Consider the following 57671-nt stretch of genomic DNA (forward strand, 5'->3'; position numbering starts at 1 on the left):
CGCACATATAAAGGAACGATCAACAACCTCCCCCCCTACCCGCACACCACCCGAACCAAGAAGATCCCGTGCCACTGCCGCGTTCTTCACAAGCCCAGCCTTATTAAGGACAGCTGCAATCGGCATATCTTCAGCAGCGACCAACTCAACTTCCGGCAGATCCTCCGGCAGCTCGCCATCCTTCATACGGTTGCCCGCGCCACGATGGGCATTTGCGGCCGCCTCGTCACCATGGAAGCGCGCAACGATCTCCTCTGCCAGCTTGATCTTGATATCACGCGGGTTGGCGCCCGCTTCAACATCAGCTTTGAATGCATTGATCTCATCCATCGAGCGAAAACTAAGCAGCTCGAAGTAACGCCACATCAGCGCATCAGGAATAGAGACCAGCTTGCCATACATAACCCCTGGAGCTTCCTGAATGCCTACATAGTTACCCAAGGACTTGGACATCTTCTTAACGCCATCCAACCCCTCGAGCAGAGGCATAGTCAAAATGCACTGAGCCTCTTGACCATAACCACGCTGCAGCTCACGCCCCATCAACAGGTTGAACTTCTGATCGGTACCACCCAACTCGACATCAGCACGCAGAGCGACCGAGTCATAACCCTGCACCAGCGGATACAAGAACTCGTGAATGGCAATCGGCTGATTGGTCGAATAGCGCTTGTCGAAGTCATCCCGCTCAAGCATGCGCGCAACGGTGTACTGGGAAGTCAGACGGATGAAATCCGCCGGCCCCATCTTGTCCATCCAAGTAGAGTTGAATGCGACCTCAGTCTTAGCAGGATCAAGAATCTTGAAAACCTGGCTCTTATAGGTCTCTGCATTATCCAGAACCTGCTCGCGAGTCAGTGGCGGACGAGTAGCGCTTTTGCCACTCGGATCACCGATCATCCCGGTGAAGTCGCCAATCAGGAAGATCACCTGGTGACCAAGATCCTGGAACTGACGCAGCTTATTAATAAGCACGGTATGGCCGAGATGCAGATCCGGAGCCGTCGGATCGAAGCCAGCCTTAATACGCAGCGGCTCGCCGCGCTTGAGCTTCTCGATCAACTCGGACTCGACCAACAACTCTTCCGCACCACGTTTGATCAGCGCTAGCTGCTCTTCAACCGACTTCATAACAGACCCGCAAGGCTCAGATTCAAAAGGGAACCAACCATACAAGATCACGGACTAATTACAAGTTTTGCCCGGCGTACGGGGGCATTCACGCAGCAGAGCGTCCGCGAGCTTGCGTCACAGATGATTTGGTTATATTTTATACAGTTATTTCATCTTCATCATGTCATTCATCTTTTCCATTTCATCTTTTCAAAGTCAAATTACCTATGACCACAGAACCGCCTAAAGCGCCACCGCTTTATCCGAAGAGCCACCTGCTCGCCGCAAGTGGCATCGCAGCCCTTCTAAGCCTGGCACTACTGGTATTCCCTTCCAGTGATGTAGAAGCCAAAAAAACGACACTAAGCCTTGACCTGGAAAGTCCGGTCGAGCAGCTGACACAAGATCAAGACGCCGCCTCCGTCGAACAAGCCACAAGCGAAAGCGTCGCCTCTCCTTTCGCACAGATCGACAACACCGCCGAAGCCCCCCCGGAGACTGCTGAAGCTGCACCAACAACCGCTGTCACGGAAGAGCAAAAAGCCCCAGGCCATAGAGAAGTGATAGTGGCCAAGGGCGATACCTTGTCCACACTCTTCGAGAAGGTTGGCCTGCCAGCTACATCTGTTCACGAAGTCCTGGCAAGCGACAAGCAAGCAAAGCAGTTTTCCCAGCTAAAACACGGCCAAAAGCTTGAGTTCGAACTGACTCAAGACGGCCAACTGAGCAACCTGCACAGTAAAGTCAGTGATCTGGAAACCATCACTCTGACCAAGGGCCCCAAAGGCTTTACCTTCAACCGAGTGATCACTAAACCAGTAGTCCGCTCGGCTTATGTGCATGGCGTCATCAATAGTTCGCTTTCACAGTCCGCGGCACGTGCCGGCCTGTCTCATAGCCTGACCATGGATATGGCCAACATTTTCGGCTACGACATCGACTTCGCGCAGGATATTCGCCAGGGTGACGAGTTTGACGTCATCTACGAACAGAAAGTAGCCAACGGCAAAGTGGTCGGTACCGGCAATATCCTTTCCGCACGCTTCACCAATCGCGGCAAGACCTACACCGCCGTGCGCTACACCAACAAACAGGGTTCCAGCAGCTACTACACCGCCGACGGCAATAGCATGCGCAAAGCGTTCATCCGTACGCCAGTGGACTTTGCCCGTATCAGCTCGCGCTTCTCAATGGGCCGTAAACACCCAATTCTGAACAAGATCCGCGCTCACAAGGGCGTCGACTACGCCGCCCCACGAGGCACGCCGATCAAGGCTGCCGGTGACGGAAAGGTTCTGCTGGCAGGCCGCCGCGGTGGTTACGGCAACACCGTGATCATTCAGCACGGCAACACCTACAGGACCCTGTATGGCCACATGCAAGGCTTTGCCAAGGGCGTCAAGACCGGCGGCTCGGTGAAACAGGGTCAGGTCATTGGGTATATCGGCACCACAGGCCTCTCTACCGGCCCTCACTTGCACTACGAGTTCCAGGTCAACGGCGTCCACGTAGACCCACTGGGCCAGAAACTGCCGATGGCTGACCCTATTGCCAAGGCCGAGCGAGCTCGCTTCCTCCAACAGAGCCAGCCTCTTATGGCTCGGATGGACCAGGAAAAGGCCACCATGCTGGCCTCGAGCAAGCGCTGAGCCATGGCGTTCTACATAGGAGTAATGTCCGGAACCAGCCTCGACGGCCTGGACATTGCCCTGATCGAGCAGAGCCCGGCGATCAGATTGATCGCTACCCACTACATCCCCATGCCAGAGACCCTGCGCGCCGAACTCCTGAGTTTGTGCGCCAGCGGCCCTGACGAGATCGCCCGTTCCGCCATGGCCCAGCAACACTGGGTCAAGCTGGCTGCCCAGGGCATCCACAGCCTTCTGCAGCAACAACAACTCCAGGCTCAAGACATTCGCGCCATAGGCAGCCACGGGCAGACCGTGCGCCATGAGCCGAGCCGCGGATTTACCGTGCAGATCGGCAACCCAGCATTGCTCACAGAACTCACCGGTATCACCGTTATCAGCGACTTCCGCAGTCGCGACGTGGCTGCCGGCGGCCAAGGCGCCCCTCTGGTCCCCGCCTTCCACGAAGCTCTGTTCGAGCAGCGCTCCGGAAAGCGTGCCGTTCTGAACGTCGGTGGCTTCAGCAACCTGAGCCTGATCGAAACCGCCAAACCGGTCGCAGGCTTTGATTGCGGCCCTGGCAACGTGCTGCTCGATGCATGGATACAGACTCAACGGGCTGAAACCTTCGACCGCAACGGCCAATGGGCGGCCAGCGGCCAGCTTGACCAGGCCCTTCTGAAGACCCTGCTCAGCGATCCATTCTTCGCCACTCAAGGACCCAAGAGCACGGGGCGCGAGGTATTCAACCTCCAGTGGCTGAATCAGCATCTGGCCCAGCACCCCGCCATCCCCGCAGAAAATGTACAAGCCACCCTGCTGGAACTGACGGCACTGACCATCGTCGACTCGCTGCAGGCTGCACAAGTCGGCACTCAGGAGCTTTTGGTTTGTGGCGGCGGTGCCCATAACGGCACATTGATGCGGCGCCTCAGCGCGCTACTACCCGGGACACAGGTCAACAGCACCGCCGTTTATGGCGTGGACCCCGACTGGGTAGAAGCCATGGCCTTCGCCTGGCTGGCCCATTGCTGCCTGGAAGGCATCGCCGCCAACCGGCCCAGCGTCACAGGCGCCCGCGGCCTGCGTGTACTGGGCGCTATCTACCCGGCTTGAACGCCAGATAGCAAAACGCCGCAGAGTCGTTAGACACTGCGGCGTTTTGCTATCTGGCTTTTGCCGACTGATCAGATCGAGAACGAGGACCCGCAACCACAGGTAGTGGTGGCATTGGGGTTCTTGATCACGAACCGCGAACCTTCCAGACCTTCCTGGTAGTCCACTTCAGCACCGGCCAGGTACTGGAAACTCATCGGGTCGACCACCAGGCTTACGCCTTCGCGCTCGACGATGGTGTCGTCCTCGGCCACTTCCTCATCGAAAGTGAAACCGTACTGGAACCCCGAACAACCGCCGCCCGTAACGAATACGCGCAGCTTCAAGCGATCATTACCCTCTTCGTCGACCAGGGTCTTCACCTTGTGCGCTGCACCTTGAGTGAATTGCAAAGCCGTGGGGGTGAAGGATTCAACGCTCATGCTGACTATCTCCCGGCGTTAAGCCGCCATACTGCGTAATGACGCGCATTATCCGCTTCTCCCAGAAAAGCGGTCAACTATTGTTACGGTATATCAATAGTCGTCCAGTTGCCCGCAGAACGCAGAAAGGCCCGTCAGACGGGCCTTTCTATTCACCTCTAAACCGACCTTAAGGCAGCATGCCAGCGTGGGACAGCCCCAGGCGCTCGTCCAAGCCGAACAGAATGTTGAGGTTTTGCACCGCCTGGCCGGAAGCCCCCTTGACCAGATTGTCGATGACCGACAGCACCACCACCAGATCACCATCCTGTGGCCGGTGCACGGCAATCCGACATACGTTGGCACCACGCACACTGCGAGTCTCAGGATGACTGCCCGCCGGCATCACATCAACGAAAGGCTCGTTGGCATAACGCTTCTCAAACAGCGCTTGCAGATCAACCGAGCGGTCCACCACGGTCGCGTAGAGCGTCGAGTGAATGCCGCGAATCATTGGCGTCAGATGCGGCACAAAGGTCAGGCCGACGTCCTTGCCTGCCGCCCGACGCAGACCCTGGCGTATTTCCGGCAAGTGACGATGCCCTTTGACCGCATAGGCCTTCATGCTCTCGGAGGTTTCCGAGTACAGCGAACCGACGCTGGCACCACGGCCTGCTCCACTGACGCCGGACTTGCAATCAGCGATCAGCTGCGTAGTGTCGGCAAGACCGGCCTCCAGCAATGGCAGGAAGCCCAGCTGGGTGGCCGTTGGATAGCACCCGGGAACGGCAATCAGACGAGCCTTCTTTATTTGCTCACGGTTGACTTCCGGTAGTCCGTAGACCGCCTCATCCAGCAGCTCAGGTGCGCCGTGGGGCTGGCCGTACCATTTGGCCCACTCATCGGCATCCTGCAGACGGAAGTCCGCCGACAAATCGATGACCTTGGTCCCAGCCGCCAGCAACTCGCCGGCCAGTGCATGGGCTACACCGTGGGGCGTTGCGAAGAACACCACATCACAGGCACCCAGCGTCTTGATATCCGGCACGCTGAAAGCCAGGCCGTCATAGTGACCGCGCAGGTTCGGGTACATGTCGGCTACGGCCAGGCCCGCCTCGGATCGCGAAGTGATGACTTCCACTCGCGCCTGCGGATGCTGTGCCAACAGACGCAGCAGTTCGACACCGGTGTAACCCGTGCCGCCGACAATACCGACCTTGACCATAAACCTGCCCTCAACGAACCCACTGGAAAGCTGCCGATAATAGGGGGGGCGCGCCCCTGCGACAACCGTCAAGGTGACGTGCGGCCGCTCTACCCTCTACTATCTTCGTCACCGTGAACCTGGGAATAACTAAAAATGCTCTATCTATGGCTCAAAGCCTTTCATATCGTCAGTGTGGTCTGCTGGTTTGCCGGCCTTTTCTACCTGCCGCGCCTGTTCGTCTATCACGCTCAAAGCGAAGACAGCATCAGCCGTGAGCGCTTCTGCCTCATGGAGCGCAAGCTGTATCGCTTCATCATGGGGCCGGCAATGATCGCCGCGCTGATCTTTGGCATCTGGTTGATCAGCCTCAATCCCAGCGCCTACTTCGGCCAGGGTGGCTGGATGCACGCCAAACTGACCCTGGTGGTGATCCTGATCGGGTACCACCACATGTGCGGCGCTCAAGTGAAACGTTTTGCCCGTGGCGAAAACACCCGCAGCCATGTCTTTTATCGCTGGTTCAATGAAGTACCGGTCCTGATATTGCTGGCTATTGTAATTTTGGTCGTTGTACGGCCGTTCTAACTCTTACTAGTCGCTTCCCCTGGGGGTACTCCAATGTCACTGCCCGCTCTGCTCGAACAACGCCTGCGCCTGCCTCTGGTGGCGGCGCCAATGTTCCTGATCTCCAACCCTGAACTGGTTCTGGCCTGCTGTCGCAATGGCGTGGTAGGCAGCTTCCCCGCCCTCAACCAGCGTGAGAGCAGTGGCTTCAAGGCCTGGCTAGAGGAGATCGAAGCAGGGTTGGCCAAATTGGAGAACCCTGCCCCCTACGCGGTGAACCTGATCGTGCACAACAGCAACCCGCGTCTGCAGGCGGATTTACAGATCTGCATCGAACACCAGGTGCCGATCGTCATCACCAGCCTGGGCGCAGTCAAGGAAGTGGTAGACGCCGTACACAGCTATGGCGGGCTGGTATTCCATGACGTGACCACCCGCCGGCATGCGGAGAAAGCTGCAGAGGCCGGAGTCGACGGACTGATCGCTGTAGCGGCAGGGGCTGGCGGACATGCCGGAACCTGGAGCCCGTTCTCCCTTATTGCCGAGATTCGCCAGTTCTTCGACAAGACCCTGTTGCTGGCCGGCTGCCTGAACCGCGGTCACGAGATTCTCGCCGCACAGCTGCTTGGCGCTGACCTGGCCTATCTGGGCACCCGTTTTATCGGCACCACCGAAAGCCATGCACCGGACGCCTATAAAGAGATGCTGCTCAACTCTCACGCTGCGGATATCGTGCACACTGCCGCCGTCTCCGGGGTCCCTGCCAGCTTCATGCGCCAGAGCCTGGAAAACGCCGGTTTCGACCTGGCAGCCCTGCAAGGTAAAGGCGAAGTCAATTTCGGCTCCAAGCTCAAACCCATCAGCGACGAAGCCAAGGCCTGGAAAACCGTGTGGTCTGCCGGCCAGGGCGTCGGTGAGATCAACGACCTGCCCAGCGTCGATCAACTGATTGCCCGCCTGGACAGCGAGTATCAGGCCGCTCAGGAACGCTCGGCGCAACTCATTAAACGCTGGCCACGCTAACCAGTTCTCATTGTTTTTTGGCCAGCCGGGGGGCACTGGCCTTAAACTGTCGGCCTTTTATGTAAGCCTTCTTTTCAAGCGACAGGGATGCCCCCATGAGCGAGACCCGCTACAAGATTGTTTTCGACGGCACATTGCTGCCCGGCGTGGAAAAATCCACCGCCCAACTGAACCTGGCCGAACTGTTCAAAAGCGATGTCGCTGCCGTGGAACGCCTGTTCAGTGGCCAACAGGTGGAACTCAAGCGCGACCTGACCCAGGCCGATGCCCAGCGCTACCTGGAAGCGTTGAAGAACACCGGGATCGATGCCCGCATCGAATCCGAGCCCTCGTTGCAGCTGAACCTCGATGCAGTAACCCCCACGCCCACGGCCGCCAGCATCAGCGCTTCGCCCTATGCGCCCCCGCAAGCGGCGGTGGGAGATGCCCTCCCCCAATACGCCACACTCAATGTCTTCAGTTTCGAAGGCCGCATCGGTCGCCTGCGCTATCTGGCCTGGACCCTGGTCCTGACGGTGGCCATGCTGGCAGTGATCGGTGTGGGCGCCTTCTTCGGCATCCTGTCCGCCGCAATGTTCAACTCCACACTGCTCACTGTCCTGGGGATTACTGGTGGGGTAGTGGTCTTCATCGGCTTCATCGTCGTCAGCATCCAGATCAGCGTGCAGCGCCTGCACGACCTCGGCTGGTCGGGCTGGCTGTGGCTGCTGAACTTCGTCCCTATCGTCGGCAGCGTGTTCCCGCTGGTGCTGATGGTCAGCCCGGGCAGCAACGTGGCCAACCGCTACGGCGCGCCACCTCCGCCCAACACCACCGCCGTCAAGGTCCTGTCCTGGATGTGGGTAGTCTTGATCGCCGTCCTGATCGTGGGTGTGGTGGCCGGTGGCCTGAGTTCCCTGGAAGACAGCTACAGCGAAACCAGCTACAGCGAAACCATCGATTCCAGCAGCGCCGATGAAGATGCTGAACCAGCGGACATCGCCGCCCCTGTAGAATCCGAGCAAGAATAAACGCGCCCCAGCCTGCGACCCTTCCTGTCGCAGGCCGCTGGCCGTTGCGATGGAGAAATGCATGACCCGTTACGCTCTGATCACCGGTGCTTCCAGCGGCATAGGCCTGGCCCTTGCCGAAGCACTGGCCCGGCGTGGCCGCAACCTGATTCTCGTGGCCCGCCAGCGTGATCAGCTGGAATGCATCGCCCTGGAGCTGACCCAACGCTTCGGCGTCGAAGTATTGTTCCGGGCCTGCGATCTGGGAGAGCCTCTGCGACTGTCCGGCTTCCTGCTGGAACTGGAGGAAGGCGACCGCCAGATCGACCTGCTGGTCAATTGTGCCGGGATCGGTACCAGCGGCCCTTTCCTGGCCCAGGACTGGATGACCGAACAAGACCTGATCGAGGTCAACATCCTCGCGCTGACCCGCCTTTGCCACGCCTTGGGCAACAGCATGGCCCTGCTGGGTGGAGGACAGATACTCAACGTCGCCTCGGTAGCGGCCTTCTATCCCGGCCCCTGGATGAGTACCTACTACGCCAGCAAGGCCTATGTTCTGCACTTTTCCGAAGGGCTGCGCGAAGAGCTGAAAAAATGCGCGGTCAAGGTCTCGGTGCTGTGCCCCGGCCCCACCCGCACCGCATTCTTCCGCACCGCCCAGATGGACACCCAGAAGCTCAACGACAGCAAGTTGCTCATGAGCCCCGAAGAAGTCGCGTTGTACGCAGTCCGGGCCCTGGAAAAGAACCGTGCCATCATCATCCCCGGCCGCTTGAACCGCTGGATGGCCTTCAGCAGCCGCCTGGGCTCTCGCTGGCTGACCCGCAAGATCGTCGGTTACTTCAATCGGGCCTATTGCCCACGTTAGATGTTCGGACTGGGCGCACATTGTGAGCCTGAGTACACTCACCCCGGACCAACCCAATGGAGAAACAGCTGTGGATACTCTGTTCACCAAGATCATCAACAGAGAAATACCCGCGAAGATCATCTACGAGGACGACCAGGTTCTGGCCTTCCACGATATTGCTCCGCAAGCACCGGTGCACTTCCTGGTCATACCGAAGAAGCCCATTCGCACCCTCAACGACCTCACCGAGGACGACAAAACCCTGGCCGGACACATCCTGTTCACCGCCCAGCGCCTGGCCAAGGAACAAGGTTGCGAGGACGGCTTCCGGGTGGTGATGAACTGCAATGAGCTGGGCGGTCAGACCGTCTACCACATTCATATGCACGTGCTGGGTCAGCGTCAGATGAACTGGCCTCCGGGCTGATTGCCCGCCAACACTCGTGTAGCGCGCACCCTCGCCCACTCCCAGGCGAGGGTGCGCTGATCCAGCGCAGTTTTCACCCTGTCGATTGGAGTAAACTGGCCGCCGTGATTCTTCCCGGAGATAAGCATGACTACCCAACGTCACTACTCGCCGATTGACCGTCTGCTGCTGCAAGCTGATATGGCCATGCGTACGCTGCTGCCTTTCAGCGGCCAACCTTATCGCCCGTCACCGGCCATAGTGCAGCCGGAAGCGCAGATGAGTGACGAGGATACCCGGCACGTCGCCGGCCTGATGCGTATCAATCACACCGGGGAAGTCTGCGCCCAGGCGCTCTACCAGGGCCAGGCCCTGACCGCCAAACTGCCCCAGGTACGCCAGGCCATGGAGCATGCCGCCGAAGAGGAAATCGACCACCTGGCCTGGTGCGAACAGCGCATCCGCCAACTGGGCAGCCACCCGAGTGTTCTCAACCCGCTGTTCTATGGCCTGTCATTCGGCATCGGCGCCGCCGCCGGCCTGATCAGCGACAAAGTCAGCCTGGGGTTCGTCGCCGCCACCGAAGACCAGGTCTGCAAGCACCTGAACGAACACCTGGAACAACTACCGGCAGAAGACGAAAAGTCCCGGGCCATCCTGGAGCAGATGCGTATCGACGAAGAGCACCACGCAGAAACCGCTCTCGAAGCGGGCGGCTTCCGCTTCCCGGCACCGGTGAAGTTCGGCATGAGCCTGTTGGCCAAGGTCATGACCAAGAGCACCTATCGGATCTGATCCCGGCCAGTACCGAACACAAAAAAGGGCGCTCTTGAGGCGCCCTTTTCCTTTACCGACGAACTGCGTCCCGGCTCAACCCAACTCGACGATTTCGTAATCGTGGGTAATGGCCACGCCAGCAGCCCCGAGCATGATCGAAGCCGAGCAATACTTCTCGGCGGACAGTTCGATGGCCCGCTTGACCTGAGCCTCCTTCAGCCCACGCCCCTTGACCACGAAATGCATGTGAATCTTGGTGAAGACCTTCGGGTCCTCGGTTGCACGCTCGGCTTCAAGAAAGGCCTCACAGCTTTCAACCGCCTGACGCGACTTCTTGAGGATGCTGACCACGTCGAAATTGCTGCAACCGCCCACACCGAGCAGGAGCATCTCCATGGGGCGAACACCCAGGTTGCGTCCACCGGCTTCTGGCGGACCGTCCATCACCACAACGTGGCCACTGCCCGACTCACCGAGGAACATGGCTTCGCCAGCCCATTGGATGCGTGCCTTCATCGCCAAGACTCCACTGTAAAAAAAGGGTCGCCAGCTTAGCACAGGGTTTTGCACGGGCTGCGCTTTGCATGTTCACAGCAGATTACCGATCTTAACTAAGAAAAATCTTAAATCCGTCAAGGATGTGTCTGTTAAGCTGACGCCAAATGACTGGCGCTTAGCCAGCGTTCAACGTCCTCGTTTTACGCCCATAAAAATCACCTCATACCGTGCAGTCTTCTCGGGATACAACCATGGTTGCTATTGCCCCCACCCCCAGGATCAAAAATCTCGACAAGTTGCTGATGCACTGTCAACGCCGCCGGTATCAGGCCAAGAGCAACATCATCTGCGCCGGTGATGTGTCCGACAGCCTGTATTTCATCATCAAGGGCTCGGTGACCATCCTCATCGAGGATGACGATGGCCGGGAGATGATCATCGCCTACCTCAACGCCGGGGATTTCTTCGGTGAACTGGGGCTTTTCGAAGAGGCCGGGCACGAACAGCAGCGCAGCGCCTGGGTACGGGCCAAAGTGGAATGCGAAGTCGCCGAGATCAGCTACGCGAAGTTTCGCGAACTGTCGCAGAACGACCCGGACATTCTCTACGTCCTCAGCGGGCAGATTGCCCAGCGCCTGCGCAATACCACGCGCAAGGTCGGCGACCTGGCGTTCTTCGACGTGACCGGACGGGTTGCCCGCTGCCTGCTGGAGCTGTGCAAGCAACCGGATGCCATGACCCACCCCGACGGCATGCAGATCAAGATCACCCGTCAGGAGATCGGCCGGATAGTCGGCTGCTCCCGAGAAATGGTCGGCCGCGTCCTCAAGGACCTTGAGGAGCGCAACCTGGTTCACGTCAAAGGCAAGACCATGGTGGTGTTCGGCACCCGCTAACCCGGCAGAAAGCTCTTGAGCATCTGCCGGTACAGGCTGTCCAGCCGGGCCACGGCATTCTCTGCGGTAAACGCCTCATGCAGGGCGATATGGCTTTCAGCCCGGCAACGCTGCTCCAGGCCGCAAGCCTGATTGAAGGTATTGACCGCCCCCACCATGGAGTCGCGCTCGTTATCCAGCAGCAGGGCACCGTGCACCAGCCCCACCGGGCGCTGTCCGCCTTTGCTCTGACGCCAGCGCTGGGCCGTACCGACCATCTTGCGCCCCTCCAGATTGACGTTGAAACGGCCATCGCAAAAGGCGCCGTCCACCTCCCCCAACGACGGATGGCCTCCCAGCTCACTGAGCAGATCGCAAATCGGCTGGCACAGACGCCGATAGGCCGTTTCGATCCGCCCCTGATCCCCCTCGCTGCGCGGTGGCGCATAGACCAGCGCGATATTCACCGTAGCTGCCGATTGCGGCACCGGCTCACCGCCAGTTTCCCGCAGCAGCACCGGCCAGCCGTTGGCCGCCGACGCCTGGCAGGCCTGCTCGAACCCCGGCAGGCGACTCAAGCGCCGGGGCATCACCAGCGCCCGATCGCTGGGCTGCCAGAACAGCAGCCCAAACTCCTGCTCGCCAGCACACACCAGCGCCAGCAGATCCTGCTCGGCCTGCAGGCCAGCTTCGACAGTCAAGGCAAGGGGTTGGGTCATGACAGTGGAAATCCTTTGCAATAGATACGAAAAAGCCGGCATCGCCGGCTTATTCATTGTTTCAGGTTCAGTCCAGGGTCGAACCGCTGACCGGCACGCCGCGCTCGGGGAAGAACAAGCGTTGCAACTCGCTGCCCGGGCTCTCGGCGCGCATGAATGCCTCGCCCACCAGGAACGAATAGACATCACTGATTTCCATCAGCTCGACATCGGCACGGTTGAGAATGCCGCTCTCGGTAATCACCAGGCGATCGCGAGGAATCCGCGGCAGCAGGTCGAGAGTGGTTTCCAGGTCGACTTCGAAGGTATGCAGATTGCGGTTGTTGATCCCAACCAACGGTGTGTCGAGGGTCTTCAGCGCCCGCTCCAACTCGTCGCCGTCGTGCACTTCCACCAGCACATCCAGACCGACGCCCTTGGCCACCGCCGCCAACTCGGCCATCCGCTGGTCGTCCAGCGCAGCGACAATCAGCAGCACACAGTCGGCACCGAGGGCACGGGCTTCGACGATCTGGTAGGGATCGATCATGAAATCCTTGCGGATCACCGGCAGTTTGCAGGCCGCGCGGGCCTGCTGCAGGTAGGCATCGGCCCCCTGGAAGTAATCGACGTCAGTCAACACCGACAGGCAAGTGGCACCGCCCTTCTCGTAGCTCTTGGCGATCTCTGCCGGCACGAAATTCTCGCGGATCACGCCTTTGCTCGGCGAAGCTTTCTTGATCTCGGCAATCACCGCCGGCTGCTTGAGCTTGACCTGCTCCTGCAGCGCCCTGGCGAAACCCCGCGGCGCATCGGCTGCCCGCGCCAGGCTCTCCAGCTCGGCCAGACTGACGCGAGCGCTGCGCTCGGCAACTTCCTCAACCTTGCGGGCGAGGATTTTTTCCAGAACTGTCGGCACACTCATCCTTCATTCTCCTGCTTGAACACCGCGGTAAAGGCGCCCAGCTCCTCGAGCTTTTCCCGGGCCAAGCCGGTGTGCAAGGCATCGTGCGCCAGGGCCACGCCCTCTCTCAAGCTGCTGGCATGATCCGCGGCATACAGCGCCGCACCGGCATTGAGCACAATCATCTCGGCGGCCTTCTGGCCGTGCTCGGTCTTGCGTCGTCCCAGGGCATCGCGGATCAGCTCAAGGGACGCCGCCGGGCTCTCCACCACCAAGCCAAACAGACTCTGGCTCTTCATGCCCAAGTCCTCGGGCTGTACCCAGTACTCGGTGATCTGGTCATTCTTCAGCTCGGCAACATAGGTCGGCGCCGCCAGGCTGAACTCGTCCAGGCCATCCTGGGAATGCACCACCAGCACATGTTTGCTGCCCAGACGCTGCAAAACCTCGGCCAATGGCCGGCACAAGGCCTGAGTAAATACCCCCACCACCTGATGTTTCACGCCGGCCGGATTCGTAAGCGGGCCAAGCATGTTGAACAGGGTGCGCAGGCCGAGGTCACGGCGCGGGCCGGCGGCATATTTCATAGCGCCGTGATGAGACTGGGCAAACATGAAGCCGATGCCGACGTTGTCGATGCAGCGCGCGACCTGGACTGGCGTCAGGTTCAGGTAGATCCCGGCCGCCTCCAACAGATCGGCGCTGCCGCTCTTGCCGGATACCGCACGGTTACCATGCTTGGCGACGGTGCAGCCGGCAGCGGCAACAACAAAGGAAGACGCTGTAGAAACGTTGAAAATGTTCGCACCGTCACCGCCGGTGCCGACCACATCCACCACACCGTCGAGGGTTTTCAGTTCGACCGTGTCAGCCAGTTCACGCATCACCGATACCGCGCCGACGATCTCGTCGATGCTTTCGCTTTTCATGCGCATGGCCATCATGAAGGCGCCAATCTGCGCATCGGTGCATTGGCCGGTCATGATCTCGCGCATGACATCGCGCATCTCATCGGTGCTCAGGTCCAGATGGCCGACAATACGGCTCAGGGCAGTCTTGATATCCATGAAAAGTCCTTAGCGCGTGCCGCCGCTCTGTTTGAGGAAGTTGGCGAACAGCTCGTGGCCCTGCTCGGTGAGGATAGACTCGGGGTGAAATTGCACCCCTTCGATATTCAGCGTCTTGTGGCGCAGCCCCATGATTTCGTCGACGGAGCCGTCTTCCAACTGGGTCCAAGCCGTGACTTCAAGGCACTCGGGCAGGCTCTCATGCTTGACCACCAGCGAGTGGTAACGGGTCACGGTCAGCGGCATGTTCAAGCCGTTGAACACCCCCAGGTCACGGTGAAACACCGGGCTGGTCTTGCCGTGCATCACTTGCCGGGCTCGCACCACTTGGCCGCCAAATGCCTGGCCGATGGACTGGTGGCCCAGGCACACGCCCAGAATCGGCAGCTTGCCGGCGAAATGCTTGATCGCCTCGATGGAGACACCGGCCTCGGTCGGCGTGCAAGGGCCAGGCGAGACCACGATACGCTCGGGCTTGAGGGCTTCGATTTCAGCCACGGTCAGCTCGTCATTGCGTACCACTTTCACTTCGGCACCCAACTCGCCCAGATACTGGACGACGTTGTAGGTGAAGGAGTCGTAGTTATCGATCATCAGCAACATTATGGAAACTCCTCAAACCTTGGATGCGGGGGTTTGTTCTGCCAGCGCCACGGCACGGAACATTGCGCGACGCTTGTTCAGCGTCTCTTCCCACTCCAGGGTCGGCACTGAGTCGGCGACAATCCCGCCACCGGCCTGTACATGCAGCTCACCGTTCTTGATCACCGCCGTGCGAATGGCAATGGCGGTATCCATGTTGCCGTTCCAGGCGAAGTAACCCACGGCGCCGCCGTAGACCCCACGCTTGACCGGCTCCAGCTCGTCGATGATTTCCATGGCGCGAATCTTCGGCGCCCCGGACAACGTCCCCGCCGGCAGGATCGCCCGCAGAGCGTCCATCGCCGTCAGCCCGGCTTTCAGTTGACCGGTGACGTTGGAGACGATGTGCATCACATTGGAATAACGCTCGATCACCATCTTCTCGGTGAGCTTCACCGAGCCAATTTCGGATACGCGACCGGTGTCGTTGCGCCCCAGATCGATCAGCATCAGGTGCTCGGCGATTTCCTTGGCATCCGACAGCAGGTCCTGTTCCAGGGCCAGATCGGCTTCCTCGGTAGCGCCCCGCGGACGGGTGCCGGCAATCGGCCGCACGGTAATCAGGTTGTCCTCGACCCGCACCAGCACTTCCGGCGAACTGCCCACTACATGAAAGTCGCCGAAGTTGAAGAAGTACATATAGGGAGTCGGGTTGAAGCAGCGCAGCGCCCGGTACAGATCGATGGGCGCAGCATTGAAGTCAATCGACATGCGCTGGGACGGCACCACCTGCATGCAGTCACCGGCCAGGATGTACTCCTTGATGGTGTCCACGGCTCGCTCATAGTCCGCCTGGGTGAAGCTGGAGCGGAATACCGGATCGGCCGCCTGCTGCTTGCTGAAATCCAGCCCGGGACGCGGCGTGATCGGCTGGCGCAGTTGCGCAAGCAACTCCTGCAAGCGCGCTTGCCCGGCCTCGAAGGCGTTGTCCTGGCTGGGGTCGGCCAGCACGATGGCGTGCATCTTGCCCGCCAGGTTGTCGAACACAACCACCGCATCGGAGACCATCAGCAGGATATCCGGCACACCGATCGGGTCAGGATTCGGGCACTGGCCCAGGCGCGGCTCGACATAACGCACGCAGTCATAACCGAAATACCCCACCAGCCCACCGTTGAAGCGCGGCAGGCCGGCGATGGTCGGCACGTTGTAACGGGCTTTGAATTCCTCGACGAAAGCCAGCGGATCAGCCACTTCATGGCTCTCGATCTCGACACCGTCATGGCTCACGCTGACCTGGTGCCCATGCACGCGCAATACGGTGCGGCACGGCAAGCCGATGATCGAATAGCGCCCCCACTTCTCACCGCCCTGCACCGACTCCAGCAAGTAGGAGTTGGGCTGATCGGCCAGTTTCAGGTAGATCGACAGCGGCGTGTCGAAGTCGGCAAGGGTTTCGCAGGCCAGCGGGATACGGTTGTAACCGGCTGCGGCCAAACGCAGGAATTCTTCGCGAATCATGGGGTGCCTCGTGGCTTGAGGGTCTAACAGTCAGGTATGCAAACGTGCCGGCAGGGCCGGCCAGACAAAAATCAGGCGCGCCAACGCCAACGGGCCAAGGCCTTGATGACTTTCATCCAGAGTTTGCGAGTGACCACCACGATGGAATTTCCAGAAGGGGATGGAACAGCGTCGGGCAACGTTATCTCAGCGGCTGGTTCTAAGCAACCGGGGATCAGCGCCCGCAAGTTGTCGATCACCAGCGCCGGCGACTCCTCGGCAATCGGCCGGCCGTGGTTATAGCCGTAGCTCAGCGCCACGCACTTGACCCCCGCCGCCTTGGCCGCCAGCACATCGCTGCGCGAGTCGCCGACGAACAGCGACTGCGACGCCGGTACGCTGGCCATCTTCATCACGAAGAACAGTGCCGCCGGGTCAGGTTTCTTTTGCGGCAGGGTGTCGCCGCCGATGATCCAGCGGAAATACCGGCCGATCTTCATCTGATCCAGCAATGGCGCGACGAAACGCTCGGGCTTGTTGGTGATCAGGGCCATTTCCACGCCCTGCTTGTGCAGCCACTTGAGGGTTTCGCGCACACCGGGATAGACCACAGTCAGCTCGTGGCTGTCCTCGTACGCGGTGTTGAACAACTCAAGAGCGTGCTCCGCCTCGACATCGTCGACGCCCTGGGCATCCAGGCTGTTGGCCAGGGCCCGGCGCACCAGCGTCGGCGCACCGTTGCCGACCCACTCGCGCACCGCCTCGATACCCGCGGGCTTGCGCCCCAGCTTGAGCAGCATTTGATCCACGGCGGCCGCGAGGTCCGGCACCGAATCGACCAGGGTGCCATCCAGGTCGAACATCACCAGTCGCGGCAAACGCCCCGAGAACAGCTGCTCAAATGCGCTCATGGCCGAGCCAGCGCCAGTTCGGCGCGCATTTTCTCAATGACTTCCTGATAGTTCGGCGCGTTGAAGATGGCCGAACCAGCAACAAAGGTGTCGGCGCCTGCGGCGGCGATTTCACGGATGTTGCCGACGTTCACCCCACCGTCGATCTCCAGGCGGATATCGCGACCGGAAGCGTCGATCAAGGCCCGTGCCTCACGCAGCTTGTCGAGGGTCCCAGGAATGAACTTCTGCCCGCCAAAGCCCGGGTTGACGCTCATCAGCAGGACCATGTCGACCTTGTCCATCACATACTTGAGCACGTCCAGCGGGGTCGCCGGGTTGAACACCAGGCCGGCCTTGCAGCCGCCCTCGCGGATCATTTGCAGGGAACGGTCCACATGCAGCGTGGCTTCGGGGTGAAAGGTGATGTAGGTCGCGCCTGCCTCGATGAAGTCACCGATGATGCGATCCACCGGGGTCACCATCAGGTGCGCATCGATCGACGCGGTGATCCCATACTTGCGCAGTGCAGAACAGACCATCGGGCCGATGGTCAGGTTCGGCACATAGTGGTTGTCCATGACATCGAAGTGGACGATGTCGGCACCTGCGGCCAGGACATTGTCCACTTCCTCACCCAGACGGGCGAAGTCGGCAGAGAGAATCGACGGAGCAATAGCGAAGGGCTGCATGACGCACCTTTTTTGAGCAGAATCACGATGGCGCGCATTGTATACCTCATGCTTTGGAGCGCACACCGTAACCGCGTTCTTCAGTAAGCCGCGCGATAGATCTTCTCGATATCGGCAGGACTCAGTTTGCGCGGATTGTTGCGCATCAGGCGCTCGATACCCGCGGCCTCCAACGCCATGGCGGGGATGGCCTCCTCCGGCACGCCAAAGCTGCGCAAGCCGCTGGGGATTTCCACCGCAGCGCACAACGCAGTCATTGCCTCCACGGCCCGATCAGCGGCCTCGCTGGCACTCAAATGCGCCGTCTGGACCCCCATGGCTTCGGCGATATCCTGCATACGCTCAACGCAGGCCATCTTGTTCCAGGTCATGACATAGGGCAGCAGCAAGGCATTACCGACGCCATGGGACACATGAAAACGTCCACCCAGCGGATAGGCCAGGGCATGCACCGCCCCGACCCCGGCATTACCGAAGGCCATGCCGGCCATCAGGCTGGCGGTGGCCATGTCCTCCCTGGCTTGCAGGTTGGCCGGATTGGCATAAGCCTTGGGCAACGCCTTGACGATCAGTTTGATCGCACCAATGGCCAGGGAGTCGGTGATGGATGAGGCGTTGAGGGACAGGTAGGACTCGACAGCGTGAACCAGGGCATCGACACCACTGGCGGCCGTGACGCTGCGGGGACAGGTCAAGGTCATCTGTGGACTGACCAGGGCCACGTCCGGCAGCAGGTAATCACTGACAATGCCTTTCTTCAACAGCGCGACCTTGTCCGACAGGATGGCCACGTTGGTCACTTCCGAGCCAGTGCCGGCCGTAGTGGGAATGGCGATCAACGGTGGTCCCTTGCGCGGCACCTGATCAACGCCGAACAGATCCTCCAGGGCGCCATGGTAGCCCGCATAAGCCGCGACACTCTTGGCGATATCGATGGCGCTGCCGCCCCCAAGGCCGATCAGGCCGTCATGCCCGCCCTCGCGGTAGACCTGCATGCAGTCTTCGACAATGGCGATCTCCGGGTCGGGCTGCACCCGGTCGAAAATCTCATAACTGCGCTCACCCAGGTGTGCCAGCGCCAGTTCCACCGTGCCCGACTTGAGCAACGCGACATCGGTGACAATCAGCGGGTTATCCACATCCAGTCGGGTCAGCTCGGCGGCCAGCTGTTCGATGGCGGTGCTGCCGGTGAGCAGTTTATGGGCGATCTTGAAAGAGGAAATACTCATGTGCGCAGCCTCTTATATAAAGGTAGGAGCCGGCACAAGCGTAGTCGCGGATTGTCGATTGTCGCCTATTCAGCAGACGAATTCCCTTCTCTCCCTGACCGGTGCCGCGCCTGGCAACACCCGTCAGGAAGGCGAAGGACCTCACACCTGAGCGGTGCGCAACTTCTCACTGCGCCCACGCAGCCATTCCAGAGTCAGCAGCAGGATCACCGAGAAGGCGATCAGCAGCGTGGCGGCGGCGGCGATGGTCGGGCTGAGGTTTTCGCGGATACCGCTGAACATCTGCCGTGGCAACGTCGCTTGCTCGGGGCCGGCCAGGAATAGGGTCACCACCACTTCGTCGAACGAGGTGGCGAAGGCGAACAGCGCACCACTGATGACCCCAGGCGCGATCAGGGGCAAGGTCACCCGGCGAAAGGTGGTCAATGGCGAGGCGCCGAGGCTGGCTGCAGCCCGCACCAGGTTGTGGTTGAAGCCTTGCAGGGTCGCCGACACGGTGATGATCACGAAGGGCACCCCCAGCACCGCATGCACGACGATCAGCGAGAAGAAACTGTTGCCCATGCCCAGCGGGGCAAAGAACAGATAGCTGGCAACGCCGATGATCACCACCGGCACCACCATCGGCGAAATCACCAGGGCCATCACCAGCGCCTTGCCGGGGAAGTCGCCACGGGTCAGGCCGATCGCCGCCAGGGTGCCGAAGACCATCGCCAGCAAGGTGGCGGCCGGGGCGACAATGATGCTGTTCTTCAGGGCTCGCATCCATTCGGCGGAAGCGAAGAAGTCCTGGTACCAGTGCAGCGAGAAGCCCTGCAGCGGATACACCAGAAAGCTCCCGGAGTTGAACGACAGCGGGATGATCACCAGCACCGGCAATACCAGGAACAACAGGATCAAGCCGCAGAGAATCCGCAAGCTGTAGAACCAGACCCGTTCAACGGGCGACATGTAGGGGCTCAGCATTTCGATTCTCTCCTTAGCTCAGGCGTAGGCGACTGGCGCCCACCAGCCAGCTGTAAATCAGATAGAGCACGATGGTCGCCAGCAACAACAGGCCGCCCAGGGCCGTAGCCATGCCCCAGTTGATACTGGTGTTGGTGTAGAAGGCGACGAAGTAGCTGACCATCTGGTCGTTCGGGCTGCCCAGCAGCGCCGGAGTGATGTAGTAGCCGATGGCCAGGATGAACACCAGCAGACAGCCGGCGCCGACCCCGGCGTAGGTCTGCGGCAAATACACCCGCCAGAAGCTGGCGAATGGATGGCAGCCCAGGGAAATCGCTGCACGCATGTAAGTGGGCGAGATGCCCTTCATCACGCTGTAGATCGGCAGGATCATGAACGGCAGCAGGATATGCACCATGGAGATGTAGACCCCGGTGCGGTTGAACACCAACTCCAGCGGCTTATCGATCACCCCCATGGCCAGCAGCGCACTGTTGATCAAGCCGCCGGACTGCAGCAGCACGATCCACGCCGCTACCCGCACCAGGATCGACGTCCAGAACGGCAGCAGCACCAGGATCATCAGCAGATTGCTTTTGCGCGCCGGCAGGTTGGCCAGCAGGTAAGCCAGGGGATAGGCCAGCGCCAGGCAGATCGCGGTGATCACCAGGCCCATCCAGAAGGTCCGGGCAAAGATGTCCAGATAGATGGACTGATCCGGGGTGGCCGGGGCCAGTTCTCCCAGGTCATCGATGCGATGGTCCACCGCCGCCAGCAGATAATAGGGCGTCAGGCTGCTGGTGTTGCGCCGGATCGCCTGCCAGTAGGCCGGGTCACCCCAGCGCTCGTCCAGACTCTCCATGGATTCTTTATAGGATTCGGGCTCGGCCTTGAACGGCAAGGCACGAGCGGTCTTGGTCAACAGGCTGCGATAGCCGGCCAACTCCATGTTCAGGCGCTTGGACAGATCGCCCAAGGTTTGATTCTTGCGGGCTTCGAACAGGTCTTCGCTCAAGGCCTTGTAGGCCGCTTCGGCGGGCAGGCCACGACCATCCCAGGCACTCACGGCCGCGACAGTGCGCGGCATGCCCCCGACCACTTCCGGGTTGCCGACGCTCTTGTACAGCAGCGCCACAATCGGTACCAGGAACACCAGCAGCAGAAACAGCACCAGAGGCGCGATCAAGGCCTGTGCCTTCCAGCGGTTGACCCGCTCGGCACGGGCCAGCCGCTGCTTCAAGGTCGGGCCGGTGACCGCGTTCAAGGGAACGGTGATGGTCATGACAAACTCCGCGAATCGAACTTTCGAATACAAACCACCGGGGTAGGAGCGGGCTTGCCCGCGAACAAGGCGCATCAGGCGACACCGGTGGTGGTGCCGATCACGCCTTCGCGAGCAAGCTCGCTCCTACAACAGCGGGGTGGTTACTTGGCTGCCCAGGCGTTGAAGCGCTGCTCCAGTTGCTCACCGTTGTCAGCCCAGAAGCTGACGTCGATCTGCACCTGGTTGGCGATGTTTTCCGGGGTAGTGGGCATGTCCTTGAGAATGTCCTTGGCCAGCAGCGGCACGGCCTGGATGTTGGCTGGGCCGTAAGCAATGTTTTCCGAATAGGTTTTCTGCTGCTGCGGCTGTACCGAGTAGGCGATGAACTTCTTCGCGGCTTCAGCGCGATCCTTGTCCAGGCCTTTGGGAATGGCCCAGGCATCGAAGTCGTAGATGCCGCCGTTCCACACCACTTTCAGGTTGCTTTCCTTCTGCACCGCGGCGATCCGGCCGTTGTAGGCCGAACTCATGACCACGTCGCCGGAAGCCAGGTACTGCGGCGGCTGGGCGCCGGCTTCCCACCACTGAATGTAGGGCTTGAGCTCATCGAGTTTCTTGAAGGCGCGATCCTGGCCGTCCTTGCCAGCCAGGACTTTATAGACATCCTTGGGCGCGACGCCGTCGGCCATCAGGGCAAACTCCAGGGTGTATTTGGCGCCCTTGCGCAGACCGCGCTTGCCCGGGAACTGCTTGGTGTCCCAGAAATCGGCCCAGCTGCCTGGTGGTGCTTTGAGTTTGTCAGCGTTGTAGGCCAGCACCGTGGACCAGACGAAGAAGCCCACGCCGCAAGGCTGGATGGCACCCTTGACGTAGTCTTCGCTCTTGCCGAACAGGGCCGGGTCCAGTTGCTCGAACATATCCTCGTCGCAACCGCGGGACAATTCAGGGGACTCGACCTCTACCAGGTCCCAGGACACGCTCTTGGTGTCGACCATGGCCTTGATCTTGGCCATCTCGCCGTTGTACTCGCCAGCGACGATCTTGCCATGGCCTGCGGCTTCCCAAGGCGCGTAGAAGGCTTTGACCTGAGCCGCCTTGTTCGCTCCACCAAAGGACACTACGGTCAGGTCGGGACCCGCCGCCATGGCGTGTGCCGCACCCAGCATGCCCAGTGCCACAGCGATAGCGCTGAGGGGGGCGGTGAATTTCAGGGATCTCAACATTTATTGTGTTCTCCACGTGCAGGTTGGTGTTGCAGGGGGGCGATCAATTCGCCTCTAGAAGCGGGTCAAGCGCGCGAACGTGCTCGACTTGCCAGCCAAGCGGCACCACGTCGCCCACCGCCAGCGCAGGATCGAGCTCGGCAATCGGTTGTTTCACGAAGAAGTCGCTCTTGCCGCAGACTTCCAGGCGCACCCGGACGTGGTCGCCCAGATAGATGAATTCCGCCACCCTCCCGGAGAAGCGGTTGACGCAGCGTTCGCTGGAGCCGTTAAGACTCACGCGCTCCGGACGGATGGAAAGGGTCACCGGGCCGCCGACCTGGCCGACGTTCACCGCCAGCGCCTCGACTTTTTCGCCACGCCCCAGCTCCACCACGCAACGCTCGCCGGTATGGCTGTGGAGCCGACCGTTGAGACGGTTGTTCTCGCCAATGAAGTTGGCGACGAAGGTGTTCTTGGGCTCTTCGTAAAGGGTGCGCGGCGGGGCAATCTGCTGGATTTCGCCCTGATGGAACACCGCCACCCGATCGGACATGGTCAGGGCCTCGCCCTGGTCGTGAGTCACGTAGACCACGGTCACACCCAGGCGCTGGTGCAGATGCTTGATTTCCATCTGCATGTGTTCACGCAGTTGCTTGTCCAGAGCCCCGAGGGGTTCGTCCATCAGCACCAACTGCGGCTCGAACACCAGGGCACGGGCCAGGGCCACACGCTGCTGCTGGCCACCGGACAATTGCGCCGGATAACGCTGGGCGAAGGCATCGAGCTGAACCATGCTCAGCACCCGTTTAACCCGTTCACTGATGTCGGTCTTGCTGAGGCCGCGCACCGACAGCGGAAAGCCCAGGTTCTCGGCCACGGTCATGTGCGGAAACAGGGCGTAGTTCTGGAACACCATGCCGATGTCGCGCTTGTGCGGCGGTACATTGTTGATGGAGCGCCCGGCCAGCTGGATCTCACCGGCGGTTGGGGTCTCGAAACCGGCCAGCATCATCAGGCTGGTGGTCTTGCCGGACCCGGACGGCCCCAGCAGGGTGAGGAACTCGCCTTTGCGAATATCCAGGTTGAGGTCTTTGACGATCAGGTTTTCACCGTCGTAGCTTTTCTGCACACCACGAAAGCTGACCAGAACATCGTTGGCCCCAGCGCTTGAATCAACCTCGCTCATACCCACACCTTTTGTTTTAGACGGCTGTGGAACAAGCCTAGTGGAGGCCACAGGCCGCGCAAATCGGGGCGCAGGAGAGATTCGCCTCAGCCGCCTGGAAGGTTGCGTGTAGGGATTGCCCTACAAGGATGGCGGGATTGGATAAGGGCAGAGACCAGCGGCAAGCTACAAGCAGCAAGAAACGGCAGAAGGCCGAAAGCGGGGATGTCGCAAATGGATAAGTGCCCTCCCCGGGAGGTGGAGAGAGCACTGCAGATGACGTCAGAGCAGCTTGTGCTCCATGGCGTATTTCACCAGTTCCGCCAGGGAGGTGATATTGAGCTTCTGCATCAGCCGCGCCTTGTGGGTGCTGATGGTCTTGCTGCTCAGGGCCAGTTGCTGAGCAATGTCATTGACGTTGGCACCCTGGGCCAGGCGTTCGAAGACCGAGAACTCGCGCTCGGAAAGCAGCGAATGCAAGGGCCGGGCATCGGTCAGGCCGACCTCGAAGACCATACGGTCCGCCAGGTCCGGGTCGATGTAACGCCCACCGGACGCCACCTTGCGGATGGCCGTCAGCAACAGCGACGGATCGCTGTCCTTGGTGGCGTAGCCGGCAGCGCCGATCTTCAGCGCACGCGCCGCCATCTGCGCCTCGTCATGCATCGACAGCACCAGGATCGCCGGGGGATTGTTCAGGGCCCGAATCCGTGGAATGGCTTCCAGGCCGTTTACCCCGGGCATGGAGATATCCAGCAGCACCACTTCACAGGGCACCTGGCGCAGGGTTTCCAACAGCTGTTCACCGTTGCTCGCCTCGCCCACCACCAGCAGGTCCTTGGCCAGGCCGATCAGCTGCTTGATGCCTTCGCGGACAATGGTGTGGTCTTCGGCTACCAGTACACGGATCACGCGCGTCTCCTCGTTATTGTTCTCGGTCCAGGGGCACCCGGACACTCAGGAGGGTGCCCTCTCCCTGTTCACTGTGCAGCGACAAGCTGCCGCCCATGATCAGCACCCGCTCGCGCATGCCCACCAGGCCAAAGGACGTCGGGCGTGCCGAGGCGGTGTCGAAACCAAGGCCGTCATCGCTGATGGTCATGCACAACTCGCCCTCTTCCAGGGCCAGGGTCAGTTCCACAGTATGCGCCTGGGCATGGCGCATGACATTGGTCAGGGCCTCCTGGAGGATACGAAACAGGCCGACGGCCTTGGCGTCACTCAGGCGCGGCAGGTTATCCGGCACTTGAACCAGGCAAGGAATCTGTGTGCGTGCTTCGAACCGCCGGGCCTGCCATTCGATGGCCGACGCGATGCCCGCATCGAGGATCGGCGGCCGCAGGGCCGTGGCCACGTCGCGCACCAGTTGGAACAGTTGGGCAATCAGGCGCTTCATGCTGTTGAGTCGTTCGTGCAGCCCCGGGTCGAGTTGGGCATAGGCCAGTTCGCACATGGAGGTTTCCAGCTTGAGCACGGTGAGCATCTGTCCCAGCTCGTCATGGACTTCCCGGGCAATGCGGGCCTTTTCTTCTTCGCGCACGCTTTCCAGGTGTGCCGACAATTCCCGCAATTGCTCACGGGAGCTGGCCAGCTCCAGCTCGATGCGCTTGCTTTCGCTGATGTCCCAGACAATGCCGTCCCAGACAAAAGCGCCGTCATCCAGGCGGCGGGTGATGGCCTTGATCTCGGCCCAGCGCTGCTGGCCCTGGCGGGTCAGGATGCGACCTTGCCAGGACCAGTCGCTATCGGTGTCCAGGGCCTGATCCTGGGTCTGGTGATAACTGGCCTTGTCGTCCGGGTGCACCAGGCTGCGCAGGCCGGTGTCCCGGTGGGCCAGCGTCGCCGGCGAGTAGCCCACCAGGGTTTCGCTGCCTTCACTGATATAGGCGAAATCGATCTGCCCGGTGACCGGCGCTCGCTCCAGGCGGAACACCAGGCCCGGGACGTTGGCGGCGATACCCTGCAGGCGCGCCTCGCTTTCCCGCAGCGCCGCCAGCGCACGACGGCGCTCGGTGACGTCATTGAGGTAGACCACCAGGTATTCACTGTCGCGAAAACGCAGGAAGCTCAAGGACACGTCCGCCGGCAGGATGCTGCCGTCAGCACGCACGCACTGGGTCTCGAAACTCTGCGCGCCCTCCTCACTGGCCCGGGCACGCTTCCACAGGTTGAGCCAGCGATCCATGTGCAGGTTGGGTTCGAAATCGATCAGCGGGCGGTCGATCACTCCGCCCGCCGGATAACCGAGCATCTCTTCAGCGGCCCGATTGGCATAACGCACATGACTGTCCCAGTTGACCCAGAGAATGCCCACAGTGCTTTGATCAATGGAGAACTGGGTCAGGCGCAGGGCTTCTTCGCTGGCGGCGCGCAGGGCGATATCCTCACGTGCCGCCAGCAACCTCTGCTCCAGACTGCGTTGCTGACGACGCTGCCAGAAGACAGTCGCCAAGCTGGCCAGCAACAGGATCATCAACAGTAGGCTGAGGTTCTGCCAGACGCCGGGGGATTCTCCCAGGCGCGGGTACTTGGGCTGCAGCCAACGACTGTGCAATTGCTCCAGCTCCTTGGCCGGGATCGCGTGCAAGCCGGCCTCTACGATACTGGCCAGCTCCGGCCAGTCGCGACGGGTCGCTACCCGTAACAGCTGCGGCAGGCCGATATCCCCCACCACCGCCAACCCGGAAAACTCTGCCTCCGCTGACAGGCGACTGAGCTGGGCTTCATCCACAACCGCATAACGGGCTTGCTGGCTCAGCAGCAGTTGCAGGGCCTGGCGCTCCAGGGGAACCCCTTGCAGATTCAGGTTGGGGTAGGTCAGGCGCAGGTAGTCGGCCACCGCGCTGGGCATGCGCACCGCGACTCGGGCCTGGCTGTCCAGCTTCTCCAGTTCCACGGCCCCCGCGCCCTTGCGCTCACCCACCACCAGCTGTGGCACACGCATATAAGGGTCGCTGAACAGCCACAGCCTCAGGCCCGCGGGCGTCTGGGTCAGGCCGGGGGCCATGTCCACTTCGCCGTCGCGCAGGGCTCTTTCCAGCTGTGCCTGATCGGGAAAGTTGCGCCAGCTGAGTTCAATCTTCAGCGCCTGGGCCAAGGTCTGCATCAGTTCGACGTTAGCCCCGGACAGGCGCTGCAGACGCCGGTCGTATTGGGCGAACGGTGCCTGCAGTACCAGCCCCACCCGCAACTCCGGGTGTTGTTCAAGCCATTGACGCTGCTCGTGGCTCAAGGGTGCTGTGGGCACATGGGGCGTCGGTGCCGCCCCGCCTATCAAGGGAAGGCACAGACAGCCGATAAGCAGAAGGCAGCGAAAACGCATCATCTGAAGTCTCACACCCTGACAAATACTGACCAACCCATTAGGCTGCCGGAATTACTTCTGGCCTGGAATATCCGATGCCCCTTGTCCACCGCTCGGCACTGCCTGCATTGTGCCTGTCGCTGATCCTGCCTTGGACCTTTTCTGTGGAAGCCGCCGACCCGGCCCCGGAAACCAAGAGCCCCGAGGAACAACCGGCGCAACGCCAAACCCTGCCTGAACGCAGCCAGGAAGAGGCCAGCGCCCTGGAGCGTCAGTTGCCTGCCCAGGAGCAACAGCAGTTGCAAGCCGGTGGCGACACCTTCCTGGCCCTGTGGAAACCGGCCAACACCAGCGAACCCAAGGGCGTGGTGATTATCCTCCCGGGAGCCGGCGAAAGCGCCGACTGGCCCCAAGCCGTGGCCCCACTGCGCAATAAACTGCCGGACACTGACTGGGGCAGCCTGAGCCTGACCCTGCCGGACATGCTCAGCGAAGCGGCACAACCGCGGATCGTCGAGGCCGCGCCGCCGCCAGCGGATACCAGCAACACCGCCAAGGACGCCAGCGCCGAGGCCAAGCCCATCGAACAAGCCGCCGGTGGCGAAGCCGACGTGGCGGACCGCGCCGTCGCAGAAAGCACCGAAGAACAGGTCAAGGCCGATGCCGAGCGCATCTTCACCCGGATCGATGCAGCCCTGGCCTTCGCCGAACAGCAGAATGCCCGCAGCATCGTGCTCCTGGGCCACGGCACTGGCGCCTACTGGGCCGCACGCTACCTGAGCGAAAAACAGCCCTCCCAGGTACAGAAGCTGGTGATGGTAGCTGCCCAGACACCCGCCAATGGCAAGCCACAACTGGCAGAGTTGACACCGACCCTGAAGCTGGCAACCGCAGACTTCTACTATGTCGACAAAAGCGCTGCGCAGAAAGCGGCACTGGAACGACTGCAAGCCAGCAAGCGCCTGAAGCATTCAAACTTCAGCCAGATCGCCCTCAAAGCCCTGCCCGGCAATCATGCCGCCCAGCAAGAGCAGCTGTTCCGCCGGGTACGTGGCTGGTTGAACCCGCAGAACACCGACAGTTGAAGAGCTCGAGCCGCCACTGCCTGACTGGCAATGGCGGCCCGGCCACGCCTCAGCGGAAATCCCGGCGCTCGCGTATCAGGGCATAGGCGCTGTGCAATTCTCGGGTCGTTTCCGTCGCCTCCCGCACCTGGGCTGCACTGGCGCCGCTACCGGCGATCTTGTCCGGGTGATGACGACTAAGCAGGCGGCGATAGGCGCGCTTGATCTGCGCCGGTTCAGCAGTAGCGGCAACCCCCAACAAGCGCAACGCCTCCTGATAGGTCAGGGCTCCCTCGGCCAACGACCTGCGCGCCGGGCCATACTCCTGCGCCAGCGCCTGGATCTGTTCCGTGGTCCAGCCCAGCCATTTGCCCCAGAGCTGGATCAGTTCACGCTCCGCCGGCCCCACCCGGCCATCGGCCCAAACCATCCGCCAGCAGGCACGCAACACACCCTCCGCGGCATGGGGCTGGGCACTCAGGCGCCGCAGATAACCGCGCAGACGGTCATTGCCCGACTTGCCTCGATTGAAGGCTGCAATGGCACGGCGCTGGGCTGAATCGTTCATGTCCAGCGAACGCATCTCCTGACGCGCCTGCTGGATATGTCCATCCACCACCCGGCCATCACTTTTCGCCAAGCGCCCCAGCAACACGAACAGCAATTCATCGTTGCGCAACGCCGGGCGACCGCCCAGGCGCTCACGCACATGCGCCCAGCTGTGCAGTTGCAGGCGCCGGTCCAGAGCCTGCCCCAACAACGCACCAAGCATGGCCCCCGGAATGCTGGCAATTGCAAAACCCGCTCCGGCTCCGATCAGAGTCCCTGGCCACCACATATCAGCGCCTCGCTTGCAGCAGGGCTTCGACCTGCGCCAGACGCTCGACCGTTCCCACGTCGATCCATTGCCCCTGCATATGCTCGCCGCTGACCTGTCCCCGGGCCATGGCCTCGCGCAACAGCGGTGCCAGTTTGCAGGGGCCCGGGACACAGTGCTGGAACAAATTCGGATGCAGAACCGAAATCCCACTAAAGGTCAGGGCTGCAGCTCCGGGCCGGGCATCGTGCAGCATCCCGTCCTGCAGGCAGAAATCGCCACCACTGGGATGGTGCGCCGGGTTATCCACCATCACCAAGTGAGCCAGTCCAGCCAGGGGCCGACGCAAGGAGGCGAAGTCGTAGTCGGTCCAGATATCGCCATTGACCACCAGAAACGGCTCATCCCCCAACAAGGGCAAGGCTTTGAAAATACCGCCGGCGGTTTCCAGAGGCTCGCTTTCCGCCGAGTACTGAATGTTCAGGCCCCAGCGTTGACCGTCGCCAAGGGCTTCCTCAATCTGCTGACCAAGCCAGGCATGGTTGATGACGATGTCGCAAAAGCCCGCCTTGGCCAGCGCCAGCAGGTGGTATTCGATCAGGGGCCTGCCGGCTACAGGCAACAGCGGCTTGGGGGTGGCCAGGGTCAGGGGGCGCATGCGCTCGCCCTTGCCGGCGGCCAGAATCATTGCCTTCATGCATCGGCTCCCGCTGGCTGGCGCAGGCTGAGCAGCAGTTGCGAAAGCTCGGCCAATTCGGGACGACGGGCCAGCACTGCTTCTATATAGGCAAAGAACCGTGGCACGTCGGCCAGGTAACGAGGCTTGCCGTCGCGGTGGCATATCCGCGAGAAGATACCGATCACCTTGAGGTGACGCTGTACACCCATCAGGTCACTGGCCCGGAGGAACTCCTCGAAGTCTTCCTGGACCGGGATCCCCAGCGCTCGGGCCTGGTGCCAATAGCCCTCCAGCCAGCCACGCACCCGGGGCTGCGGCCAACTGAGGAAGGCATCCTTGAACAGGCAGGTCACGTCGTAGGTCACTGGGCCGTAGACCGCATCCTGAAAGTCCAGCACCCCAGGATTCGGCTCGCTGAGCATCAGGTTGCGTGGCATATAGTCGCGATGCACCAGCACCTTGGGCTGCGCCAGGGCGCTGTCGATCAGCAGGTCACTGACCCGCTGCCACTGTTCGCGCTGCTGCGCGCTGAGCGTGACACCCAGTTCACGTCCGACGTACCACTCAGGAAACAGCTCCAGTTCACGGCGCAGGAGAGCGACATCGTAGCTGGGCAGTGGCGCATCCATCGGTAGCTGTTGAAACGCCAGCAAGGCCTGCAGTGCATCGTCGAAAAGTGCATCGGCATTACTTTCGTCGATCACGTCGAGGTAGGTCTTGTTGCCCAGGTCGTTGAGCAATAAAAAGCCCCGAACCAAGTCTTGGGCATAAATTTTCGGCACATTGATGCCGGAAGTCGCCAGCAACTGGGCGATATCCACGAAGGGTTTGCAGTTTTCCTGGGGGGGCGGAGCATCCATGACCACAAAGCTGCGGCCTGCACCCTGCCAACGGAAATAACGGCGGAAACTCGCGTCGCTGCTGGCCGCGGTCAATGTCGCCGGGGGTACTTCACCCCAGCCTTGTGCTGCATAAACAATCGCCAACTGCTCATCGAGCCAAACTTTCAGGTGTTGCAAGCGTACATCTTGGTCAGGCATTACAAGGGTCTCCGACGGCGCTAGCCGTCAAGCGGGTCATGCTTTATTATCCAGCATCTTTTTCAGACCATCGAGAGGCGTGCGGCCCACACCGCGGGCAGATGGCACGCAGGAAGCCCGGACTAATAAGATGGCATTGAAATCCCCCGCGTTTCGTAAAAAATTTCCGTTGCTGGTTACCGGCGGTTTGCTGGCCCTGCAACCTCTAGCCACTTCCTTCGTGGTCGCCGCGGAACAGTATGACTGCTCAGTCTCTGCTTCGGGTGGCTGGGCCTGTGCGCCGAAAGCCAGTGCAGCCCCACTGCCTCCACGGCCGATTCACGATGCCAGCTCGGTCAGTTACAACGGCGCCACCGCAACCGACAGTGGTACCGCAGAACAAGCGACCGGCGACAAGCCAGTGCTGGTCACCGAGGCCAAAGGCCGGGGTCTGAAGTCCCGCAGCGCGGACTACAGCCACCTCGACTGGGTACCGCGCGAGAAGCTCACCGCCGCTCAATTGGCCGAAACCGGTCCTTACTGCTCTGGTTCCTATATCGAACCAATTCGTCCTGGCATGAATGACAAGACGAATAAAAGTGACGCCCCCACCTTTATCGGTGCCAAGGCCTCGCGTTATCAGCAGGAAGAACAGGTGGCGACCCTGGCCGGTGACGTGGTCATGCGCCAGGGCAGCATGCAAGTCGAAGCCGACGAGGCCAACCTGTATCAGGCCGAGAACCGTGGCGAGCTCAGCGGCAACGTACGCATCCGCGACAACGGCACGCTGATGGTCGGCGACCACGCCGACGTACAACTCGACACTGGCGAAGCCAAGGTCGACAACGCCGAATACGTGATGCACAAGTCGCGGGTTCGCGGCAGTGCGCTGTATGCCAAGCGTGCGGAAAACGCCATCATCCGCCTCAAGGATGGTACGTACACCACGTGCGAACCGAACAGCAACGCCTGGCAGCTCAAGGGCAACAACATCACCTTGAACCCGGCCACCGGCTTCGGTACCGCGACCAACGTGACCTTGCGGGTCAAAGACATTCCGGTGCTCTACACCCCGTATATCTATTTCCCGATCGACGACCGTCGTCAGTCCGGCTTCCTGCCGCCGAGCATCGGCACAGGCGGCGATACCGGCTTCATGCTGGTCACGCCCTACTACTTCAACCTGGCACCGAACTACGATGCCACGTTGTACCCGCGCTACATGTCCAAGCGCGGCCTGTTGATGGAAGGCGAGTTCCGCTACCTGACCAAGAGCAGCGAAGGTCAGTTCGGCGCCGCCTACCTCAACGACGACGACACCGATCGCAAGAAGCAGACCGACTACGAAAAAACCCGCTACATGCTCAACTGGCAGCACAAGGGCGGGCTTGATTCGCGGGTGATGACCGAGGTCGACTACACCAAGATCAGCGATCCGTATTACTTCCAGGACCTGGAAACCGATCAGATCGGCGTGAAAACTAACGATTACGTCAACCAGCAAGGCGTAGTGACCTACCGCGGCGATGACTACACCGCACGCCTCAACGTACAAGCGTTTGAGCTGGCAAGCGTCTCCAACATCACTCCGTACAACAAGCTGCCGCAGATCACCTTCAACGGTGCCCTGCCGTACCATCCGCAAGGTCTGGATTTCACCTATGAAACCGAGCTGGTTCGGTTTGAGCGCGATCTACTGAAGGGCAACTACACAGATAAAGATGGCGGACCGATTGACCCTATCACCGGACTGGTAGGCAATCCGCGCCTGGACACCAACGTAGCGGGCCTGGCCCGCGCCAATGGTGATCGCTTGAACCTCAAGCCCGGTGTCAGCCTGCCGTTGAACTGGAGCTATGGCTATCTGACTCCATCCCTGAAGTATATGTACACCCAGTACAATCTTGATCTGGATGGCCAAGGCAAAGACGACTTGGTCACCAACAGGAATAGAGCTGCTGCCTTGGGTGAGTCGTACAAGAGCTCACAAAACCGTGGCGTACCAATCGCCAGCGTCGACGGCGGCCTGTACTTCGACCGTGACACTCAATGGTTCGGCAAGAACTACCGCCAGACCCTGGAGCCGCGTGCGTTCTACCTCTATGTACCCGAGGAAGACCAGAAGGACATCCCGGTATTCGATACCGGCGAATCCACCTTCAACTACTCGTCGCTGTTTCGTGAAAACCGCTTCTCTGGTTCAGACCGTGTCGGCGACGAGAACAAGCTGTCTCTGGGCGTGACCAGCCGCTGGATCGAAGACAACGGCTTCCAGCGTCAGCGCGTCAGCGTTGGCCAGGCCCTGTACTTCAAGGATCGCACCGTCCAGTTGCCGGGTATCGACTACCGCACTCGCGACGATGCAACGTCCAACGTCTCGCCTTACGCCCTTGAATACGAATACCGTTTCAACCGCGACTGGCGCGCCAACGCAGAGTACAACTGGGACCCGGATAGCCACACCGCACGCTCCGGCAGTGCGATGTTCCACTACCAGCCTGAAGACAACCCGAACAAGGTGGTCAACGCCGGCTATCGCTATCGCAACGACCAGATCCGCTACGACCAGAACAGCGGTACCTGGAAAATGGGCGGCGACTACGGCACTCCAGGCACGCCTGGCTACGTGAAGGACTACTACAAGATCCAGCAGCATGACTTCTCGGTGATCTGGCCGATCGTGCCGCAATGGAACGCCATCAGCCGCTGGCAGTACGACTACAACCGTAACCGCACGCTCGAGGCCTTCGGTGGTTTCGAATACGACAACTGCTGCTGGAAACTGCGCCTGATCAGCCGTTACTGGGTCAAGTATGACGAGTTCAGTCAGAACGCTCCGGAGAACGAGAAAGGCGACCGCGGCATCTTCCTCCAAATTGTTCTGAAGGGTCTCGGTGGCGTCATGGGCACCAAAGTAGAGAGCTTCCTCGACAAAGGCATCCAAGGTTATCGTGAACGTGAAGACCAAGCTTTCTGATTGTCTGCGCCCGCTGATGTTGGGCGCGCTGTTCCTGAGCACTGCGGCCAGCGCCGCAGTGCAGTCCATCGACAAGGTTGTGGCCATCGTCGACAACGACGTGGTCATGCAGAGCCAGTTGGACCAGCGGGTTAACGAAGTTCAGCAAACCATCGCCAAGCGTGGCGGTGGTGTGCCGCCTACCAGTGTCCTGGAACAGCAGGTTCTGGAGCGTCTGATCGTTGAAAACCTGCAACTGCAGATTGGCGAACGTTCCGGCATCCGCATCACCGATGAAGAACTGAACCAGGCCATCGGCACCATTGCCCAGCGCAACAGCATGAGCATCGAGCAGTTCCGTGCCGCTCTGGCCCGCGACGGCCTGTCTTATGAAGACGCTCGTGACCAGGTGCGCCGTGAAATGATCATCAGCCGCGTGCGTCAGCGCCGGGTGGCCGAGCGTATTCAGGTGTCGGAACAGGAAGTGAAGAACTTCCTGGCCTCGGACCTGGGCAAGATGCAGCTCTCCGAAGAACTGCACCTGGCCAATATCCTGATCCCGACCCCGGAAAGCGCCAACTCCGAAGCGATTCAGAGTGCCGCCCGCCAGGCCATGGACGTGTACCAGCAACTCAAGCAAGGTGCGGACTTCGCGCAATTGGCGATTGCCCGCTCCGGCAGCGACAACGCCCTGGAAGGCGGCGACATGGGCTGGCGTAAAGCTGCTCAATTGCCTCCTCCGTTCGACCGTGAACTGAGTGCAATGGCCGTGGGCGATATCACCCAACCAGCGCGCACCCCAGGCGGCTTTATCATTCTCAAGCTGCTGGACAAGCGCGGTGGCGGCAATCAGGTACGTGATGAAGTGCATGTGCGCCACATCCTGATCAAGCCAAGCGAGATTCGCAGCGAAGAAGAGACCAAGCGCCTGGCGCAAAAACTCTACGACCGCATCGAAGCCGGCGAAGACTTTGCCGAACTGGCGAAAAGCTACTCGGAAGACCCGGGTTCGGCGCTCAACGGCGGCGACCTCAACTGGATCGACCCGAACGCCCTGGTGCCTGAGTTCCGCGAAGTGATGGCCAAGACCCCACAAGGTCAACTGTCCAAGCCGTTCAAGAGCCCTTATGGCTGGCACGTACTGGAAGTCCTTGGCCGTCGCGCCACCGACAGCACCAGCCAGGCCCGCGAGCAACAAGCCATGACCGTCCTGCGTAACCGCAAGTACGACGAAGAGCTGCAGACCTGGTTGCGGCAGATCCGTGATGAGGCCTACGTCGAGATCAAACTGCCTGGCGCTGAACAGGCGGCCCAGTGAAACCCAGACGTTTCGCTCTGACACCCGGCGAACCGGCGGGTATAGGTCCTGACCTGTGCCTGCTGCTCGCCTCGCAACCCCAGCCACACCCCCTGATTCTCATCACCAGTCGCGACCTGCTCCTTGAGCGGGCCGCGCAGTTGGGTGTGGCAGTCAATCTGCTGCCGGTGACCCTGGAACAACTGCCGACTGAACCCGCCCCCGCAGACAGCCTGTATGTCTGGGACACGCCCCTGGCCAAGCCGGTGGTCAGCGGCCAGCTGGACCAGGCCAATGCAGCCTTCGTCCTGGAAACCCTGACCCGCGCCGGCCAGGGCTGCCTGGATGGGCACTTCGCCGGCATGATCACTGCTCCTGTGCACAAGGGCGTGATCAACGATTCCGGGATCGTCTTTTCCGGGCATACCGAATTTCTTGCGGACCTGACCCACACCGAACAGGTGGTGATGATGCTGGCCACCCGCGGCCTGCGCGTGGCACTGGTGACCACCCACCTGCCCTTGCGGGAGATTGCCGATGCCATCACCGCAGAACGCCTGGAGCGAGTCACTCGAATCCTGCATGCCGACCTGCAACACAAGTTCGGTATTGCCCAACCACGGATCCTGGTTTGCGGACTCAACCCTCATGCCGGTGAAGGCGGGCATCTGGGCCGCGAAGAAATCGACATCATCGAACCTACCCTAGAGCGTCTGCGCACCGAAGGCATGGACCTGCGCGGCCCACTGCCTGCCGACACTCTGTTTACCCCCAAATATCTGGAGCACTGCGACGCAGTGCTGGCGATGTACCACGACCAAGGCTTGCCCGTGCTGAAATACAAAGGCTTCGGCGCGGCCGTCAATGTGACGCTCGGCCTGCCGATCATCCGCACCTCCGTCGACCACGGCACCGCCCTGGATCTGGCAGGCAGCGGCAAGATCGACACCGGCAGCCTGCAGGTCGCCCTGGAAACCGCCTACCAGATGGCCGAGAACCGTTTATGAGCGAGCAATACCAACACCGGGCGCGCAAGCGCTTCGGCCAGAACTTCCTGCATGACGCCGGCGTTATCGACCGTATCCTGCGGGCCATCCACGCCAAACCCGAAGACCGCATGCTGGAAATCGGCCCGGGCCAAGGCGCCCTGACCGAAGGCCTGCTGAGCAGCGGAGCCCAGTTGGACGTGGTGGAGCTGGACAAGGATCTGATCCCGATCCTCAACCAGCAGTTCGCCGGCAAGAGCAACTTCAACCTGCACCAGGGCGATGCCCTGAAGTTCGACTTCAATACGCTGGGCGCCGCACCAAGCAGCCTGCGGGTGGTCGGCAACCTGCCCTACAACATCTCCACCCCGCTGATCTTCCACCTGCTGCAGAACGCCGGGCTGATCCGCGACATGCACTTCATGCTGCAAAAGGAAGTGGTCGAGCGCTTGGCCGCCGGCCCTGGTGGAGGTGACTGGGGTCGCCTGTCGATCATGGTTCAGTATCACTGCCGAGTGGAACATCTGTTCAACGTAGGCCCCGGCGCATTCAATCCTCCACCGAAGGTTGATTCGGCCATCGTGCGCCTGGTACCTCACGCGGTGCTGCCACATCCAGCCAAGGATCATCGCCTGCTGGAGCGCATCGTCCGCGAAGCCTTCAACCAGCGCCGCAAGACACTGCGCAATACCCTCAAGGCCCTCCTCAGCAGCGCCGAGATCGAAGCCGCCGGTGTCGATGGCAGCCTGCGCCCCGAGCAGCTGGATCTGGCCGCCTTTGTACGCCTAGCCGATCAATTGGCCGACCAGCCCAAGCCTGCCAACGACTGAGAAACGCCCTTGCCCGAGATCGGGTAGGACGCCGGACAGGATGTCTGGTTTACTACCCGATACTTGACCTAGACTGACCTCCATCAGCTTTGTCCCGCGCCCCGCTTTGCTTTAAAGGCCTTTTGCATGTCCGATCCTCGTTATCAGGTCGACGTCAGCGTCGTCACCCGCTTTCTGGCAGACCAATCGCAACCCGAGCAGAACCGTTTCGCTTTCGCCTACACCATTACCGTTCAGAACAACGGATCACTCCCGGCCAAGCTGCTGTCCCGGCACTGGGTGATCACCGACGGTGATGGCCATGTAGAAGAGGTTCGTGGCGCTGGCGTGGTTGGCCAGCAGCCATTGATTGCCGCTGGCAAGAGCCACACCTATAGCAGCGGCACGGTGATGACCACCCGGGTCGGTAACATGCAGGGCAGTTACCAGATGCTGGCCGAGGACGGCAAACAGTTCGACGCCATCATTGCCCCCTTCCGCCTGGCAGTCCCCGGGGCCCTGCACTGATGGCAACCTACGCTGTCGGCGATCTGCAAGGCTGCCTGGAACCGCTGCAGTGCCTGCTTGAACAAGTCGCGTTCGACCCTGCCCGGGACCGCCTGTGGCTGGTGGGAGACTTGGTCAATCGCGGCCCACAGTCACTGGAAACCCTGCGCTACCTTTATTCCATCCGCGATTCGCTGGTTTGCGTGCTGGGCAATCACGACCTGCACCTGCTGGCAGCCTGGCGCAATATCGAACGGCTGAAAAAGTCCGACACGCTGCGGGAAATCCTTGAAGCCCCTGATTGCGAAGAACTGTTGCAGTGGTTGCGCCAGCAAAAGCTGATGCATTACGACGAAGCCCGCAACGTGGCCCTGGTCCATGCCGGCATCGCCCCCCAGTGGTCCCTGAAGAAGGCGCTCAAGTGCGCCGCCGAAGTCGAGGAAGCGCTACGTGACGACAACCTCTTCGAGCCCTTCCTGGACGGCATGTACGGCAACGACCCAGCCAAATGGGACAGCGACCTCAAGGGCGTGACCCGCCTGCGCGTCATCACCAACTACTTCACCCGCATGCGTTTCTGCACCAGCGAGGGCAAGCTCGACCTCAAGAGCAAGGAAGGACTGGACACCGCACTACCGGGCTACGCGCCCTGGTTCAGTCACAAGGAGCGCAAGACCCGGGACCTGAAGATCATCTTCGGCCACTGGGCGGCCCTGGAAGGCCATTGCAACGAACCCGGCATCTTCGCCCTGGACAGCGGCTGCGTCTGGGGCGGGGCCATGACCTTGCTGAATGTCGATACCGGCGTGCGCCTGACCTGCGATTGCGACGCCCAGGGGCACACTGCGCCCCTTTCCCCAGAACCCTTGCCCATCCCGGCAAAGCGCTAGTCGGCGCTGACTATCTAGCTCCAGGAGCCCGCCATGAGCGAATTCAAACGCATCCCTCCAGAACAGGCCCAGGCACTGCGCGAACAAGGTGCAGTGGTCGTGGATATCCGCGATCCGCAAACCTATGCACTGAGCCATATCAGCGGCGCGCAACACTTGGATAATCACTCCATTTCCGACTTCATTCGCGGTGCCGACCTCGACGCCCCATTGGTGGTGGTCTGCTATCACGGCAACTCCAGCCAGAGCGCTGCCGCGTATCTGGTGAGCCAGGGCTTTTCCGACGTTTACAGCCTCGATGGCGGCTTCGAACTTTGGCGCAGCACCTACCCGACGGAAATCGCTCGGGGCACCGCCGAATAATTTTTTTCAGTAGCTCTAGCCCGCGTACTACGCGGGCTTGCGCGCCACCGGACGAACGGTAGTGCGCAACTAATTCCCCATCTCGCCTTGACCTCCCGGATTCCGAACTATCCTTAGCCTCAGGCCATCCAAATCAGGGGAGAGCCGGTACACCGGCGAGCGGGTCATCGGTACTAGCTTTCAAGGTCGATAGCTTTGAAAGTGTTCTGGGGGGTAAACAGCAACTGGGCTTTCAGTTGCATGCCAGCACTTGACTGACTGATCCGACGCCGGCTCCACGTATCGAGCGAGGTGACGTCATGAGTATTTTTAGCCACTTCCAACAACGCTTCGAATCCACACGCCAGGAAGAGTTTTCGCTGCAGGAATACCTGGAACTGTGCAAAAAGGACCGAAGCGCCTATGCATCCGCTGCCGAGCGCTTGCTATTGGCCATCGGCGAGCCCGAGCTGCTGGACACCTCGACCAACTCGAGGCTGTCGCGAATCTTCTCCAACAAGGTAATCCGGCGCTATCCGGCCTTTGAAGACTTCCATGGCATGGAAGAATGCATCGACCAGATCGTCTCCTATTTCCGCCACGCCGCTCAGGGCCTGGAAGAGAAGAAACAGATCCTCTATCTCCTGGGTCCGGTGGGCGGTGGTAAATCGTCCCTGGCCGAGAAGCTCAAGCAACTGATCGAAAAAGTGCCCTTCTACGCCATCAAGGGCTCCCCGGTCTTCGAATCGCCGCTGGGCCTGTTCAATGCCACGGAAGACGGCGCCATTCTCGAAGAAGACTTCGGCATCCCGCGGCGCTACCTCAACACCATCATGTCGCCATGGGCCACCAAGCGCCTGGCGGAGTTCGGCGGTGACATCAGCCAGTTCCGGGTGGTGAAACTGTACCCGTCGATTCTCAACCAGATCGCCGTGGCCAAGACCGAGCCCGGGGACGAGAACAACCAGGACATCTCGGCCCTGGTGGGCAAGGTGGATATCCGCAAACTGGAAGAATTCCCGCAGAACGACGCCGACGCCTACAGCTACTCCGGGGCACTGTGCCGGGCCAACCAGGGCCTGATGGAGTTCGTCGAAATGTTCAAGGCACCGATCAAGGTGCTGCACCCATTGCTCACCGCCACCCAGGAAGGCAACTACAACAGCACCGAAGGGCTGGGGGCGATCCCCTTCACCGGCATCCTGCTGGCCCACTCCAACGAATCGGAGTGGCACACCTTCCGCAACAACAAGAACAACGAAGCCTTCATTGACCGTATCTACATCGTCAAGGTGCCTTACTGCCTGCGTGTCAGCGATGAGGTGAAGATCTACGACAAGCTGCTGTTCAACAGCTCGCTGGCCAAGGCCCATTGCGCCCCCGACACCCTGAAGATGCTGGCACAGTTCACTGTGCTGTCGCGCCTCAAGGAGCCGGAAAACTCCAATATCTACTCGAAGATGCGCGTCTATGACGGCGAGAACCTGAAAGACACCGATCCCAAGGCCAAGTCGATCCAGGAGTACCGCGACAGTGCCGGCGTCGATGAGGGCATGAATGGCCTATCGACCCGCTTTGCCTTCAAGATCCTGTCAAAAGTCTTCAACTTCGATCCCCATGAAGTGGCGGCCAACCCGGTGCACCTGCTGTATGTGCTGGAGCAGCAGATCGAGCAGGAGCAGTTCCAGGCAGAAACCCGCGAGCGCTACCTGCGCTTCCTCAAGGAGTACCTGGCACCACGCTACATCGAGTTCATCGGTAAGGAGATCCAGACTGCCTACCTCGAGTCCTACAGCGAGTACGGCCAGAATATCTTCGACCGTTACGTGCTCTACGCGGACTTCTGGATTCAGGATCAGGAATACCGCGACCCGGAAACCGGTGAAATCCTCAATCGCGTTGCCCTCAACGAAGAGCTGGAGAAGATCGAAAAGCCTGCGGGCATCAGCAACCCGAAAGACTTCCGCAATGAAATCGTCAACTTCGTCCTGCGGGCACGAGCCAACAACAATGGCAAGAACCCCACCTGGCTCAGCTACGAGAAGCTGCGGGTGGTCATCGAGAAGAAAATGTTCTCCAACACCGAGGATCTGCTGCCGGTCATCAGCTTCAACGCCAAGGCCAGCAAGGAGGATCAGCAGAAACACAACGACTTCGTCACACGAATGGTCGAGCGCGGCTACACCGACAAACAGGTACGGCTGCTGTCCGAATGGTATCTGCGGGTCAGAAAATCGCAGTAAAGCAGCTGCAAGCTTCTAGCCACAAGCTGCAAGCGCGGTGCCGTAGAGCCCTCACAGGCTCTGCTGCAGCGTGACTTACGGCTTGAGGCTTATGTCTTGAAGCTCCCCGGAGGGGCCCATGAGCTATGTGATCGACCGACGTCTCAATGGCAAGAACAAGAGCACGGTGAACCGCCAGCGGTTTCTGCGGCGCTACCGTGACCACATCAAAAAGGCCGTCGAAGAGGCCGTCAGCCGCCGCTCCATCACCGATATGGAGCATGGCGAACAAATCAGTATTCCCGGACGGGACATCGACGAACCGGTGCTGCACCACGGCCGTGGCGGCAAACAGACCGTGGTCCATCCCGGCAACAAGGAATTCACGGCTGGGGAGCATATCGCCAGGCCTCAAGGTGGTGGTGGAGGTGGTGCTGGCCGCGGCAAGGCGGGCAATTCCGGCGAGGGCATGGATGAGTTCGTCTTCCAGATTACCCAGGAAGAATTCCTCGAGTTCATGTTCGAGGATTTGGAGCTGCCCAACCTGGTCAAACGCAACCTGACCGGGACCGACACCTTCAAGACCGTGCGTGCCGGGATCAGCAACGAAGGCAACCCATCGCGGATCAACATCATCCGCACCTTGCGCTCGGCCCATGCCCGACGCATTGCCTTGTCAGGCAGCAGCCGGGCCAAGCTGCGGGAGGCCAAGGAGGATCTTGAGCGACTGAAGCGGGAAGAACCGGACAACTTCGGCGATATCCAGGAACTGGAAGCTGAAATCGAACGCCTGAGTGCGCGGATTCACCGCGTGCCCTTTCTCGACACCTTCGACCTCAAATACAACCTGCTGGTGAAACAGCCCAACCCCAGCTCCAAGGCGGTGATGTTCTGCCTGATGGACGTATCCGGCTCCATGACCCAGGCGACCAAGGACATCGCCAAACGCTTCTTCATCCTTTTGTACCTGTTCCTCAAGCGCAACTACGACAAGATCGACGTGGTCTTCATCCGCCACCACACCAGCGCCCGGGAAGTGGATGAGGAAGAGTTCTTCTATTCCAGGGAAACCGGCGGGACCATCGTCTCCAGCGCGCTGAAGCTGATGCAGGAAATCATGGCCGAGCGCTACCCGAGCAACGAATGGAACATCTACGCCGCACAAGCCTCCGACGGCGACAACTGGAACGATGACTCGCCCATCTGCCGCGATATCCTGATCAACCAGATCATGCCTTTCGTGCAGTACTACACCTACGTGGAGATCACTCCACGTGAGCACCAGGCCCTGTGGTTCGAGTACGAACGTATCGCCGAAGCCTTCTCCGACACGTTCGCCCAGCAACAATTGGTTTCGGCCGGCGATATCTATCCGGTCTTCCGTGAACTCTTCCAGCGCAGGTTAGTGACATGACCGCCAGAGAGCAGAAGCGCCAACCCATCTCAACGGGCTCGGAATGGACCTTCGAGCTGATCCAGGCCTACGACCGCGAAATCAGCCGTATTGCGGCTCGCTATGCTCTGGATACCTATCCCAACCAGATCGAGGTGATCACCGCCGAGCAGATGATGGATGCCTATGCCTCGGTGGGCATGCCTTTGGGTTATCACCATTGGTCCTACGGCAAGCACTTTCTCAGTACCGAAAAGTCCTACAGCCGTGGTCAGATGGGACTGGCCTACGAGATTGTGATCAATTCAGACCCTTGCATCGCCTATCTGATGGAGGAGAACACCATCTGCATGCAGGCACTGGTGGTGGCCCACGCCTGCTACGGCCACAACAGCTTCTTCAAGGGCAACTACCTGTTCCGCACCTGGACCGATGCCAGCTCGATCATCGATTATCTGGTGTTCGCCAAGCAGTACATCATGCAATGCGAGGAACGCCATGGCATCGATGCCGTGGAGGATCTGCTGGATTCCTGCCATGCCCTGATGAACTACGGCGTCGATCGCTACAAGCGGCCTTACCCGATCTCCGCCGAGGAAGAACGGCGTCGGCAGAAGGACCGGGAAGAGCACCTGCAGAAACAGATCAACGACCTGTGGCGCACGATTCCCAAAGGCGCGGACAAATACAGCGACAAGGACAACGCGCGATTCCCCGCCGAGCCTCAGGAAAACATCCTGTATTTCATCGAAAAACATGCGCCATTGCTGGAGCCCTGGCAGCGAGAAATTGTCCGCATCGTGCGCAAGATCGCCCAGTACTTCTACCCGCAGCGCCAGACCCAGGTGATGAACGAAGGCTGGGCCACCTTCTGGCATTACACCCTGATGAATGACCTGTATGACGAAGGCCTGGTCACCGACGGCTTCATGATGGAATTCCTCGCCTCCCACACCAGCGTGGTTTATCAGCCGGGATTCGACAGCCCTTATTACAACGGCATCAACCCCTACGCTCTGGGTTTTGCCATGTACCGGGACATCCGCCGCATGTGCGAAGACCCCACCGAAGAAGATCGCCGCTGGTTCCCAGAACTGGCCGGTACCGACTGGCTGTCGAGCATCAAGTTCGCCATGAGCAGCTTCAAGGATGAGAGCTTCATCCTGCAGTATCTGTCGCCCAAGGTGATCCGCGACCTCAAGCTGTTCAGCATCATGGATGACGACCAGAAGGATGACCTGCTGGTACCAGCAATCCATGATGAAAGCGGCTATCGAATCATTCGGGAAACCCTGGCCGCGCAATACAACCTGGGCAACCGTGAACCCAACGTGCAGATCTGGAGCATCGACCGTCGTGGCGACCGCTCGCTGACCCTGCGCCATCAGCAACACGATCGCAAACCCTTGGGGGATTCCACCGAGGAGGTGCTCAAGCACCTGCACCGCCTCTGGGGCTTCGATATTCACCTGGAAACCCTGCAGGGCGATCAGGTGATAAAAACCCTTCACGTACCGCCGAGAAGCGATCACAACGAAAACGACTACGGACGACTGGACCTGGCAGTCATCCACCTCTGAGGCCAAGAACGAGCCTCCGTTAGCGCGGCACAAGGGTTATCCTGTCGCGCTAACGGAGGTTTTTTTATGCGGATTTATAAAGTCGGCGGTGCTGTACGCGATCGCTTGCTGGGCAGACCAGTCACCGACGTCGACTGGGTCGTGGTGGGCGCCAGTGCGCAAGACATGATCGCCAAGGGCTTTCGCCCGGTGGGCGCCGATTTTCCAGTGTTTTTGCACCCCAAGAGCGGCGAGGAATATGCCCTCGCTCGAACCGAGCGCAAGAGTGGACGGGGTTACGGCGGTTTCACTTTCCATGCCAGTCCGGAAGTCACCCTGGAGGAGGACCTGATTCGCCGCGACCTGACGATCAACGCCATGGCCGAAGATGATCAGGGTCTTGTGACTGATCCTTACAACGGTCAAAAGGATCTGGAAAACCGGCTGTTGCGCCATGTTTCACCGGCATTCGCCGAAGATCCCCTGCGAGTTCTGCGAGTGGCACGCTTTGCCGCGCGCTACGCCGACCTGGGCTTCAGCGTGGCCCCTGAGACACTTGAATTGATGCGCCAACTCAGCGAGTCAGGCGAGCTTCAAGCCCTGACGGCGGAACGCAGTTGGAAGGAGATGTCTCGCGCCCTGATGGAGGATCAGCCTCAGGTCTTTATCCAGGTATTGCGTGACTGCGGCGCCCTGGCCGTACTGATACCTGAGGTCGACGCACTATTCGGCGTTCCCCAGCCACCGACCCATCATCCGGAAATAGACACCGGCCTGCATACCCTCAGCGTGTTGCAGCAAGCGGCGCTGCACCAGCAGCCCCTCTCGGTACGTTGGGCTTGCCTGCTCCACGACCTGGGCAAAGGCGTGACACCCGAGGAGGAGTGGCCACGCCACATTGGTCACGAGCACAAGGGACTTGAACTGATCAAGGCCGTCAATGAGCGCTTCAAGGCCCCACGGGAATGCCAGGAGCTGGCGCTGTTGGTGGGGCAGTATCACACCCACGCCCACAAGGCCCAGGAACTGAAGGCTTCGACACTGCTTGAGCTGCTGCAAAGCTTCGACGTCTTCCGCCGTCCGCAGCGCTTTGAAGAGTTCATTGCTGCTTGCGAAATGGACGCCCGTGGTCGCCTGGGACTGGAGTCGCGACCTTACCCCCAAGCAGATTACCTGCACGGCGCCGCCAACGCGGCGCGCTCAGTGGCGGTTCAACCTTTACTGGAGCAGGGCTTCAAAGGCCCGGAACTGGGTGAGGCGCTGAGGCTGGAGCGACTGAAGGCAATCAAGACCTACAAGGAACAGCACGCATCCTGAGAAACTGCTGACAAGGCTCCAGCCTTGTCAGCACAAGGAGAGCCCGAGGAGTTACAGGCCCGGAGGCGTCAGTTGCCTGCCCTGCCATTCGAACGCCACAGGCGCTAGAACCTGATCGATCTGCGCCTCATCCCAAAGCATCCCCAGGCTCTTGCCGGCCAATGGGTGTAGCCGCTCCGGCGCCATCAGCGACAACGGCCAAAGCACAAAGGCATTCTTCAGGATTTCCGCACGGGGCAGGATCAGGCCATCGAAATTGCCAGTCAGGTCGCCGTACAGCAGCACATCGATATCCAGTGGCAAACCTTTGCGGTCCGGGGCATAACGACCGTTGTCCGCCTCGATGAACTTCAAACGCCGGTCCAGTTCAGTCAACGGCAAGTCGGTGTAACCCGACACCACCAGATTGAAGAACGGACCGCTCTTGATTCCCACCGGCTGGCTTTCAAACACTGCCGAGCAACGCATATCCACCAGGAAACCGGCCAAGGCATCGAGCCCGGCCCGCAGATGAGCTTCACGCTCGATATTGCTACCAAGCCCCAGAAACACCTGAGTCAGAGACATCCGCGCTCGATCTCCACACCCACGCCAGTGGCGGCCGGAACAGCGCCTGGCTTGGTCAGCTTCAAATGCAGCCAAGGAATGTGAAACTCGCTCATCAACACTTCGGCAAGACGCTCGGCAAAGGTTTCCACCAACTGGTACTGGGCCTGCTCGGCAAACGCCTGGATCCGCGCGGAAACACTGGCATAATCCAACGCCAGCGTCAGATCGTCCCCAGCAGCAGCCGGGCGATTATCCCAAGCAAAGCTCAGATCAAGACGCAGACACTGTCGGATGCCACGCTCCCAGTCGTAGGCTCCAATCACGGTGTCCACTTCCAGTCCTTCGATAAACACTCTGTCCAAGCACTCTTCTCCGCAGCACGACAAGGGCGCAATGCGCCGTTAGAATCAGGGCATCCTCGCCCGGAATAGTTAGCATGTTTTGGTTACTGGCGATTCTCGCCTACCTGCTTGGCTCTCTGTCCTTCGCCATTTTGCTCAGCCGCCTCACGGGCAACCCCGACCCGCGAATGAGTGGTTCGGGCAATGCCGGTGCCACCAACATGCTGCGCCTGGCCGGCAAAAAACTCGCTGTCCTAACCCTGCTGGGGGATCTGTGCAAAGGCCTGGTGCCTGTGCTGATCGCCCACCTTGCGGGGCTTTCGTTGCAGCAACAGGCGTGGATCGGACTCTACGCCGTAATCGGCCACCTGTTCCCACTGTACTTCCGCTTTCGCGGCGGCAAAGGCGTCGCCACTGCTGCCGGCATGTTGCTGGGGCTCTATCCCCCGGCGGCGCTCCTGGCCATCGCCGCCTGGGCGCTGACCTTCTACCTGACCCGCACCAGCTCACTGGCCGCCTTGATCGCCACACCCCTGACCCTGCCGCTACTGGCCTGGCAGGAACCTGAGGCACTACTACCGATGAGCGTACTCACGCTACTGATCGTTTGGCGCCATCGCGGCAATCTACGCGACCTGTTTGCCGGGCGCGAACGGCATTTTTGAATCCGACAGATGAAAAGACTTCAGCTTGCGCGCCTCTCTCAGAGTGCTGACAGCTGCTCCATCGGCCAGCGTGCCTGCACACTGATCGCCAGGCTTTCCTGCTGTCCGGCCTGCAAACGCTGACAGCCGGCATAGGCGATCATCGCGCCGTTGTCGGTGCAGAACTCGGGACGAGCGTAGAACACATTGCCGTTCATCTCGGCGAGCATGTTTTCCAGGGAGGCTCGCAGGGCCTTGTTGGCACTCACACCCCCGGCAATGACCACACGCTTGAGGCCTGTCTGCTTCAAGGCGCGCTTGCACTTGATGGTCAAAGTTTCCACCACCGCTTGCTGGAAGGCGAGAGAGATGTCGCAACGGGTTTGCTCACCGTCGTCTCCAGCACTGACGCACTGCTGCCAGGTGTTCAGGGCGAAGGTCTTCAAGCCGCTGAAGCTGAAGTCTAGGCCCGGACGATCGGTCATTGGCCGCGGGAAGACAAAACGCCCTGGGACGCCCTGTGTTGCCAGGCGGGCGATCTCGGGGCCGCCTGGATAATTCAGGCCAATCATTTTCGCGGTCTTGTCGAACGCTTCGCCTGCCGCATCGTCCAGGGTCTCGCCCAACAGCTGGTATTGGCCGATGCCATCAACCCGGACCAACTGGGTGTGGCCGCCCGATACCAACAAAGCGACGAACGGAAATTCCGGCGGATGCTCCTCGAGCATCGGCGCCAGCAGGTGACCTTCCATGTGATGCACGCCCAGGGCCGGAATCCCCCAGGCAAAGGCCAGCGCCTGGGCGCAGGAGGCACCTACCAACAAGGCGCCCACCAGACCGGGACCCGCAGTGTAGGCAATGGCATCGATCTCGGTGGAGACACAGTCAGCTTGCGCCAGGACCTGACGAATCAGCGGCAGCATACGCTTGACGTGGTCACGAGAGGCCAGTTCCGGCACCACGCCACCGTAGACGCGATGCAGGTCGATCTGACTGAACAGCGCATCGGCCAGCAGGCCACGCTCACTGTCGTAAAGCGCGACGCCGGTTTCGTCGCAGGAGGTTTCTAATCCCAGTACTAGCATGGGTTTGCGCCTTGTAGAGGCTGAATTCGAAGGCGCGCATAATAGTCGCCACTCCCGCGCCCGGCCAGCGGTTTTCGATCAGAGGCTTTGCATTCCGAGCGTTGAGGGGTTAACATCCGCAACCCTTAAAAACCGACGACCTCAGCCGCGATTTTTGCGACGAGAACGTTGACCCCGGTAATGAATGAAGGTAGCTCTGGATGCCAGCCGTCAAAGTTAAAGAGAACGAACCCTTCGACGTAGCTCTGCGTCGTTTCAAGCGCTCCTGCGAAAAAGCCGGTGTTCTGGCTGAAGTTCGTAGCCGCGAATTTTACGAGAAGCCGACTTCCGAGCGTAAGCGCAAAGCAGCTGCTGCTGTTAAGCGTCACGCCAAGAAAGTTCAGCGCGAACAGCGCCGCGCCGTACGTCTGTACTAATACACAGACGTTCGCTGCAAGCTTCTGCCAAGCCCGGCCCTCAGCCGGGCTAATGGCATTTGCGGAATACGCTTGATGCTTCACCGTCAAAGCCGCCCATGCGACCCAGACGAATCTGCTTCACCACGTCAGACCTGGCTTCTTGCCAGCGGTGCACGTCTTTTCTGACGAGCCTTCCAAGGCTACTGACGAGCACACCCTTACTGATTCCTGCAGACGATCAGCCCAAGGCGCCCTTCTCCAGCGCCCGCTTGATGAGCTATCCGAGGCCCTCCAATGGCCACTGTCGGACTCAGCGCACTGCCTCAAATAGTCGAATACTGATTGCAATTAACGTCAGTGGACGTTCGGCAGATACACTTCCCGACTGCGATCAAGCCGAAAACCAGGTCGAGCAGCGCCCCCTTCAGGCCCCGCCTCACCTGATCTTTCGACAGCGTCGCCAGGGCTATTTTTCCCCGCAGTGATGACGAGAACGCAATGGCCGGGCTTATTCCCCAGAGCTTTATTGACGACCTTCTGAACCGCACCGACATCGTCGATGTAGTCAGCTCGCGCCTGCAGATCAAGAAAGCCGGCAAGAACTACACAGCCTGTTGCCCATTCCACAAGGAAAAGACCCCCTCCTTCAGCGTCAGCCCCGACAAGCAGTTCTATTACTGCTTCGGTTGCGGCGCAGGCGGCAATGCCCTCGGCTTCATCATGGACCACGACAATCTGGACTTTCCCCAGGCCGTCGAGGAACTGGCGAAAGCTGCCGGCATGGAGATCCCCCGCGAGGAAAGCAATCGTGGCCAGCGCAAACCCCGACAACCCACAGATTCACCCCTGTACCCGCTGCTCAGCGCCGCTGCCGACTACTATCGCCAGGCACTGAAAAGCCACCCGGCACGCAAGGCAGCAGTCGACTACCTCAAGGGGCGCGGCCTCACCGGCGAAATTGCCCGGGACTTCGGCCTGGGTTTTGCGCCGCCCGGCTGGGACAACCTGTTCAAGCACCTGAGCAGCGACACTCTGCAGCAGAAGGCCATGATCGATGCCGGGCTGCTGATTGAGAACGCCGAGACCGGCAAACGCTATGACCGCTTTCGCGATCGCGTGATGTTCCCGATCCGCGATACCCGCGGCCGGATCATTGCCTTCGGCGGCCGGGTTCTGGGGGACGACAAACCCAAATACCTGAACTCTCCGGAAACCCCGGTATTCCACAAGGGCCAAGAGCTTTACGGTCTGTTCGAAGCTCGCAAGAACAACCGCAACCTCGACGAGATCATCGTCGTCGAAGGCTATATGGACGTGATCGCCCTGGCCCAGCAGGGCCTGCGCAATGCCGTCGCGACTCTGGGCACTGCCACCAGCGAGGAACACCTCAAGCGCCTGTTCCGCATTGTGCCCAACGTATTGTTCTGCTTTGACGGCGACCAAGCCGGACGCAAAGCTGCCTGGCGCGCCCTCGAGGCCACCCTGTCCTGCCTGCAGGACGGGCGCCGCGCGCGCTTCCTGTTCCTGCCGGAAGGGGAAGACCCCGATACCCTGGTACGCTCCGAAGGCACAGACGCCTTCCGCGCCCGCATCAACCAGCACGCCCAGCCGTTGGCGGACTATTTCTTTCAGCAACTGATCGACGAGGCCGACCCACGCTCACTGGAAGGCAAGGCTCATCTGGCGACCCTGGCAGCACCGCTGATCGAGAAAATCCCAGGGGCCAACCTGCGCACCCTGATGCGCCAGCGCCTGACCGAAATCACCGGCCTGACCAATGAAACGGTGAATCAACTAGCCCACAGCGCCCCAGCGGAAGCCCCCCCAATCTATGACGCTGGCATCGACTACGACGCCATGCCGGATTATGCCGACTACCACGAGCCCCATCAGGAAGCGTACGCCCCTCAACAAGAGTGGACGCCGAAGAAAAGCGGCGGTGGCAAGAAATGGGAAAACAAGCCCTGGGACAAGAACGGCAAAGGCAAGCGCCAGGGCGATCGCGACCAGCCTCGCGGCCCTCGCATCCCGGCGGCGGTGGAGCCTCCTACGCTTGCAGCCTTGCGCACCCTGCTGCATCACCCGCAACTGGCAGAAAAAGTTGAAGATGCCGGACATTTTGCCGATGACGACAACACCAACACTCAGTTGCTGGTGGCCCTGATCGAAGCCGTACAGAAAAATCCTAAGCTACGCTCTATTCATCAGCTGATGGCGCGCTGGCACGGCACTCAACAGGGGCACCTGCTTACCGCACTGGCAGAAAAAGAGTGGTTGATCGACGGAGATAACCTTGAACAACAGTTTTTCGACACCATTAATAGCTTGTCCGCCCGCCAACGCGAGCGTGTTTTAGAACAACTTCTCAGGAAATCGCGCCAAAGCGAGCTCAGCAGCGAAGAGAAAATACAGCTGGTTGAGCTTCTAAAACGCAATGTTCCCGCATCAAACCCGACCTCAACTGGCGCGTGAGGTCATAGCTCGGGTATAATCCTCGGCTTGTTTTTTGCCCGCCAAGACCTTCAGTGGATAGGGTGTTATGTCCGGAAAAGCGCAACAGCAGTCTCGCCTCAAAGAGTTGATCAGCCGTGGACGTGAGCAGGGTTACCTGACTTACGCGGAGGTCAACGACCACCTGCCGGAGGATATTTCAGATCCGGAACAGGTGGAAGACATCATCCGCATGATCAACGACATGGGGATCAACGTATTCGAGAGTGCTCCGGATGCGGATGCCCTTTTGTTGGCCGAAGCCGACACCGACGAAGCAGCAGCTGAAGAAGCCGCCGCAGCGTTGGCGGCTGTGGAAACCGACATTGGTCGCACTACCGACCCAGTGCGCATGTACATGCGCGAAATGGGTACGGTAGAGCTGCTCACACGTGAAGGCGAAATCGAAATCGCCAAACGTATCGAAGAGGGCATCCGTGAAGTGATGGGCGCAATCGCGCACTTCCCTGGCACGGTTGATCACATCCTCTCCGAATACACTCGCGTCACCACCGAAGGTGGCCGCCTGTCTGACGTTCTCAGCGGGTACATCGACCCGGATGACGGTATTACGCCACCTGCCGCCGAAGTACCGCCTCCTGTCGACACCAAAACCGCGAAAGCGGATGACGACAGCGATGACGAAGAAGCTGAAGCAACCGAAGACGAAGAAGAAGCCGAAAGCGGTCCGGATCCGGTCGTCGCTGCACAGCGCTTTGGCGCCGTCGCCGATCAGATGGAGATCACCCGCAAGGCGCTGAAGAAGCACGGCCGCGAGAACAAGCAAGCCATCGCCGAAATGTTGGCCCTAGCCGAACTGTTCATGCCGATCAAGCTGGTTCCGAAGCAATTCGAAGGCCTGGTTGAACGTGTACGCAGCGCCCTGGATCGTCTGCGTCAGCAAGAACGCGCCATCATGCAACTCTGCGTGCGTGATGCCCGCATGCCGCGTGCCGACTTCCTGCGCCAGTTCCCGGGCAACGAAGTGGATGAAAGCTGGACCGACGCCCTGGCCAAAGGCAAGAGCAAGTACGCCGAAGCCATTGCCCGTCTGCAGCCGGATATCATCCGTTGCCAGCAGAAGCTGACCGCGCTTGAAGTTGAAACCGGCTTGAAGATTGCCGAGATCAAGGACATCAACCGTCGCATGTCGATCGGTGAGGCCAAGGCCCGCCGCGCGAAGAAAGAGATGGTTGAAGCCAACTTGCGTCTGGTGATCTCCATCGCCAAGAAGTACACCAACCGTGGCCTGCAGTTCCTCGACCTGATCCAGGAAGGCAACATCGGCTTGATGAAAGCGGTAGACAAGTTCGAATACCGTCGCGGCTACAAGTTCTCGACCTATGCCACCTGGTGGATCCGTCAGGCGATCACTCGCTCGATTGCCGACCAGGCCCGCACCATTCGTATTCCGGTGCACATGATCGAGACGATCAACAAGCTCAACCGCATTTCCCGGCAGATGCTGCAGGAAATGGGTCGTGAACCGACCCCGGAAGAGCTGGGCGAACGCATGGAAATGCCTGAGGACAAGATCCGCAAGGTATTGAAGATCGCTAAAGAGCCGATCTCCATGGAAACCCCGATCGGTGATGACGAAGACTCCCATCTGGGCGACTTCATCGAAGACTCGACCATGCAGTCGCCAATCGATGTAGCCACCGTTGAGAGCCTGAAAGAAGCGACTCGCGAAGTACTCTCCGGCCTCACTGCCCGTGAAGCCAAGGTCCTGCGCATGCGCTTCGGCATCGACATGAATACCGACCACACCCTTGAGGAGGTTGGTAAACAGTTCGACGTGACCCGTGAACGGATTCGTCAGATCGAAGCCAAGGCGCTGCGCAAGCTGCGCCACCCGACGCGAAGCGAGCATCTGCGCTCCTTCCTCGACGAGTAAGCCCAAAACCCCCAGCCCAGCTGGGGGTTTTGCTTTTTGCAGATCCTCCCTCCCCCACCCCCATAGCCCGTCTACACTCGAAACATTCCCCGTGCCATAACGAGACGGTTATGCCCAGACTGTCGGCCATGCTTCTGCTGGCGCTACTTACCTGGACCGCAACGGCTGGCGCGCTGACTCTCACCGATGAAGAACGTGGCTGGCTCAAGGCCCATCCGCAACTGCGCCTGGGTATAGATGCCTCCTGGCCGCCCTTTGAGTATCGGGATGAAGAGGGCCGCTACCAGGGCCTGGCAGCGGACTACATCCAGCTGATCCAGGAACGCCTGTCAATCACCCTGACGCCCGTCGAACCGGCCAGTTGGACCGCCGTGCTCGAAGATGCCAAGCAAGGCAAGCTGGACCTGCTGCCCGGCATCATGTCGACCCCGGAACGCCAGAGTTACATGGCCTTCACCCGCCCCTATCTCGACTTCCCCATTGTTATCCTGGCCCATGCAGGTGGCGCACAACCGCGCGACCTCAAGGATCTCTACGGCATCAAGGTCGCGGTGGTGGAGAACTACGCCCCTCACGAGTTGCTGCGCACCCAACACCCGGACCTGAACCTGGTGGCGCTGCCCAATATCAGCTCGGCCCTGCAGGCCCTGGCCACCGACGAGGTGGACGCCGTAGTGGGCGATCTGGCCTCCAGTGTCTGGAGCCTGCGCCAGCTCAAGCTCGAGGGCCTGTACGTCAGCGGCGAAACCCCTTATCGCTACCAGTTGGCCATGGGCGTCCCACGGGACAGCAAGATCCTGGCGGGCATACTCGACAAGGTCCTGGCGGACCTCAGTGCCGAGGAAATCAGCGCGATTCAGCAGCATTGGGTCGGCAGCGTCCTCGACCATCGGACGTTCTGGTCGGATGTCCTGATGTACGGCCTGCCCGGCCTCCTGCTGTTGGTCACAGTGCTGGCGGTGGTGATCCGCATCAACCGTCGCCTGAGCTCGGAGATCTCCCGCAGGGTGGCTCTGGAACAAGAGTTGCGCCGCAGTGAATACCATTACCGCAGCCTGGTGGAGAGCCTCTCGGCCATCGCCTGGGAAGCGCGTGTCAGCGACTTCACTTACAGCTATGTCTCCCCCCATGCCGAAGCCCTGCTGGGCTATCCCCTATCCCACTGGCTGATCCCGGGGTTCTGGCGCAACATCATCCACCCCGCCGACCTGACTCGCGCCCAGGCCTTCTGCGACCACGAAGTACAGGCCGGACGCGACCACAGCCTCGACTATCGAGTGATCACCGCCGACGGCCGATGCCTCTGGGTGCGCGATATCGTCAGCCTGATCGAACACGGCCATGAGCCGGTGATGCGCGGCCTGATGATCGACATCAGCGAGACCAAGCACACTGAAGAGGCCCTGCGCCTTTCCGAGCAGAAGTTCGCCTCGGTGTTCCAGCAGTGCCCGGACATCCTGGTCATCGCGCGCCTGTCCGACGGCTGCCTGCTGGAGGTCAACAAGGCCTTCGAGGAGCAGATCGGCCTGAGCGCCGAAACCGTGATTGGCCAGACCGCCACCGAACTGAATATCTGGGGCATCCCGGGGGTCGGCCCGAGCCTCTTGCAGCGCTTGCAGGCCGGTAGCATCCGCAACCTGGAAATGCCCTTCCGCCGCCACAATGGCCAAGTCTTCACCGGCCTGATCTCCGCCGAACCCTTCGACCTCGACACCACCCCGGCGCTGGTGGTGGTAGTGCGCGACATCAGCCAGCTCAAGGAAACCCAGCAACAGTTGCAGATCTCAGAGGAGAAGTTCGCCAAAGCCTTCCATGCTTCGCCAGATGGGCTGTTGCTGACCCGGCAACGGGATGGACTGCTGATCGAGGTCAACGAGGGCTTTAGCCGCATCACCGGCTTCAACAGTGCCATGTCCCTGGATCGTTCGACTCTGGACCTGGGAATCTGGGTCAACCTCAACGAGCGCAAGCAGCTGCTCGAGCTGCTGCAGCGGGACGGTTTTGTCCGTGACTTCAGCTGCCACATCCGACGCAACGATGGCCAGATCCGTCTCTGTGAACTGTCGAGCCGACCGCTGCCCATTGGCGACGACGACTGCATGCTGACCATTGCCCGGGATATCACCGACCGCCAGTTGATGCAGGAAAAACTGCAGCAGGCCGCCACGGTGTTTGAGAGCACCGCCGAAGGCGTAATGATCACCGATACCCAGCAGCGCATCAGCGCCGTCAATCGTGCCTTCAGCGAGATCACCGGTTACAGCGAAAGTGAAACCCTGGGACACACACCGCGCCTGTTGGCGTCCGGCCTGCATGACAGCGCCTTCTATGCGGCGATGTGGCACCAACTGACCCTGGAAGGCCACTGGCAGGGCGAGATCTCCAACCGTCGCAAGAACGGCGAGCTCTACCCCAACTGGCTGACGATCAACGCAGTGCGCAACAAGGATCGGCAGATCACCCATTTCGTTGCGGTGTTCGCCGACATCTCCAGCCTCAAGCATGCCCAGGCGCGCCTCGACTACCAGGCCCACCACGATCCCCTCACCGGACTGCCGAACCGCACGTTGTTCGAAAGCCGCTTACTGACCGCGCTCAACAGCCAAGAGGAAAACGGCAGCCAGGGCGCCGTGCTGTTTCTCGACCTGGATCGCTTCAAGCACATCAACGACAGCCTTGGGCACCCGGTGGGCGACCTGCTGCTCAAAGGCATCGCGGTACGTCTCAAGGAGCAGTTGCGAGACATCGACACTGTCGCCCGCCTGGGTGGGGACGAATTCATCATCTTGCTTCCGGGCCTGCACCAGGCCAGCGACGCCGACCATATCGCCACCAAGCTGCTGAACTGCTTCACCGCCCCCTTCCAGGCCGGCGAGCACGAGTTCTTCATCAGCGCCAGCATCGGCACCAGCCTGTACCCCAAGGATGGTTGCGACGTTGCCACGCTGATCAAGAACGCCGACGCCGCCATGTATCGCTCCAAGGCCAAGGGGCGCAACCGGGTCGAGCGCTACACCCGCGACCTGACCGCCCAGGCCAGCGAACGTGTCGCCCTGGAGCACGAACTGCGCCGAGCCATCGAACGTGGAGAGCTGTCTCTTTATTTCCAACCCAAGATCAGCCTCAGCAGCCACGAACTGGTGGGGGCCGAAGCCCTGATTCGCTGGCACCACCCCAACTTCGGCGACGTCCCCCCCGAGCATTTCATTCCATTGGCGGAAGAGAACGGCATGATCCTGCTGATCGGGGACTGGGTACTGGAGCGGGCCTGCCAGCAACTCCATACCTGGAGTCAGCGCTATGAGAATTTCGGGCCACTGTCAGTGAATCTGGCAGGTGCCCAGTTGCGCCAACCCAACCTGCTGGGCCGCATCGAACAACTGCTGCGCGACTATGACCTGCCGCCTGGGTTGCTGCAGTTGGAAATCACCGAGAACTTCATCATGAGCCAGGCTGAAGAAGCCCTGGAGGTACTGCATCAGCTCAAACATCTGGGAATGCAACTGGCCATCGACGACTTCGGCACCGGCTACTCGTCCTTGAGCTATCTCAAGCGCCTGCCTCTGGACTTTCTCAAGATCGACCAATCATTCGTCCGCGGCTTGCCGGACGACCCCCACGATGTGGCGATAGTCCGCGCCATCATCGCCCTGGGCCGCAGCATGCAATTCACGGTCATTGCCGAAGGTGTTGAAAACCAGGCCCAGCAGACCTTCCTCACTCTCGAAGGCTGCGAGCAGATCCAGGGCTACATCGTCAGCCTGCCCCTGGAAGCCGATGAGTTCTGCGCAACCTTCCTGCAGATCCGGGTTTCCGACTTTTCGGATAGCACAGCCGAGAAACCATCGTTATAATCCGCCGCCTACTGAGGGCCTATAGCTCAGTTGGTTAGAGCAGAGGACTCATAATCCTTTGGTCCACGGTTCAAGTCCGTGTGGGCCCACCAAATTGAAAGCCGCGTGATACGCGGCTTTTTTGTGCCCGCAGGTTTTGCCTGGCATCAGGACATGGCGCGCTTCGCGCAGTCTTTTCCAGCATCACCCAGGACCGAAGTACCTGGCGTGCGCTGATGAAAAAGCCGCGCAGTGCGCGGCTTTTTTAGAGTGCCGTGACGCGGTGGCTATTTAGGCAGCGCGTAGGCAATCACATAATCGCCACGGTCCGTCGACTGACGAGCACCGCCTGCCGTAAGCAGGATGTACTGGCGCCCGGTCTTGGGCGAAACGTATGTCATCGGCCCCGACTGACTACCGACCGGCAAGCGCGCCTTCCAGATTTCGTTGCCATTGCCGGTATCGAAGGCCCGCAGGTAGAAGTCCTGGGTGCCGGCGAAGAACAACAGGCCGGATTGGGTCGCCAGGGAAGCGCCCAGGGTCGGCATGCCGATAGGAATCGGCAAGTGCATGCGAATCCCCAGCGGACCTGTGTCCTGCACAGTGCCCACTGGCACCTGCCACACCAACTTCCTGGTCTTCAGATCAATGGCCGACATGGTGCCGAACGGCGGCTTCTGACAAGGAATGCCAACAGCCGAGAGGAAACGCTGGCGCATGGCACCGAACGGCGTGCCTTCCTGGGGCACTACGCCCATTTCGATACCACTGGCACCGGCAGCGATCTGATCCCGAGGGATCATGTAGTTGGCCAGGCCCAGACGCATGTCGTTGACGAACATGTAGTGGCTGGTGGGGTCCACCGACACGCTGCCCCAGTTCATGCCTCCCAGGGAGCCTGGGAACTGCAGTGCGTGATCCAACCCGGGCGGGGTGTACACACCTTCATGGCGCATGCCCTTGAACTGAATGCGGCACATCAGTTGGTCGAAGGGCGTTGCGCCCCACATATCGGATTCGGTCAGGGTCTGGTTGCCAATGGATGGCATCTCCACCGAGAACGGCTGGGTCGGCGAGTAACGCTCACCCGGCACATTGCCCTGGGGCACCGGCCGCTCTTCCACCCGAGCAATGGGTTTGCCGGTCTCGCGGTTGAGCACGAAGATCTCGCCCTGCTTGGTGACTTGCGCCAGCGCCGGCTGCACACCGCCCTTGTCGTCCGGGATGTCGTACAGCAGCGGCTGCGCCGGCAGGTCGAAATCCCAGAGGTCGTGGTGGGTGGTCTGGAAGTGCCAGCGCACCTGGCCGGTCTTCACATCAAGGGCGACAACCGAGGAGCTCCACTGGTCATCGAACTCGCTGCGCTGACCGCCGAAAAAATCCGGCGTGGCGTTGCCGGTGGGCAGGTACACCAGGCCCAGCTTGGCGTCATAGGACATCGCCGACCAGACGTTCGGGGTGCCACGGGTATAGGTTTCACCCGCTGGCGGACGCTTGGTGGTGGCCGGGTTGCCCGGGTCCCAGGCCCACATCAGTTCACCACTGCGCACATCGAAGGCACGCACCACGCCCGGTGGTTCGCCCGTGGAGAAGTTATCCGCCACCCGGCCGCCGACGATGACCACGGTACCGGCCACCAGGGGAGTCGAGGTTTGCTGGTAGTAGCCCGGCTTGATCTCGCC

At 60.5% G+C, this 57671-nt stretch carries 51 protein-coding genes and 1 tRNA gene (2 of these 52 running past the window's edge); 27 read left to right on the forward strand and 25 right to left on the reverse strand.

Annotation, left to right across the window (positions count from 1 at the left end):
• A protein-coding gene (tyrS, locus tag LOY69_RS27185) for a tyrosine--tRNA ligase (protein WP_102861892.1) crosses the window boundary here: on the reverse strand, positions 1 to 1131 show its 5' portion. Its footprint begins 69 nt before the window's first position; 1131 of the gene's 1200 nt are visible here — the first part of the coding sequence; its start codon is at positions 1129 to 1131; its stop codon lies beyond the left edge, outside the window.
• A gap of 209 nt (positions 1132 to 1340) precedes the next feature.
• On the opposite strand from tyrS, the gene LOY69_RS27190 reads away from it, so the two are divergent.
• Entirely contained in the window at positions 1341 to 2762 is a 1422-nt protein-coding gene (locus LOY69_RS27190; protein ID WP_265073844.1) for a peptidoglycan DD-metalloendopeptidase family protein, read from the forward strand.
• Positions 2763 to 2765: 3 nt separating this feature from the next.
• Positions 2766 to 3857, forward strand: coding sequence for an anhydro-N-acetylmuramic acid kinase (locus tag LOY69_RS27195; RefSeq protein ID WP_265073845.1), 1092 nt, complete (start codon positions 2766 to 2768; stop codon positions 3855 to 3857).
• 71 nt (positions 3858 to 3928) lie between these two features.
• Here the strand turns inward: LOY69_RS27195 and erpA are convergent, their stop codons facing one another.
• Both erpA and argC read right to left on the reverse strand, forming a co-directional pair.
• On the reverse strand, positions 3929 to 4279 hold the full coding sequence (gene erpA, locus LOY69_RS27200) for an iron-sulfur cluster insertion protein ErpA (RefSeq protein WP_011063789.1): 351 nt from the start codon (positions 4277 to 4279) through the stop codon (positions 3929 to 3931).
• A 169-nt stretch (positions 4280 to 4448) separates the two neighbouring features.
• Positions 4449 to 5483: an N-acetyl-gamma-glutamyl-phosphate reductase gene (argC, locus tag LOY69_RS27205; RefSeq protein ID WP_102881023.1), complete on the reverse strand. Its 1035-nt coding sequence runs from the start codon at positions 5481 to 5483 to the stop codon at positions 4449 to 4451.
• A gap of 135 nt (positions 5484 to 5618) precedes the next feature.
• On the opposite strand from argC, the gene hemJ reads away from it, so the two are divergent.
• From hemJ to coq7, 6 genes are all read left to right on the forward strand, one after another.
• A complete protein-coding gene (gene hemJ, locus LOY69_RS27210) occupies positions 5619 to 6050 on the forward strand; it encodes a protoporphyrinogen oxidase HemJ (RefSeq protein ID WP_011063791.1) in 432 nt (143 codons plus the stop codon).
• A gap of 33 nt (positions 6051 to 6083) precedes the next feature.
• On the forward strand, positions 6084 to 7052 hold the full coding sequence (locus tag LOY69_RS27215) for an NAD(P)H-dependent flavin oxidoreductase (RefSeq protein WP_265073846.1): 969 nt from the start codon (positions 6084 to 6086) through the stop codon (positions 7050 to 7052).
• 95 nt (positions 7053 to 7147) lie between these two features.
• Positions 7148 to 8062: a DUF805 domain-containing protein gene (locus LOY69_RS27220; RefSeq protein ID WP_110594502.1), complete on the forward strand. Its 915-nt coding sequence runs from the start codon at positions 7148 to 7150 to the stop codon at positions 8060 to 8062.
• Positions 8063 to 8123: 61 nt separating this feature from the next.
• Positions 8124 to 8912: an SDR family NAD(P)-dependent oxidoreductase gene (locus LOY69_RS27225; RefSeq protein WP_102881027.1), complete on the forward strand. Its 789-nt coding sequence runs from the start codon at positions 8124 to 8126 to the stop codon at positions 8910 to 8912.
• Positions 8913 to 8982: 70 nt separating this feature from the next.
• Positions 8983 to 9321 (forward strand): histidine triad nucleotide-binding protein, encoded by a 339-nt coding sequence (locus tag LOY69_RS27230; protein ID WP_011063795.1) that lies wholly within the window; start codon positions 8983 to 8985, stop codon positions 9319 to 9321.
• Between the two features lie 126 nt (positions 9322 to 9447).
• On the forward strand, positions 9448 to 10095 hold the full coding sequence (coq7, locus tag LOY69_RS27235; RefSeq protein WP_011063796.1) for a 2-polyprenyl-3-methyl-6-methoxy-1,4-benzoquinone monooxygenase: 648 nt from the start codon (positions 9448 to 9450) through the stop codon (positions 10093 to 10095).
• A 75-nt stretch (positions 10096 to 10170) separates the two neighbouring features.
• Here coq7 and LOY69_RS27240 read toward each other — a convergent pair whose 3' ends face one another.
• A complete protein-coding gene (locus LOY69_RS27240) occupies positions 10171 to 10593 on the reverse strand; it encodes an OsmC family protein (RefSeq protein ID WP_020295492.1) in 423 nt (140 codons plus the stop codon).
• A gap of 233 nt (positions 10594 to 10826) precedes the next feature.
• On the opposite strand from LOY69_RS27240, the gene crp reads away from it, so the two are divergent.
• Positions 10827 to 11471, forward strand: a complete 645-nt coding sequence (crp, locus tag LOY69_RS27245) for a cAMP-activated global transcriptional regulator CRP (RefSeq protein WP_213665119.1) — start codon at positions 10827 to 10829, stop codon at positions 11469 to 11471.
• On the opposite strand, the gene LOY69_RS27250 is transcribed toward crp, so the two are convergent.
• The 14 genes from LOY69_RS27250 to LOY69_RS27315 form a co-directional block, all read right to left on the reverse strand.
• A complete protein-coding gene (locus LOY69_RS27250) occupies positions 11468 to 12169 on the reverse strand; it encodes a biotin/lipoate A/B protein ligase family protein (RefSeq protein ID WP_123389766.1) in 702 nt (233 codons plus the stop codon). The two genes, crp and LOY69_RS27250, sit on opposite strands and share 4 nt — an antisense overlap.
• Positions 12170 to 12236: 67 nt before the next feature.
• Entirely contained in the window at positions 12237 to 13073 is an 837-nt protein-coding gene (trpC, locus tag LOY69_RS27255; protein ID WP_102881029.1) for an indole-3-glycerol phosphate synthase TrpC, read from the reverse strand.
• Positions 13070 to 14119: an anthranilate phosphoribosyltransferase gene (gene trpD, locus LOY69_RS27260; RefSeq protein WP_102881030.1), complete on the reverse strand. Its 1050-nt coding sequence runs from the start codon at positions 14117 to 14119 to the stop codon at positions 13070 to 13072. The genes trpC and trpD overlap by 4 nt, the downstream gene beginning before the upstream one ends.
• Positions 14120 to 14128: 9 nt before the next feature.
• A complete protein-coding gene (locus LOY69_RS27265; protein WP_102881031.1) occupies positions 14129 to 14722 on the reverse strand; it encodes an aminodeoxychorismate/anthranilate synthase component II in 594 nt (197 codons plus the stop codon).
• A 12-nt stretch (positions 14723 to 14734) separates the two neighbouring features.
• Positions 14735 to 16222, reverse strand: a complete 1488-nt coding sequence (gene trpE, locus LOY69_RS27270; RefSeq protein WP_110594496.1) for an anthranilate synthase component I — start codon at positions 16220 to 16222, stop codon at positions 14735 to 14737.
• Between the two features lie 71 nt (positions 16223 to 16293).
• On the reverse strand, positions 16294 to 17112 hold the full coding sequence (locus LOY69_RS27275) for a phosphoglycolate phosphatase (RefSeq protein WP_265073847.1): 819 nt from the start codon (positions 17110 to 17112) through the stop codon (positions 16294 to 16296).
• Positions 17109 to 17783, reverse strand: a complete 675-nt coding sequence (gene rpe, locus LOY69_RS27280; RefSeq protein WP_265073848.1) for a ribulose-phosphate 3-epimerase — start codon at positions 17781 to 17783, stop codon at positions 17109 to 17111. The genes LOY69_RS27275 and rpe overlap by 4 nt, the downstream gene beginning before the upstream one ends.
• An 80-nt stretch (positions 17784 to 17863) precedes the next feature.
• Complete coding sequence (locus LOY69_RS27285) at positions 17864 to 19012, reverse strand: iron-containing alcohol dehydrogenase (protein ID WP_123389768.1); 1149 nt, start codon at positions 19010 to 19012, stop codon at positions 17864 to 17866.
• 141 nt (positions 19013 to 19153) lie between these two features.
• Positions 19154 to 19978 carry an ABC transporter permease gene (locus LOY69_RS27290; RefSeq protein WP_102861909.1) on the reverse strand — a complete coding sequence of 275 codons (825 nt, stop codon included), beginning with the start codon at positions 19976 to 19978 and terminating at the stop codon, positions 19154 to 19156.
• Positions 19979 to 19991: 13 nt separating this feature from the next.
• Complete coding sequence (locus LOY69_RS27295; protein WP_265073849.1) at positions 19992 to 21239, reverse strand: ABC transporter permease; 1248 nt, start codon at positions 21237 to 21239, stop codon at positions 19992 to 19994.
• 143 nt (positions 21240 to 21382) lie between these two features.
• Positions 21383 to 22444: an ABC transporter substrate-binding protein gene (locus LOY69_RS27300; RefSeq protein ID WP_102881034.1), complete on the reverse strand. Its 1062-nt coding sequence runs from the start codon at positions 22442 to 22444 to the stop codon at positions 21383 to 21385.
• Positions 22445 to 22487: 43 nt separating this feature from the next.
• Positions 22488 to 23612 carry an ABC transporter ATP-binding protein gene (locus LOY69_RS27305; RefSeq protein WP_102861912.1) on the reverse strand — a complete coding sequence of 375 codons (1125 nt, stop codon included), beginning with the start codon at positions 23610 to 23612 and terminating at the stop codon, positions 22488 to 22490.
• A 261-nt stretch (positions 23613 to 23873) separates the two neighbouring features.
• Entirely contained in the window at positions 23874 to 24503 is a 630-nt protein-coding gene (locus LOY69_RS27310) for a response regulator transcription factor (RefSeq protein WP_102861913.1), read from the reverse strand.
• Between the two features lie 13 nt (positions 24504 to 24516).
• The gene (locus LOY69_RS27315) at positions 24517 to 26916 is read right to left on the reverse strand and encodes a PAS domain S-box protein (RefSeq protein ID WP_102861914.1); all 2400 of its coding nucleotides are present in this window, start codon (positions 26914 to 26916) and stop codon (positions 24517 to 24519) included.
• A gap of 74 nt (positions 26917 to 26990) precedes the next feature.
• On the opposite strand from LOY69_RS27315, the gene LOY69_RS27320 reads away from it, so the two are divergent.
• On the forward strand, positions 26991 to 27980 hold the full coding sequence (locus tag LOY69_RS27320; RefSeq protein ID WP_102881036.1) for an alpha/beta hydrolase family protein: 990 nt from the start codon (positions 26991 to 26993) through the stop codon (positions 27978 to 27980).
• Positions 27981 to 28029: 49 nt separating this feature from the next.
• On the opposite strand, the gene LOY69_RS27325 is transcribed toward LOY69_RS27320, so the two are convergent.
• From LOY69_RS27325 to LOY69_RS27335, 3 genes are read right to left on the reverse strand one after another with little or no spacing between them, the layout of a single operon-like run.
• The gene (locus tag LOY69_RS27325) at positions 28030 to 28797 is read right to left on the reverse strand and encodes a TerB family tellurite resistance protein (RefSeq protein ID WP_102881037.1); all 768 of its coding nucleotides are present in this window, start codon (positions 28795 to 28797) and stop codon (positions 28030 to 28032) included.
• 1 nt (position 28798) lies between these two features.
• Positions 28799 to 29473, reverse strand: coding sequence for an N-acetylmuramate alpha-1-phosphate uridylyltransferase MurU (gene murU, locus LOY69_RS27330; protein ID WP_102881038.1), 675 nt, complete (start codon positions 29471 to 29473; stop codon positions 28799 to 28801).
• Positions 29470 to 30495: an aminoglycoside phosphotransferase family protein gene (locus tag LOY69_RS27335; protein WP_102881039.1), complete on the reverse strand. Its 1026-nt coding sequence runs from the start codon at positions 30493 to 30495 to the stop codon at positions 29470 to 29472. Before LOY69_RS27335 ends, murU begins: the two co-directional genes overlap by 4 nt.
• Positions 30496 to 30625: 130 nt before the next feature.
• On the opposite strand from LOY69_RS27335, the gene LOY69_RS27340 reads away from it, so the two are divergent.
• The 11 genes from LOY69_RS27340 to LOY69_RS27390 all read left to right on the forward strand — a co-directional run bounded on the left by LOY69_RS27340 (position 30626) and on the right by LOY69_RS27390 (position 44752).
• Positions 30626 to 33451, forward strand: coding sequence for an LPS-assembly protein LptD (locus LOY69_RS27340; protein WP_265073850.1), 2826 nt, complete (start codon positions 30626 to 30628; stop codon positions 33449 to 33451).
• Entirely contained in the window at positions 33432 to 34748 is a 1317-nt protein-coding gene (surA, locus tag LOY69_RS27345) for a peptidylprolyl isomerase SurA (protein WP_146036396.1), read from the forward strand. The genes LOY69_RS27340 and surA overlap by 20 nt, the downstream gene beginning before the upstream one ends.
• Positions 34745 to 35734 (forward strand): 4-hydroxythreonine-4-phosphate dehydrogenase PdxA, encoded by a 990-nt coding sequence (gene pdxA, locus LOY69_RS27350; protein WP_265073851.1) that lies wholly within the window; start codon positions 34745 to 34747, stop codon positions 35732 to 35734. Before surA ends, pdxA begins: the two co-directional genes overlap by 4 nt.
• Positions 35731 to 36543, forward strand: a complete 813-nt coding sequence (gene rsmA / locus LOY69_RS27355; protein ID WP_102881042.1) for a 16S rRNA (adenine(1518)-N(6)/adenine(1519)-N(6))-dimethyltransferase RsmA — start codon at positions 35731 to 35733, stop codon at positions 36541 to 36543. Before pdxA ends, rsmA begins: the two co-directional genes overlap by 4 nt.
• A gap of 126 nt (positions 36544 to 36669) precedes the next feature.
• A complete protein-coding gene (gene apaG, locus LOY69_RS27360; protein ID WP_025131262.1) occupies positions 36670 to 37050 on the forward strand; it encodes a Co2+/Mg2+ efflux protein ApaG in 381 nt (126 codons plus the stop codon).
• Positions 37050 to 37919 (forward strand): symmetrical bis(5'-nucleosyl)-tetraphosphatase, encoded by an 870-nt coding sequence (locus LOY69_RS27365; RefSeq protein WP_265073852.1) that lies wholly within the window; start codon positions 37050 to 37052, stop codon positions 37917 to 37919. The genes apaG and LOY69_RS27365 overlap by 1 nt, the downstream gene beginning before the upstream one ends.
• A gap of 33 nt (positions 37920 to 37952) precedes the next feature.
• Entirely contained in the window at positions 37953 to 38282 is a 330-nt protein-coding gene (glpE, locus tag LOY69_RS27370) for a thiosulfate sulfurtransferase GlpE (protein WP_265073853.1), read from the forward strand.
• A 299-nt stretch (positions 38283 to 38581) separates the two neighbouring features.
• Positions 38582 to 40504 (forward strand): PrkA family serine protein kinase, encoded by a 1923-nt coding sequence (locus tag LOY69_RS27375; RefSeq protein ID WP_016967942.1) that lies wholly within the window; start codon positions 38582 to 38584, stop codon positions 40502 to 40504.
• Positions 40505 to 40622: 118 nt separating this feature from the next.
• Positions 40623 to 41897: a YeaH/YhbH family protein gene (locus LOY69_RS27380; RefSeq protein ID WP_102861925.1), complete on the forward strand. Its 1275-nt coding sequence runs from the start codon at positions 40623 to 40625 to the stop codon at positions 41895 to 41897.
• On the forward strand, positions 41894 to 43456 hold the full coding sequence (locus LOY69_RS27385) for a SpoVR family protein (RefSeq protein WP_102861926.1): 1563 nt from the start codon (positions 41894 to 41896) through the stop codon (positions 43454 to 43456). Before LOY69_RS27380 ends, LOY69_RS27385 begins: the two co-directional genes overlap by 4 nt.
• Before the next feature lie 66 nt (positions 43457 to 43522).
• Positions 43523 to 44752: a multifunctional CCA addition/repair protein gene (locus LOY69_RS27390; RefSeq protein WP_110594484.1), complete on the forward strand. Its 1230-nt coding sequence runs from the start codon at positions 43523 to 43525 to the stop codon at positions 44750 to 44752.
• A gap of 51 nt (positions 44753 to 44803) precedes the next feature.
• Here LOY69_RS27390 and folK read toward each other — a convergent pair whose 3' ends face one another.
• Positions 44804 to 45319 (reverse strand): 2-amino-4-hydroxy-6-hydroxymethyldihydropteridine diphosphokinase, encoded by a 516-nt coding sequence (gene folK, locus LOY69_RS27395; protein ID WP_102861928.1) that lies wholly within the window; start codon positions 45317 to 45319, stop codon positions 44804 to 44806.
• Positions 45310 to 45663 (reverse strand): dihydroneopterin aldolase, encoded by a 354-nt coding sequence (gene folB / locus LOY69_RS27400; protein WP_102861929.1) that lies wholly within the window; start codon positions 45661 to 45663, stop codon positions 45310 to 45312. The genes folK and folB overlap by 10 nt, the downstream gene beginning before the upstream one ends.
• A gap of 74 nt (positions 45664 to 45737) precedes the next feature.
• Here folB and plsY point away from each other — a divergent pair, with 74 nt between their 5' ends.
• Positions 45738 to 46307, forward strand: a complete 570-nt coding sequence (plsY, locus tag LOY69_RS27405) for a glycerol-3-phosphate 1-O-acyltransferase PlsY (protein WP_102861930.1) — start codon at positions 45738 to 45740, stop codon at positions 46305 to 46307.
• 38 nt (positions 46308 to 46345) lie between these two features.
• On the opposite strand, the gene tsaD is transcribed toward plsY, so the two are convergent.
• The gene (tsaD, locus tag LOY69_RS27410) at positions 46346 to 47371 is read right to left on the reverse strand and encodes a tRNA (adenosine(37)-N6)-threonylcarbamoyltransferase complex transferase subunit TsaD (RefSeq protein ID WP_102861931.1); all 1026 of its coding nucleotides are present in this window, start codon (positions 47369 to 47371) and stop codon (positions 46346 to 46348) included.
• A 200-nt stretch (positions 47372 to 47571) separates the two neighbouring features.
• Here tsaD and rpsU point away from each other — a divergent pair, with 200 nt between their 5' ends.
• The 5 genes from rpsU (at position 47572) to LOY69_RS27435 (ending at position 56102) form a co-directional block, all read left to right on the forward strand.
• The gene (gene rpsU, locus LOY69_RS27415) at positions 47572 to 47787 is read left to right on the forward strand and encodes a 30S ribosomal protein S21 (protein ID WP_002551877.1); all 216 of its coding nucleotides are present in this window, start codon (positions 47572 to 47574) and stop codon (positions 47785 to 47787) included.
• A 480-nt stretch (positions 47788 to 48267) separates the two neighbouring features.
• Complete coding sequence (dnaG, locus tag LOY69_RS27420) at positions 48268 to 50241, forward strand: DNA primase (RefSeq protein ID WP_265073854.1); 1974 nt, start codon at positions 48268 to 48270, stop codon at positions 50239 to 50241.
• Positions 50242 to 50308: 67 nt separating this feature from the next.
• Positions 50309 to 52156: an RNA polymerase sigma factor RpoD gene (gene rpoD, locus LOY69_RS27425; RefSeq protein ID WP_102861933.1), complete on the forward strand. Its 1848-nt coding sequence runs from the start codon at positions 50309 to 50311 to the stop codon at positions 52154 to 52156.
• A gap of 110 nt (positions 52157 to 52266) precedes the next feature.
• Positions 52267 to 56010, forward strand: coding sequence for a bifunctional diguanylate cyclase/phosphodiesterase (locus LOY69_RS27430; RefSeq protein ID WP_265073855.1), 3744 nt, complete (start codon positions 52267 to 52269; stop codon positions 56008 to 56010).
• 15 nt (positions 56011 to 56025) lie between these two features.
• Positions 56026 to 56102, forward strand: a tRNA-Ile gene (locus LOY69_RS27435).
• 174 nt (positions 56103 to 56276) lie between these two features.
• Here LOY69_RS27435 and LOY69_RS27440 read toward each other — a convergent pair.
• A protein-coding gene (locus LOY69_RS27440; protein WP_102881047.1) for a glucose/quinate/shikimate family membrane-bound PQQ-dependent dehydrogenase crosses the window boundary here: on the reverse strand, positions 56277 to 57671 show its 3' portion. Its footprint extends 981 nt past the window's final position; 1395 of the gene's 2376 nt are visible here — the last part of the coding sequence; the start codon falls outside the window, past its right edge; it ends in the stop codon at positions 56277 to 56279.

Source organism: Pseudomonas sp. B21-059 (assembly GCF_026016285.1).
Classification (GTDB): Bacteria; Pseudomonadota; Gammaproteobacteria; order Pseudomonadales; family Pseudomonadaceae; genus Aquipseudomonas; species Aquipseudomonas danubii.

Coding starts and splice junctions, on each gene's coding strand:
- LOY69_RS27190 (WP_265073844.1), top strand. CDS start 1,341: ATGACCACAGAACCGCCTAAAGCGCCACCGCTTTATCCGAAGAGCCAC.
- LOY69_RS27195 (WP_265073845.1), top strand. CDS start 2,766: ATGGCGTTCTACATAGGAGTAATGTCCGGAACCAGCCTCGACGGCCTG.
- erpA (WP_011063789.1), bottom strand. CDS start 4,279: ATGAGCGTTGAATCCTTCACCCCCACGGCTTTGCAATTCACTCAAGGT.
- argC (WP_102881023.1), bottom strand. CDS start 5,483: ATGGTCAAGGTCGGTATTGTCGGCGGCACGGGTTACACCGGTGTCGAA.
- hemJ (WP_011063791.1), top strand. CDS start 5,619: ATGCTCTATCTATGGCTCAAAGCCTTTCATATCGTCAGTGTGGTCTGC.
- LOY69_RS27215 (WP_265073846.1), top strand. CDS start 6,084: ATGTCACTGCCCGCTCTGCTCGAACAACGCCTGCGCCTGCCTCTGGTG.
- LOY69_RS27220 (WP_110594502.1), top strand. CDS start 7,148: ATGAGCGAGACCCGCTACAAGATTGTTTTCGACGGCACATTGCTGCCC.
- LOY69_RS27225 (WP_102881027.1), top strand. CDS start 8,124: ATGACCCGTTACGCTCTGATCACCGGTGCTTCCAGCGGCATAGGCCTG.
- coq7 (WP_011063796.1), top strand. CDS start 9,448: ATGACTACCCAACGTCACTACTCGCCGATTGACCGTCTGCTGCTGCAA.
- LOY69_RS27240 (WP_020295492.1), bottom strand. CDS start 10,593: ATGAAGGCACGCATCCAATGGGCTGGCGAAGCCATGTTCCTCGGTGAG.
- crp (WP_213665119.1), top strand. CDS start 10,827: ATGGTTGCTATTGCCCCCACCCCCAGGATCAAAAATCTCGACAAGTTG.
- LOY69_RS27250 (WP_123389766.1), bottom strand. CDS start 12,169: ATGACCCAACCCCTTGCCTTGACTGTCGAAGCTGGCCTGCAGGCCGAG.
- trpC (WP_102881029.1), bottom strand. CDS start 13,073: ATGAGTGTGCCGACAGTTCTGGAAAAAATCCTCGCCCGCAAGGTTGAG.
- trpD (WP_102881030.1), bottom strand. CDS start 14,119: ATGGATATCAAGACTGCCCTGAGCCGTATTGTCGGCCATCTGGACCTG.
- LOY69_RS27265 (WP_102881031.1), bottom strand. CDS start 14,722: ATGTTGCTGATGATCGATAACTACGACTCCTTCACCTACAACGTCGTC.
- trpE (WP_110594496.1), bottom strand. CDS start 16,222: ATGATTCGCGAAGAATTCCTGCGTTTGGCCGCAGCCGGTTACAACCGT.
- LOY69_RS27275 (WP_265073847.1), bottom strand. CDS start 17,112: ATGAGCGCATTTGAGCAGCTGTTCTCGGGGCGTTTGCCGCGACTGGTG.
- rpe (WP_265073848.1), bottom strand. CDS start 17,783: ATGCAGCCCTTCGCTATTGCTCCGTCGATTCTCTCTGCCGACTTCGCC.
- LOY69_RS27285 (WP_123389768.1), bottom strand. CDS start 19,012: ATGAGTATTTCCTCTTTCAAGATCGCCCATAAACTGCTCACCGGCAGC.
- LOY69_RS27290 (WP_102861909.1), bottom strand. CDS start 19,978: ATGCTGAGCCCCTACATGTCGCCCGTTGAACGGGTCTGGTTCTACAGC.
- LOY69_RS27295 (WP_265073849.1), bottom strand. CDS start 21,239: ATGACCATCACCGTTCCCTTGAACGCGGTCACCGGCCCGACCTTGAAG.
- LOY69_RS27300 (WP_102881034.1), bottom strand. CDS start 22,444: ATGTTGAGATCCCTGAAATTCACCGCCCCCCTCAGCGCTATCGCTGTG.
- LOY69_RS27305 (WP_102861912.1), bottom strand. CDS start 23,612: ATGAGCGAGGTTGATTCAAGCGCTGGGGCCAACGATGTTCTGGTCAGC.
- LOY69_RS27315 (WP_102861914.1), bottom strand. CDS start 26,916: ATGATGCGTTTTCGCTGCCTTCTGCTTATCGGCTGTCTGTGCCTTCCC.
- LOY69_RS27320 (WP_102881036.1), top strand. CDS start 26,991: ATGCCCCTTGTCCACCGCTCGGCACTGCCTGCATTGTGCCTGTCGCTG.
- LOY69_RS27325 (WP_102881037.1), bottom strand. CDS start 28,797: ATGTGGTGGCCAGGGACTCTGATCGGAGCCGGAGCGGGTTTTGCAATT.
- murU (WP_102881038.1), bottom strand. CDS start 29,473: ATGAAGGCAATGATTCTGGCCGCCGGCAAGGGCGAGCGCATGCGCCCC.
- LOY69_RS27335 (WP_102881039.1), bottom strand. CDS start 30,495: ATGCCTGACCAAGATGTACGCTTGCAACACCTGAAAGTTTGGCTCGAT.
- LOY69_RS27340 (WP_265073850.1), top strand. CDS start 30,626: ATGGCATTGAAATCCCCCGCGTTTCGTAAAAAATTTCCGTTGCTGGTT.
- rsmA (WP_102881042.1), top strand. CDS start 35,731: ATGAGCGAGCAATACCAACACCGGGCGCGCAAGCGCTTCGGCCAGAAC.
- apaG (WP_025131262.1), top strand. CDS start 36,670: ATGTCCGATCCTCGTTATCAGGTCGACGTCAGCGTCGTCACCCGCTTT.
- LOY69_RS27365 (WP_265073852.1), top strand. CDS start 37,050: ATGGCAACCTACGCTGTCGGCGATCTGCAAGGCTGCCTGGAACCGCTG.
- glpE (WP_265073853.1), top strand. CDS start 37,953: ATGAGCGAATTCAAACGCATCCCTCCAGAACAGGCCCAGGCACTGCGC.
- LOY69_RS27375 (WP_016967942.1), top strand. CDS start 38,582: ATGAGTATTTTTAGCCACTTCCAACAACGCTTCGAATCCACACGCCAG.
- LOY69_RS27380 (WP_102861925.1), top strand. CDS start 40,623: ATGAGCTATGTGATCGACCGACGTCTCAATGGCAAGAACAAGAGCACG.
- LOY69_RS27385 (WP_102861926.1), top strand. CDS start 41,894: ATGACCGCCAGAGAGCAGAAGCGCCAACCCATCTCAACGGGCTCGGAA.
- LOY69_RS27390 (WP_110594484.1), top strand. CDS start 43,523: ATGCGGATTTATAAAGTCGGCGGTGCTGTACGCGATCGCTTGCTGGGC.
- folK (WP_102861928.1), bottom strand. CDS start 45,319: ATGTCTCTGACTCAGGTGTTTCTGGGGCTTGGTAGCAATATCGAGCGT.
- plsY (WP_102861930.1), top strand. CDS start 45,738: ATGTTTTGGTTACTGGCGATTCTCGCCTACCTGCTTGGCTCTCTGTCC.
- tsaD (WP_102861931.1), bottom strand. CDS start 47,371: ATGCTAGTACTGGGATTAGAAACCTCCTGCGACGAAACCGGCGTCGCG.
- rpsU (WP_002551877.1), top strand. CDS start 47,572: ATGCCAGCCGTCAAAGTTAAAGAGAACGAACCCTTCGACGTAGCTCTG.
- dnaG (WP_265073854.1), top strand. CDS start 48,268: ATGGCCGGGCTTATTCCCCAGAGCTTTATTGACGACCTTCTGAACCGC.
- rpoD (WP_102861933.1), top strand. CDS start 50,309: ATGTCCGGAAAAGCGCAACAGCAGTCTCGCCTCAAAGAGTTGATCAGC.
- LOY69_RS27430 (WP_265073855.1), top strand. CDS start 52,267: ATGCCCAGACTGTCGGCCATGCTTCTGCTGGCGCTACTTACCTGGACC.